Here is a 57671-nt window from a genome sequence, read left to right on the forward strand (position 1 = left end):
AGAAGTATCAATAATTCTCAATAGTCAATCGTCAATTTTCAATTGAATACTAGTTATACCCTTACATTAATTATACTTAAATCATTATCATCAAAAAATTCCCTACAATTTGATAATGTAAATTTTTCTATTTTTTCTTTAATGTTAACATTAAAAACATATGAATTACAACTTAAATCTTCAATAAGCTTATATCTATAAACCTCTAATACATCCATAAAAGCCTTTTGTGAATGAATATCTATATTTATATAGTCGTTATTTACATTAATAAAAGCGTCTACTACTTCCATATTTAACGTTCTTATACTTGTAGCAATTTTAATATTTCGAGAATCTATCTTTTTGCCCTTACCTCTTTCATCTTTAATTACAAGCTTACAGTCGTAATCTTGCTCTTTAATATTCATAGGTACATTTAAATAATAGTAATCATTGCTTAAAGTGTTGAAAACTTTAAAATCATGCATTTTACTTTCAATAAGTTGCATTACCTTGTTGAATGTAGATGGACTATCTTCATTAGTCTTTATAAGTTGCATAATTCCATCTTTCATCATAGATACTTTTTCTTTTATTTCACTTTTAACTATATCAGAAGTAGCAACTTTAAATTTTAAGTCTATATCCTTTTCAATAACTTTATTTTCTTTTATATCTTTAGTAACTTTATCATCTATAATCTTACCTTCTTTTGAAGTAATGATTTCCTTTTCTATCACTTCATTACTATTAATATTTTTTTCTTCGTTTTTAACTAAAAGATTTTTCTCATCAATAACAACTTTATTATTAATTTCTTTATCTGATATCTCTTGGCCTTGTAAAGCAATGTCTTTTACAGTATTATCAAAACTCTCATTTTTTATTACCTTGTTCTCCGCATCTAATGTTGTTAATGGTTTATCTGCAATAGTTTTCTCCTTAGAAATTTTATTATCTACAGTCATATCTTTATTCTCAATATTTAATGCTTCTAATACTTCTTGAATATTTTTAACTACTACTGAGTCTTCTTTATTAATATTATTGAAACTTTTTATATTTTCTTCTGTAATTGGTATGTTCTCTTCCTTCATCATTAGTAATGAGTTTAAATCTAAAGTCTTTAGAGAAGAGAAAAAGTTCTTTAAAGTATTTTTAACCATAACTCCCTTTTCACTATTAGGTTCTATATTTTTTGCTGTTAAATACTTTTCTATAAAATTATCTTCTTCTCCAGGTGTTATATTTATTTTATTAGTAAAGTCAACTATAGTTTTAACCTCATCAAAGTTTTCTTGAGTTAATGGAATATTAAATTTGAGCATTTCCTTTAATATATACTCATCGCCTTTTGAAATTTTTAATCCTAAGTTTTTTATTACTTCTTCTAATATGCTTTTGCTCTCTAAAGGTATTAAGGCTTCTAGAGGTTTACTATCCCCACCTAATACTAAAGTTAATTTTCCTTCACTAAAATCATCTACTACAAATTTTAATAAATAATTTTCTAACAGGGTATCTTCAATAAAACCATCTATTTTAGCAGGAAATTGTCTTCCATCCAAAAGTCTTATTACAATTTCACCACTTTCTTTATTGATATTTAATATCCTTGCACTAAAGCTATCTCCCTTTCTGAAAGTAGTTTTATTAAAATCTTGCTGAGTAGCCTGATTTTGAACCATGTTGATTTTCCAAATACCAGACATAATATCTCTCCTTAAAGGTATCTATATTTACTTTAATTATCGTAAAGAATTTATATTTATTGATAACATAAAGGAAAGCTTTTATAATATTTCTGTTTCTATACCCTCAATATTAGCCTCACAATTTTTTTCTATATAATCTATAACCTTTTGTAATACACTGTCACCATGGTTGCTACTACTGCTTACTGCTGCAATTCCAACTACTATAGTTTGATGTATATCTTGATTTTCTACCTCTGCAATAGACACATTAAACTTATGTTTTACCTTATCTATTATACTTTTAACAATCATCCGTTTTTCCTTTAATGAGTGTACCCAAGGTGCACTTAATTTTATTTTCGCTATAGCTATAATCATAATAACATCTCCTATAAATAGATTTTGTTAATTCATTTAAAATAGCATTTAAAGATAAAATAAATATTTTCTTTAAAATGTCTAAATATATTATTTATGTTCTAATAATTACTATTCCTTTTTCTATTATAATATATAAAAAAGGCCTCCTAATTTTCATCAGTAAGACCTTGTCCAATTCTTTTTATTTATTTTGCTTGCTCTAAAGCTTTATTTACAGCTTCTACAACTCCATTACTTGATCCTGTTGCTCCTGAAATTGCTTCTATTTTCTCAGTCGTTTGTTTTTCTTTAATTGTTTTGATTGTCTCTTCTATAGCTTTATCTCCAAGACCTTCAGTTTCTTTTTGCTCAACAACTTTAATATCTTCTATTTTTCCATCCTTAACTTCTACAGATACCTTTATATCACCTTTAAATCCTTTTCCAACACCTTCATGGATTCCGTCTTTGTAAGCCGCTTCTTTACTTCCACATCCTACTAATATCCCCATTGTTAATATTGATGATAATAATACGCTTACTACTTTTTTCATTCTAAATTCCTCCTTAGTGATATTAAATTTTCAATGCAAATAATTACTAATATCACATAATAAAATTATTCTTTGATAATTTCTCTCAATAAATATACCATAATTTTTCTACATTGTATACAGTTTGTTTTTAACTCATTTTACTCATAGTTTCCCACAATGTTCCATTATAAAATTAATACACATCTAAAATAATTGTTACTTAATTTAATATTTAAATTTACAATTTATATTTATAAATACTTCTAATATAAAAATCAAACTTATAAAGAATTTATTTTACTAGCAATAGTATTATTTTAAATTTTTTGCTGCAGTTTGTCCTGCTCTTCTTCCATAAACTATTATATCTGCTAGTGCATTTCCGCCAAGTCTATTTCCACCATGAATTCCTCCAGTAACCTCTCCTGCTGCATAGAATCCTGGTATAACTTGTCCATCTTCACCAATTACTTCTCCATCGGTATTAATTTTAACTCCACCCATAGTATGATGAACTGCTGGTGTAACTTCAATTGCATAAAATTTTGGACTTTCTAAACTTACTGCCATATCAGTTCTTTGGAATTCTGTATCATTGTTAGATTTTTGAGCTTTATTGTATGTTTCAACTGTTGTAGTTAAATTAGCTTTATCTATATCTAATTTTTCAGCTAATTCTTCTATAGAGTTTCCCTCAGTAACTAAATCCATACTAAAATATTCTTCTATAGATTTTAATCCCTTTCTCAATTCTTCATCAAAAAATAAGTAACCAACCTTGTCTTTTTGATCTAATATAGCTTTTGAAACAACATCTCTAGTTAATAATTCATTGATAAATCTTTTACCATCTTTGTTTACAAGTATTGCACCATTACCTCTTACTGCTTCAGTAATCATAATACCTTTTCCTGGAACTACCGTTGGGTGAGTTTGTATTTCACTCATATCTACAAAAGCAGCCCCTACTTTTTTAGCTAATACAATTCCATCTCCAGTAGCCCCCGGGTGATTTGTTGTATCAAATCCTTCTAACTCAGCTTTATTTTCTACAACCATTTCCTTATTAGCTGAAAATCCTCCAGCAGTTAATATAACACTTTTAGTATTTATTGTGTATTCTTTACCTTCTTTATTTGTAGCTTTAACAGCTGAAATTTTTCCTTCTTTATCTTTAACTATTTCCACAGCTTCATTCATCGTTCTAATATCAATCTTCTTATCTTCTGAAACCTTTTTTAATGTTGAAATTATATTAGGTCCCACCGCTGATCCCCCTGTTGGCCTATGGATTCTTCTAACAGAGGCTCCTCCTGCGGCTCCAACATCTGATAAATCAGCACCTAAACTTTCTAACCATTCAACAGTATCTTTTGCTTCTTCAGTTAATACTTTAACTAATTCTTCATTATTCTTATTATATCCACCTTTCATAGTATCTTTAAAGAATAATTCAGCACTATCTTCAATTCCAGTTTTTTCTTGAGCTTTTGTTCCAGCAGCATTCAATCCACCTGTTGCACGAGTTGTATTTCCTCCAACCATAGGCATCTTTTCTAAAACAACAATTTTAGCTCCACTTTCCTGTGCCTCAACAGCTGCTGCAAGACCTGCCCCACCTGCCCCTATAATAACAATATCTGCACTTTCCGTTTTACTTCCACAACCAACTAATAACGGAATAGTAATTATAGCTGTCATTGCTAAGGCTAATATCTTCTTTTTCATTTTTCTTCCCCCTAACAGAAATTATCTATGGCTAGAGTATATTTGTTAAATAATAAACAATCAATATTTTGTTCTTATTATTTATTTTGTTCTTTTTGGTCTAGAATCTTATATACATGACAAGGCCTACCTATTTTCCCATATTCTAATTCAATATAAAGCCTACCTTCTTTTAACATATATTCAAGATACCTTCTAACTGTAACCCTTGCCATACCTATATTTTCAGAAAGTTCTTCTGCTGTAAAGCAACAGTGTGCATCATCGTTAATATAATTCCAAATCTGATTATATGTGTGAATATTCAGTCCTTTTGCCAACTCTATTTCTCTCTCATTCTCAGACATATTTTTATAATTATCTTCATTATTTAGAACATATTGATCAATAGTTTTTTGTTCTATAGAAATTAGTTTATTAAAGGTTTCTATACGTTTTTTATAATTATATAATGCCTCTTTAAATCTATCAAAAGTAAAAGGCTTTATTAAATAATCTATTGCTCCATATCTAAAAGCTTCTTGCACAGCTTCAGAGGTTCTATCAGCAGTAATCAATATTACATCGCAGCAAATCCCTTCATTTCTTATCCATCTAATAAAATCTAATCCATTCTCATTTGGAAGAAATATATCTAAAAGCACTAACTGTGGATTTTTACTTTCTATAATTCTTTTTGCTTCTTCTAAATTTCCTATTGCTCCACACAGTTTAAATCCCTTTAATTTATTTAAAAACATTGAATTTATTTCTCTTACCATTGGATCATCCTCTACAATTAAAACATTAATCATTTTAAATATCCTCCTCTATTTTGGAATTGTTACATACCAAGTGGTCTTTTCATCAGTAGTAAAGTATATATTACCCTCTATCTCTTTTATTATTTTCAATATATTATAAAGTCCATGTCCTCTATCACCAAGTTTTGTTGTAAAGCCCTGATTAAATATTCTATCTTCTATATCTTTTGATATCTTATCTCCATTATTACTTATTTTTATTTGAATCTCCTGGTCATAATCCATTATAAATACTGTTATTTTAGCATTTTCTTTTCCTATAACTGCATCAATGGAATTTTCAATTAAATTTCCTAATATAATTGCAAACTCATCTATTGTTATGACTTTAGGAATTTCCCTCAGTTCACAGTTGCTATCAATCTGAAAATCTATCCTTGCTTCAGATGCTTTATTATATTTTGCTAATATTAATCCGGCTATAACAGGTTCTCTAATTTTGTTATTTAATAAATCTAAAATATGCGTTCTCGCTTGTGCAGTATTATGTATAAACTCTAAAGCTTTTTTATATTCTCCTAGTTGAATAAGCCCTGAAATTGCATGGAGCTTATTCATAAATTCATGATTTTGTGCTCTTAAAGACCACATAAGTCTTTTAATTCCTGTAAGCTCTTCAGCCATAAGCTTAACCTTTGTAAAATCTTGAAAAGTCACAATAGAACCTATGATATTACTTTCATTATCAGTGATAGGATAATAATTACTAATAACTGTTTTTCCTAAAGGAAGTTTTTCTTCTACATTTGTAATAGGTACTCCATTTTTTAACACTATTTTTAATTTATTAAAATGCTCAATTTCTTTTAAAGTTCTTCCTACATATTTTTCCTCAGCTAAAAATTCTCTAGCATTTTTATTTACTACTGTTATTATTCCTTCTTTATTTGAAGCTATTATTCCCTCATTCATACTTTCTAAAATTGCTTCTCTTTCGCTAAGTACCCAAGCTATTTCATCAGGCTCAAGTCCGAAAATAGACTTTTTAATGTTATGAGAAATTATAATAGCTCCTACAATTCCTATTATAAGACCTATAATTACATAGGGAAGAAAATTTATCATTAAATCTGTGTATTCGTCATTAAAACTCCCTAAGAATAATCCTACACAAACAGCACCAACTTGTTTTCCATCTCTATATATAGGTGTAAAAGCCTTAATAGATTTATCTATATCTTCAATTGTGTCTGTAGTAATATAACTTCGTCCTTTTGATAATACAATATTTTCTCCCTCATTAATAAAAGCTTCCCCTAAGCTTTCTGTAAGATAATGAGAATATGCAATACCTTTCATGTCCATCACTACAATAAATTGACCTCTTGTTTTAAGTCTCAAGGCTTCTATTCTAGGCTGTATTTTATAAATTCCTTTTTCCATTCCTACATTATCTATAACTACTTCCATAGCTGCAACAGAGGTAGCCATATTCATAACAGCCTTACCTTTTTCTTCTTTTAATATCATCTTGGAATAATTCATAAAAAAATAAGTTACAATAATTAAGGTAAAACATATTATACTAGTTACTAAAATTATCATTTTATTTTGAAGTTTCATTAAAACCACCTTTATTTAAAATACTTGTATACATATATTTTTAAAAATACCATTATAATACATAAACAAAAGAAAAACTGCTAACATTGTTAGCAGTTTTCTTTCTATTTAACTTCTAATTTATAGAATTTTTTCTTCCCTCTTTTTATTAATGCATATCCATCTTTTATAAAATCTATAGAGAATTTAGCATTAACATCCTCTATCTTGGTTTCATTTATAGTTAATCCGCCTTGTTGTATAAGTCTTCTTCCTTCTGCTTTAGATGGTACTATCTCTGTTTGAACCAATATATCTAATATATTACCTTCTAACATATCATTGCCTATAGTGACTGTAGGCACATTAGACATATCAACTCCACCACCAAATAAGCTTTCTGCAGCAGTCTTAGCTTTTTCTGCTTCTTCTTCTCCGTGAACAAGCTTTGTAACTTCATAAGCAAGTACTGTTTTAGCTTCATTTATTTCAGATCCTTCTAATGCAGAAAGTCTCTTAACTTCATCCATAGGTACAAAAGTTAATAATGATAAACATTTTTCAACGTCAGCATCATCAATATTTCTCCAGTATTGATAAAAATCAAAAGGAGAAGTTTTTTCTGGATCTAACCACACAGCACCATTTGCAGTTTTACCCATTTTATTTCCTTCACTATTAGTTAACAGTGAACAGGTCATACCATATGCTGCTTTACCTTCTTTTCTCCTTATAAGCTCCATACCTGCTAAAATATTGGACCATTGGTCATCTCCACCTAATTGCATAGTACAATTGTATTTTTGATTTAATACTAAGAAATCATATCCTTGCATTAACATATAGTTAAATTCGAGGAAAGATAATCCTTTCTCCATCCTTTGCTTAAAGCATTCTGCTGTAAGCATTCTATTAACAGAAAAATGAACTCCTACTTCCCTTAAAAATTCAACATAGTTAAGATCTAATAGCCAATTAGCATTATTTTCAAGTATAGCTTTATCATCATTAAAATCTATTAATCTTGATAATTGTTTTTTAATACCTCTAATATTCTCCTCTATATCTTCTCTTGTAAGCATTTTTCTCATGTCAGTTCTTCCTGATGGATCTCCTACCATTGCAGTACCACCACCAACTAATGCTATTGGTCTATGACCTGCTTGTTGCATATGGGACATAAACATCATAGCTATAAAATGCCCAACATGAAGACTATTTGCTGTTGGGTCAAATCCTATATAAAAAGTAACTTTCTCTTTTCCTAATATTTCTTTCATTTCTTCTTCGTGTGTTAACTGTTTTAAAAATCCACGTTCTTTTAAAACGTCATATACATTTGTATTACTCATTTTAATTCCTCCTTTTGTAGTACGATATTAATTTTAATAATAAGAATTAGCTATATCTCTTTTTGAATTCAAAATTTAAAATTATCATTGAAATTTCTTTAAAAATATTTTTTAAAGCTTTTATAGTTTTTTAAATAATAAAAGCCCCTAGTTAAAAAACTAGGGACGAAATTTTCCGTGGTACCACCCAAATTGATTTTGTAAAAAATCCACTCATATCTCGTAACGTAAGAAATGCCGTATCAGCCTACTATTAAAATCTAAGTTCAGCCTAAAGCTCAAGAATGTATTTCATTATGTTCCTCAACTGATTTTCACCAACCATCAGCTCTCTTTATGATTTCCATAACTACTTATTTCTATCATCGCCTTTAAATATAAAATTTATTATTACTATAATACTATTATTCTTTAGTAAATACAAGTATAAATTATATAAAATAACTGGGTTTAACTAATATATCTCTTTATCTCATCTGGTAACTGTCTAGGATCTCCACTAATATTTATGAAAAACTCAACGTTAAACTCTTGAGTCAAATATTCAATTTTATAAAATAATTTTTTCATTTCTTCCAAGGATGAAATTACTCCATTCATAACTCCGTCTATCATAATAGCTTCAATGTCATAGTCTTGTGCTATCATTCCACATAAAAAACCATAGAAATCTTTTGCATTATCTACTTTAAAGTCCTCTGCGCATATAAACCTTATCTTCCTATCTAGTTCAAAAACCATTCTTCTGTCATCATCAACATAAACTAAGTTACCCTTTGCCTTCGAAACCTTGTCATTTGCTAAGCTAACAAGAGCCTTTGTTTTTCCTGAGCCTTTTTTGTTACAGAATACATGAATCATTTTTAACGCCCCCAGACTTATTTTATTATTTAATTATTACTATGAGTTACTATGTTTGAGTTATATTCATTATATATTATTCAGAATATTTTTACAATAAACTATCAGGAAAATTTTCAATTAATGTAAATCCATTTATAAATTTCTCACTTTTACAATAACTAAATCTTATATAACTATTCATTCTAACCTATATTTTATAAAATAATCTCTGGTCTTGAAATATTTTTTATATTAGTTTTGTAATTATTTTTGAATTTTTTGAATTTTAAATTATATACTATTTTCTCCCAATAAATTATTTTTTCCATATGCCCTGTAATCCTCTTCATAACTGGCTTTTATATTATTCTATGCAGATAATAATTTTAATTTACTCATATACATAAATTGTTACTTTCATAAAAAAATTTCCACTTATTTTGAAAAATTCTATTGTATTATATAATAATTATGCTATAATAATATTAGGGTTTTATTCAACTCTAATAGATTGAACAAGGTTAATTAGAACAAGGCAATTATCCCCTCCTTTAATCGAGGAAAAGAAAGTGATAGTATCCATTGTTTAATTAGTCCTTAGATTAAAAGGAGGTCATTAATAATGGCAGATAGAAATATTACTTGTAAAGATTGTGGAAAAGAATTTGTATTCACTGAGGGAGAGCAAGCTTTCTACAAAGAAAAAGGATTCGAAAATGANNAAAATTCTAGAAATAACTATAGCAAATAATAACTAGAATACTAAGAGAGCAATTGCTCTCTTTTTTAATTTTAGACCATATGGATAATATTTTTTTTATATAAAGACTTTATATAAAAAAATAGAGGGTATAATTCCCTCTACCTTATTAAAACTTTATGTGTTTTTTTAATTGTGTCGCTAGTGGTAACGCTATAACCATACCAGCTGCAACTTGCAATGCATTACTTGGAATAGCTACTATTGCATTAGGTAAGTCATATATTATCCAACCTGCAAAAAAATACCCTATTATCATAACAACTCCTGAAATAACAAAAGCAAAGAAGTTGTTCATAAAATTTTTCCCCTCATAACCATTTCTATAAGCTAAAGCACCAGCAATATAAGCCATTGAGCCTTTTATTATAAAAGTAAATGGAGCCCAAATAATATATGGGGAAAGTACATCAAATAAAGTCATTCCTATCGCTCCTGCCACAGCTCCCTTTTTCCTACCTAACAATACTGCTGCAACAAAAATTGCACTATCACCTAAGTGAAGTACACCTTCTCCAGAAATAAATGGTACATGTATTATACTAGTTGCAATATAAATTATTGCAGCCATTATAGCAACTTGTACTAATGATAACGCTGTATTACTATTTACACCATTCTTAGTAGTTACCTTGTTATTTCCCATACTAAACACTCCTCCATAAAGTTTTCCCATATTAATTATACATATAAACAAAAAAATTACAATGTTTTGTTTATAATATTTAAAAAGTTTTGTATATTTTATTGTCCTTTAGAGGAAACTAATTTTAATTGCAAATTTATAAGTGAATAGTTCTATTAAGTTTATAAATTTGTTTTAAAAGAAAAAGCTTATATATAATAAGTAAAATTTTATTTATTATTCTGCTTTTCTATATATTGTCTACAGTTAAAGCATTTTTATAAAAATATTCAAAAATTCTTTGAAGAAAGGTAGGTGAAAACCGTTATTGTTACTTATAAAAATCTATTATAAAACTATTTATCTTTTTATCCATTGAATATGTGACATTATATTAGTAAATATAAAATTACAACTATACTTTCACTTATGCTTAATAAAGCTTTAAGTAGATAAGATCCTTAATAAATTAATCATTAGAGTAAGCATTTCTGCTTACTATGAGTTACATAGAAATTCGATCTCTTCTAGTGATATATAAAATAAAAATAGCATTTTATGAAGATCAACAAATTAAAGATAAAATCAACAATAAAGTTTTATAATATTTTTATTAAATTTTATAAGTTTTACATAACGGATGATAGCTAAATGACATATTTACGGTGGTTTGGCGGTTTTATGTTACTACTATTATTAATATGTCTCTTCTTTTTAATTGGTGGAAATTTGATAAATGTGCTGTTAATAATCAGTTTGTTTACTATAATTCAAGATATATTTCATAAATATTTACGTCCATAAAACATCTCTAAAAGCGGAGTCAAAAATGATTCTTAATTTTTAAATTCCTTTTTCCAATCTATCTATAATTAGTTTTTTAAAAGCAAGAAAGCGTGAATTCATCACGCTTTCTTTGTTAGGTATTTCAAAATATCTTAATCATTATTTTTAGCTATATCTGATAATACTAGGCCATCATTATGCTCTAATGCCCAACTTATTCCCCAATCATTTTGGAAAATCAGTAAATCTCTATCTTTAAAGTCTTTTACCACTTTAGTATCACTAGTAATATTCAATTTTTCTGCTGGTATATCAGAATTTTCAATCCATCTTATATTTCTAAAGGAAAGCATATCCATTTTAATATCAACATTATACTCATTTTTAAGTCTAAATTCTAAAACTTCAAACTGGAGTACTCCTACAACACCTACAATAATTTGTTCTGTACCTATATGAAGTTCTTTAAATACTTGAATAGCACCCTCTTGAGAAATTTGAGTTATTCCTTTTATGAATTGTTTTCTTTTCATTGTATCTACTGTTCTAACTCTAGCAAAATGCTCTGGTGCAAAAGTTGGTATTCCCTCAAATTTTAACTTATTGTTTGGAGAACATAGTGTGTCACCTATACTAAAAATACCTGGATCAAATACCCCTATTATATCTCCAGCATAAGCATTCTCTACTATTTCCCTATCCTGCGCCAAGAATTGCTGAGGTTGTGAAAGTTTAACTTTACTATTTCCTTGAATGTGGAAAACTTCCATGCCCTTTTCAAATTTCCCTGAACAAATTCTCATAAATGCTATTCTATCTCTATGTGCTTTGTTCATATTAGCTTGTATCTTAAAAACAAAGGCAGAAAAATCCTCTGAGAATACATCTATTTTACCTTTATCTGATATTCTAGGTAATGGTACTGTAGTTAAATTTAAGAAATGCCCTAAAAATGGTTCTACTCCGAAATTTGTTAATGCACTTCCAAAAAATACAGGAGTTAATTCTCCTCTTTTAACTTTTTCATAATTAAAATCATCTCCTGCTACATCTAAAAGCTCTATATCTTCTAAAAGTTTTTCATATAGTGAATCTCCAATAGCTTCTCTTACTGCATCTTCATCTTCCATAGGAATTATATCTGTTTCAACTTCAGTTTGTCCATGGTTCCCTGCATTAAATATTTCTATTTCTTTTTTCTCTCTATCATAGACTCCTTTAAAGTGCATTCCTGTACCTATTGGCCAATTTATTGGATAAGATTTAATTCCAAGTTCATTTTCAAGTTCTTCCATAAGTTCAAAAGGATCTCTTGTTTCTCTATCCATTTTATTTATAAAAGTAAATATAGGAATTTCTCTTATACTACAAACATGAAATAACTTTCTTGTTTGTTCTTCAACCCCTTTAGCCCCATCAAGTACCATAACTGCACTGTCCGCTGCCATAAGAGTTCTATAGGTATCTTCACTAAAATCCTGATGCCCTGGAGTATCTAATATATTTATACAAAATCCATTGTAATTAAACTCCATTACTGAAGAAGTAACGGAAATTCCTCTCTTTTTTTCTATTTCCATCCAATCCGAAACAGCATGTTTAGCTGTTTTTCTAGCTTTAACAGACCCTGCAAGTCTAATAGCTCCTCCATATAAAAGTAATTTTTCTGTAAGTGTAGTCTTACCAGCGTCAGGGTGAGAAATTATAGCAAAGGTTCTTCTTTTTTCAATTTCTTTTATGTAATCGCTCAAAAGTACCGCTCCTTTATTTAAATATATTAACTATTTTATCCTAAATCTTCACAAAATATATAAATTTAAAATTTTATAAATATCCATATAACTATTATTGTAAAGAAAACTATAATTTATTGTATATTATCATCACTTTAATCTTTAGTAAAATTAGCTAAGTTAATAAGATTTTTATAAGATTTAGGCTATGTTCTGTAAATAAACCTACCTTATATAATATCATATTGATTTGTATAAAACAATTTTTAAAAATATTTTTTAGTTAAGATATAGATGTACTACTTTCAAATTTAATCTATACATTTTATAATTACATTATTGAATTCTTTAAATTTCTACCTTATACAATTGAAAATTGACAATAAAGAATTAAAATAAAAAAGACATTTAGTGACTAAAATATAGCCTCTAAATGCTTTCTCCCGCAACTTCTGAAGTTGCACCTTTTATCCCAATTATGTCTAATATTTGTTTCGCTCTTTCTCTAGTGTTTCCCGTTAATTTAATATACGGTACAGACTCTACATCTAAAAACTGTTTAATAGCTTCATCTACTTTGCTGGCAGTTTCTTCATCTTGCCATCTAACTCCATCTTTAGAGTATCCAAATTCTCGTCCTACATAAAATATATGATCGTATTTTGAAATATCTCTAATTGCAAGGCCATAAAGATCTTTTAATATCTCTATTTCTTTTACAGTGCGTTTTTTATCACCTAACATAAACCTTGCATATATGTATGGAACAAAAGTAGCATAATCAGTAATAGCATACTCAAAAATTTCTAGCTCTTCTTCTAACTTAGCTTGGCCTAAATATATACCATATTGTTCAGATATAGTTTCAATCATACCCTTTTCTCTTAAATATTCTGTACTATATTCTGCCGCACAGCCTACATCTAATCCTAATATTTTCATATCAACATATAATTGTTGTATAAGTGTAGTCTTCCCACATCTTGGTCCACCCAAAACTGCTATTCTAGTAGTCATTGCTTATGACCTCCAAATATTTTAATTGCATAGTAAATTATAGCAATTTACTATGCAATTTTCAACATTTTACTTAGATATGAAGCAAAATCTCTTAAATAAATCTAATTATCTTGGTATAAGTCCAATCTTTTTCTGCATTTTTCTTAATGTCTTTGTAGCTACATAATTTGCTTTTTCTGAACCTTTTTTATAGATTTCTTCAAGATAATCCTTATTTTCTAGAAGCTCTTTAACCTTTTTTTGAACTGGCTCAAGCTCAGAAATTATTGCTTCTCCTACATCCTTCTTAAATTCTGCATATCCTAAACCTTCATATTTCTTCTCTATTTCTTCCATTGTCATTCCTGTTACAGTGCTTAGAATGGTCATTAAATTTTTAACTCCTAATTGGTCATCATTATATTTAACTACACCTAAGCTATCTGTAACAGCTCTAGAAATTTTCTTTCTTATAACCTCAGGTGGATCCATAATTAATATATATCCATTTGGATTATTTTCAGATTTAGACATTTTCTTCTCTGGATTTTGTAAATCCATTATTTTAGCTCCAGTTTTACCTACATAAGCTTCAGGTATTACAAAAGTAGGACTGTATAGCCTATTAAATCTTTCAGCTAAATCCCTAGCAAGTTCTAAATGTTGTACTTGATCAACTCCTACAGGCACCACATCTGTTTGATATAAAAGTACATCTGCTGCCATAAGCACTGGATAGTTAAATAATCCAGCACCTATACTTTCTCCACTATTCTTAGATTTATCTTTATATTGAGTCATTCTGCTAAGCTCTCCCATATAACTATTACAAGTTAAAAGCCAAGATGCCTCACAATGAGCTGGTACATGTGACTGAATAAATAGTGTATTAGTATCTGGATTTATGCCTGCCGCTATATAAATTGCTAAAATTTCTAAAGTTCTTCTTCTAAGCTCTGCTGGACTTTGTGATACAGTAATTGCATGTAAATTAACTACACAAAAATAACATTCATATTCCTTTTGAAGTTTAGTCCAATTCTTAATAGCTCCTAAATAGTTGCCTAATGTTAAATCTCCTGAAGGTTTTATTCCACTAAATATAACCTTTTTTTTATCTTCCATAAAATTTCCTCCTTTATCTTTTAAAATTATTCCCTAAAGTGAACTACTACCACTTACTTCGTTGAAGTAGTAGCTTCGTGGTCAATACTCCCAACGAAGCAAGTTTACCCACGCTCAAAAGGTCGAACCAACCTCGTTACAATACCAAAATTACATTACTAATTTCAGCAAATTTACACTAGCATTTATATCCCTATCATGATGTACACCACAATTCGGGCAAATCCATTCTCTAAGTGCTAGATTTTTTACTTCTGAATTTTTATACCCACACTCTGAACATAATTGACTACTAGCATAATTACTAGGTGCTATTATAAGTTCTCTCCCATACCAATCAGCTTTATATTCTAACATTTTTCTAAATTCTGACCAACTAGCTTCACTTATAACTTTTGCTAGTTTATGATTCTGCTGCATGTTCTTAACTTTTAAGTCTTCAATAACTATAGATTGGTTTTCTCTAATGAGTTTTATTGATAACTTATGTAAGAAATCTTTTCTTTGATTTGCTATCCTTTCATGTAATTTAGCTACTTTTAACCTAGCTTTATTTCTATTGTTACTACCCTTTTGCTTTCTTGATAAGTACTTTTGTGACTTAATTAATCTTCTTTCTGATTTTCTAAGATGCTTTGGATTAGGCTCTTTGTATCCATCAGAACATATGGCAAATTCCTTAAGCCCTACATCAACTCCAATTTTCTTATCAACTTTAGGTAATTTTATATTTTCAGTATCAACTAAAATAGATATATAGTATTTACCACTAGGAACTTGACTTATAGTACAGCTCTTAATTAATCCATTGAATTGTCTATGCTGCTTTATCTTTATCTTAGTCTTCAATTTTGGTATTTTTATTTTATTATTTTCAATATATACAGTACCTTTTTGATTATTAGTTGTATAACTATAATGGTTATTCTTCTTACTTTTAAATTTAGGAAATCCTACTGATTTATCTCTAAAAAAGTTCTTATAAGCTTTGTCTAAATTTAATTGTTCATTAGCTAAAGCTAAACTATCTACTTCTTTTAACCAAAGAAATTCAGCTTTATATTGTGCTGGTGTAGGATATTTAATTTTTTTAATATCTAAATTCTCATTTTCTTCATAGGCTTTAATCCTATCGCTTAACATTTTGTTATAGATAAATCTAGTACAACCAAATGTTTTAGCTAAATACGTCCTCTGTTCTTCATTAGGATATATTCTATATTTATAAGCTTTTATCATATCCTCACCTCATTTCATTCCTTGATTTTCTATATATTTTTTAATTACCTCTATTGAAGAACCACCTGTCGTAAATAAACAGTAGCTTCTTGACCAAAAATATCCTTTCCATAATTGTTTTCTTATTTATGGAAATTCCTTTTTTATCAATCTATTACTAGCATTCTTATAAGTATTTATGAATTTTAATAACTCACTATTAGCATGCGCTTTGAATAATACATGAACATGATCTCTATCATGTTCCCACTCCACAGTTGTTATATTATATTTTTTGCTTATAGTATCAAATATATCTTTCAATCTTATACTTACATCATCAATAACTTCTCTTCTATATTTTATTATCAATACTTGATGGTAATATAATGAGAATACTGAATGGCTATTACTATCAAAATCCATTAGTATCACTACTTTTTATAATTTACTACTGAGTTTACTTTAGCATAAAAAATAGCATAAGCAAGTTGTTTTTACGCATTCATCCTCACCTTACTTCGTTGAAGATGAGGATGAATGCTAGGTTACGTTAAATAAAAAAGCCCTATGGAAAAATTCCATAGGGCGCTATCATACGCGGTGCCACCTAAATTCAAAACTAATTAATTTAGTCTTCTTTATGAGATACATTATAATATCTTACCTCTATAACGGGAGGTTCACGTCAAAGACTACTTTAAGTTCATCTTGAATCTCAAAGACCCATTCAGCTTAAGCATAATTATGATAATTCCACCATCTATCACTCTCTTTAAATCTGTTTTTTAAGCTTACTTACTTCTTTTCAACGATTTTATTAATTTTCTTTTTTATATATGATATGACATTAAGCAGATAATGTCAATAGTTTTTATGATTTCCACAATCCGTGTAAATTACAATATTCTCTTGCGTATAAAACTTTATCCAGAGTTGTGCTAAAAACAGCTTCTGGTTTTTCATCAACGCTTAAATATTTTCTGTAAACTCTATCTTCTGTATGAAGTTCTATCCACTCAATATGATGTTCTGGTGTCATTGGATGCTCTACTGAACCTATTCTAACAACAACTTTTCCATCCACTTCTTCTAACACAGGAACATGCTTTTCATTAGCTGCATCAGTAGTATTTTCTTTTTTAAGAGTCATAGGTTTACCACAGCAAACTAAACTACCTCCAGCAGCATGTACAACCTCTATCATATTTCCGCAAATATCACATTTATAAACTTGTCTTAATTCTGTCATATTAATTCCTCCTTATTTAATAAAAATTGTAAATATATAAAGAAATAACTAGTTAAAGATGCCAAGTATATCTTCCGTCATGCATATATATATTCCAATAGTAGTTAGATTATCATCCATCCTAAAGACATAATATACAACGAAATAAATGTGCATACTGATCAGTTATTTTTTATATGCTAAAATACTAGTACTTACTATACTGCAATTTGTATTAAAGCCATATTTATAACAATTGTCATAAATATGGATAAAATTACAAATTCTCTAATTTTAGTATCATTAATTATCTTATTCTACAAAAAGAAATATTCTCCTTTTAATTCTATAATTTATCCAAAATATATTTAGTATTATTTTTTATATTGTACGCAAAATAACTGTAAGAGTCTGAAATAAAATAACTAGTTAAAAATGATGGTAATATTTTATATCAGGTTAAAAGTTAACTTACATTGATAAGTTCTATCCACGTTATAGGTGGTGTGACAGAAAATAAATTAATATAATGACTAGCTTTTTTAAAAAATACTTAAATTAAATCATATTTATATAAGGGAGTGATTTTTATGGCGAAGAGGAAAAAAAACTCTTATGGACCAAATGAACGCGAATTTTTAGAAGCACCATTAAAAGAAGTTAGAGCTTATTCATTAAAAGATTATACAAAGCTTCCTGATAATGTAAGAGATAATATTGTATCAAATAATATCTCCAATCAAGAATTCGACTATACTTATAATAGTGGTTCAGATATACCTGGTTTTAAATCTGAAAAAACTTTAAAGAAAAAATAATTTATTTTAAATGCCTTAACCTAGCTTTTAAAGCTAGGTATTTTTATATGGTGAAAAATTCAAAAAATTGTTATAATCAAAATATAAGGAAATTAAGAAGGTATACCATAAAATTTAAAATATTTAGTTTTAGGAGGAAAGTACATGATAAAATCTATTTACCCAACAATTTTTGTAAAAGACATGGAAATATCTACAAATTTTTATAAAAAGCTTTTAAATCTTAAAGAAAAAAGAAATTTTACTCCTCAACCTAATGTACACATAATAATATTAGGTGATGAAAACAATAACCTTATTGAATTTATAAAAAATAATAATATAAACTCTGAAAGCTCATCTAAGTCTAATATGTCTGTAATAGTTCATGTTGAAAATATAGATAAAATGTTAGATATTATTAAAAGTGAAAATATTGAAATCTTACAGGGACCTATAACTACAGATTTAGGCGCTAAAATCATATTTGTAAAGGATATGGACGGAATCACCATTGAACTTATAGAAGAAGATTTTAACTAAAAAAACGTGGTTAACCACCACGTTTTTTTAGTTAATAGTTTATAGTTAAATGTTAACTTATTATTTTTAAAAAAGATGTATTAATTATAAGTTACTTCTATATTATATTGTCCTTCATCAAAATAAGGGATAAAATTATCTTCAATTTTTTTATTATTAAGATAAATACTCTTTTTGTCACCTTTTTTAATCCTAATATTATAAATAGCCTTATTAAACCTATATTGTATTTCATATTGCTCCCAAGGTAAAGAGCTGCAAGGATTTATAGTGAATCCTTTCCCATCTTTAAGAGAAAATCCTAAAATTCCCTCAATAGCTACTTTATACATCCATGAAGAAGTTCCTGTGTACCAACTCCAACCACCTCTACCTACATGAGGCTCAACAGAATAAACATCTGCCGTCATTACATAAGGCTCTGTTTTATAAATTTCTGTGGATAAATAATCACTACTATGATTTATAGGATTAATCATGTTAAAGAGTTTTATCGCAATATCGCATTTACCCATTTTAGCAAAAGCCAGTATTGCCCAAGTAGCAGCATGAGTATATTGACCTCCATTCTCCCTAACTCCTGGTATATATCCTTTAATATATCCTGGTTCAAGTTTTGATTTCTTAAAAGGAGGAGTTAATAATAATATCATTCCCTTATCTTCTCTTACTAAATATTTATAAAGATTATTCATAGCTTCTTCTGCTCTTTCCTTATCTCCAGCCCCAGAAATAACAGACCAGGATTGACTTAGTGAATCTATTCTACACTCTTCATTATAAGATGATCCCAATGGAGTACCATCATCAAAGTAAGCTCTTCTATACCACTGTCCATCCCATCCATTTTCCTCTAGAGATTTTTTTATAAACTGCTGTATTTCATCATATTTTTTATAAGATTTATCATCATCTTTAAAGCTACAAATATCTTTAAAGCTGTTTAAGATACTATATAAAAACCATGCAAGCCAAACACTTTCTCCTTTTCCTTTATTGCCTACGGTGCTCATTCCATCATTCCAGTCACCACTACCCATTAATGGTATATTATGTTCTCCAAATTTTAATGATTTTTCTATAGCCCTTAAGCAATGTTTATATAAACTTTCTTTTAACTCCGATCTAGGTGAAATTCTATATCTTTCATCTTCACCTTCTCTAAGTTCTTCATCTTTTAAATAGTATATTTCTTCATCTAAAATACTATAATCTCCTGTTTTATCGATATAATCACTAACTACATAAGGAAGCCATAATAAATCATCACTAAACCTAGTTCTAATTCCACTATCTATAATTGGATGCCACCAATGTTGTACATCTCCTTCTTCAAATTGTCTTGAAGCAGCATAGAGAATTTGATTTTTAGTAATTTTATGATCTAAATAGCATGTTGCCATAACATCTTGAAGCTGATCTCTAAAGCCAAATGCTCCTCCACATTGATAAAATGCAGTTCTAGCCCATAGCCTACAACATATAGTTTGATACATGAGCCATCCATTTATCATTATATCAAAGCTTTTATCTGGAGTATTAACCTGAAGTGTATTTAAACGTATATTCCAATAATCTTTTACTTCTTTTAAGGAAGCATTTATATTTTCTATACTTCTATACTTTTCTATGGTTTTCTCTAAAACTTCTCTACTCTCTTCAGCTCCAAAAATAATGACAACTTCTTTTTCTTCATTTTCTTTAAGTTTAATAGTGGTCATTGATGCCAAACAAGGATCTAATCCTCCTCCATGGGTACCTCTTAGCTCCTTATATTTCATAGCTCTAGGATTTGAAATGTTACCTTCTTCTCCTAAAAACTCAACTTTATCTCCACTAAAAGATATCTGTTCTTCTCCGTTAATAGTTAAATAACATATAGTATCTTTAAATGGTGTATTATAAGAATTCTTACTGGATATATATGACTTCTCATTATCTATTTCAGTAAAGATTTTTTTGTAAGTATTTTCTCTAACAACACCCATAGTTAATTCTGCATAATAGGCTACACGTAATTCTCGTTCATAATTTTCATTGTTCTTAAGTTTTAATTTTATGAGCTTTGCATTTTCATCTATAGGTACAAACATTGTAGTTTCAGAAGTTATTCCAAAATTATAATGGACAAATTTAGAGTAACCAAAACCATGTTCAATTATATAAGTTTTATTATCTCTTATAGGCTTTGGTGTTGGGCTCCAAACTTCCTGCCCATCACTAATATATATACATTCACTGCAATAATCTACAATATAATCATTGTTCCATATGGTTAACTTATTTTCCCTACTATTTTTAAACCAAGTATAAGATGTTCCACTCTCAGACACTAAGAATCCAAAATTAGGATTACTTATTACATTTATCCAAGGTGCAGGGGTATTTTGATTATCTTTAAGTATAATAGTATAATTTTTCCCATTATCTCCAAAGCCACCATATTGGTTAAAATACTCTAGTTGTGGAATTTTAATATCTATATCTTCCTTATAGTTATATCTTTTCTTCTCTTTTTTTGTATCATCCTCTAAAAAGACTATTTTATTTTCCTTTTCCATATAATTTATTTGTGAAGCTAAAGTTCCCTTATCGCCCTGAACAACTACAGAAGATATCGCTTTAAACAAGTTTATATCTTCTTCAGGTATAGTTGATGAAAGTAAAAATACTCCACCTTTTTTATTCTCTAGATACTTCAAGTTAGTTGAAGATATTAAATCTCTTATACTTTTTTGAAGAGGAAGTTTATAACTTATAGGTTCTAAATTTAATATTACTAAATCAAAAAATATATGTTTTCTTCTTAGATAACTATGAGCATCGATAATTTGCCTTACAATATCTATGTGTTTTTCTTGTTCTACCACTACTAAAACCATAGGTATATCGCCAGATATTCCATATCCCCATAAATCTCTTTGCCCTTTATTGAGCTTTATAATATATTTTTCTCTTTCTCTATAGCTAGAATTTAAAAATAATATTTTTGATGCTAATTGCTGATATAAATTTCCTTGAGTAGATTTTATATTTAAGTTTTTCATTTCTTTTTGACAATATTCAAAACTTAAACTATATAACTTATTTATTGTTTCTACTTCACTATATTTTTTTGAAATTTCTATCAATTCTTCTCTATCATAGTTAAAAGAAGTTAAAAAATGAATTTTGCAACTACTTTTAGGTTTTACTTTAACTCTCTTTCTTAAGCTTATAATAGGGTCAAGTACAGCACCTACGGTGTTAGTCAGCATTATATTATTTTTTATAGCTTGAGGAGCATTCTTATCGTTACCTCTTCCTATAAATTTTGCTCTTGAAGTTTCATACTCTAAAGCACCTATTACCTCTCCTTCTACTACTGCATATTGCATCATATAAGGAGTTTTCTCATTTTTATGTCTAGGATTTCTATTAGCTATTATTAAGTCATCTTCTCCTATAAATTCTGTTTTTATAAATAAGTTTCCAAAGGCAGGATGAACTAAATCGCCATCATATTCCTGAAGTACAACCTCACAATAACTGGTGATCTCTAATATTTTCTCTTCTTCACTATTGTTTTTTAATTCTAAAGTTCTGAGCTCTAAATTCTCATCTTTAGATAACACTATAGAAGTTTTAGTCAACAACTCACTATCGTTTCTTATATACTCAATTTTATCTAAATAAAAATTAGCAGTATATTTCTCTCTATGCTCCCTACAAGGTTCATAGGTTGAAGAAAAATATTCTCCATTATTAATATCTTTTACATAAAAGAACATACCAGTATTATTATTTGCATTTTTTTCTCTATATCTATAAAGTAGTAATTTATCTATCTTTGAATATCCACTACCACTATTTGTTAGCATTACACTATAATTATTATTAGATAAAAGACCAATTATAGGATACTTGCTAACTGGAGATTCAATTTTTCTAGGTATAATCTTTTGTATATCATGCATACTTTTTTGAATTGCATATTTCTTTTCTCTATCATAAATTACTCTTTTAGAAATCTTTTCTTGCAATAATAACTCTGTAGCTCGAACCATTGCCATTGAATGAAAATATTTTTGGAGTATATTATTGTTTAATATATTATCTATAGCCATTATGCTCATACCTAAATGATGTATCATATAACATTTTACAACTTGCTTATTCACATCTTTTGAAACTCTATCTGGAGTATAATCTATAGCTTCATAAAAACCATATAATCCTTCCGACCCTTCTTGAATAAGTTTGCCTATATTTCTAAATCCCTTTTCTTGATTTCCCATAAGTGACATTATAGTTGAGTAAGGTGACACAACTAATTCATTTTCAAGACCTCTTTGTAATCCTAATGTTGGCACTCCAAAGGCCTTATATTGATAATTTGAATCCATGTCAAAGTTGTAATAAGCACTTTCTGAAATACCAAATGGAACTTTTTTATTTTTTCCATATTCTATTTGTGAATTTAAAGAAAACTCATAACTTTCATCTAATAGAGTGTTAGGATAATTTTTCATTATAAGCCTAGGCATATAATATTCAAACATAGTACCACTCCAAGATACTAACCCTTTTCCTACACCATCAGTGGTCATAGCTCTTCCAAGTTTAAACCAATGACTTGTTGGTACTTCATTTTTAGCAATAGCTATAAAACTTGCCTGTCTTGCCTCTGAAGCTAAAAGATCATAATAACTTTTTCCTCTACTATTACTTTCTAAATCATAGCCAATGGAAAATAATTCTCTATCCTTATCAAAAAGTATAGAAAAATCCATTGCATAAGCCATATTTAATACTTTTTCTTTTACTTCATCTATAGAGTTTATTAATGTGTTTATTTTATTTATACTGTTTTTTAGAAAAGACTTTCCTTCACTTGATTTTACTTTTCCCATTAACACATTAATCTTACTTTCATACTCTTTTAATGTATTATAGGTAGCAATATTATCTATTTCATTTAAAATATCATCATCATAACACTCCAAATGAGTAATCCAAGGAAATATATTATCTATTTCTTTGATATAGCCTTGTAAGTCTTCTATAAGTTTGTTAGTCCAATAAGTTGACTTCAAATCTTGAATTTCTAATATTTCTTTTACCCTTAATAATAAATTACAGCAATTGTGCCTAAAAGAAATTAAATCATTAGTATTGTTATCAAATTCATCTTGAAGCATCAAATATATATATTGTTTAGATGGAAAACTTTCAATTTCTTCCGCTGCTAAGCTAATTGTATCTTGAATTCCTTTAGTGATAGACGTAATAAAAGGCTTTTCTTCATAGATATTTAAAGCTTCATAAGTAGTAAACAAATAACTTGCTAAATTTCCGCTATCTACTGTGGAAATATATCTTGGATATAATGGTTCTTTAGTTTCACTATTATACCAATTTAAAAAATGTCCTCTATGTTTTTCTAATTCTTCCATGCTATTTATAGAGTTTTCTATTCTTTTTACAGCTTTTAAAATGCTAATATAGCCTAAATCTACAGCAGTTATATTTGAAATAATACTCATTCCCATATTAGTAGGAGAAGTTCTTAATGCTGCACCTTTATATGGTTCTTCTTGATAATTATCCACCCCTAAGTAATTACACTCTTCAGTTATAAAATCTTCAAAATATGCCCAAGTTTTTCTAGCTATCCTTCTTATTGTAGCCTCTTCATTTTCTCCCATGGTATATATCTCTTTTTCATTTTCAATACTAATTAACCATGCTATCATAGGGCTTAAAAACCATAAGATACAACTTGGTAATAAAGACAATCCTACATTTATGTTGTTATAAAAAGCTGCAGTCAGTATAATTAAAGAAATTATACTACCATACCACATAGAGTATATGTATGCTTTTAGACTTTTCCCTGAAGTTCTCTCTACATCTGCTGCTGTTTGCCACTGTAATAGATTTTTCTTAGATATAGTCATTCTATAAATAGTTCTAATTATAGCATCTAGCATTAAATATCCTTGATAAGGTAAAAATACATATATAAAAAATACTTGTTTAAATACCATTTTTCCATCTTGTATTCTTCCACTTAAGCTAATGCCTTTTAGTGGTGATACAACATATTCAGTAACATCAAATAGTATAGGCGTGATGAGAGATATAAATGCAACCATATACCATTTATCAGTTCCATCAGGTAATAATTTTATTAAAGTAAAAAATAGTAGTATTATCATAGAAGGCGAAATTAAACTTCTTCTAAGATTGTCAAAGATTTTCCATTTAGATAATCTATTTATTGGACTTTTCTTAAATAGCCAAGGGATAAGCTGCCAATCTCCCCTAACCCATCTATGAAGTCTTTTGGAACTTGAATTATAATAAGCTGGATAATCGTCTATTAACTCCACATCTGTTATAAGCCCAGCCCTAACATAGGAACCTTCCAATAAATCGTGGCTCAATACTCTATTTTCAGGTATTTCATTTTTTAACATATATTCAAATACGTCTAAATCATAAATACCTTTACCAGTAAAAATACCTTCTCCAAAAAGATCTTGATATACATCAGATACTGCCATAGTATAAATATCTATCCCTGTTTCTCCAGAAAATATATTAGAAAAATAGGTTTTATTCGAACTTAAAAGACTTATACTAATTCTAGGTTGCATTAGCCCATAACCTCTTAATACAGCCTTCTTTTCTTTGGCTACATATGCTACATTAAGAGGATGTGCCATTGCACCTATAAGTTTTTTAGCTGCTTCTCTAGGAAGTACTGTATCAGCATCTAAAGTTATTACATATTTTATCTTTCCTAACTCTTCGATACTACTACTAAAAATATTATAAGTTGTATTTTTTTCTCCTCTTAATAGAGCATTAAACTCCATTACTTTTCCCCTTTTTCTTTCATAACCTATATAAAGATTCTCTCTGTCATTATATACTCTATGTCTACATAAAAAGAAAAACTTATCATCCTTATCTTTACAGTATTTTTCATTTAATTCTCTTATATAACTAATGGTATCTTCACCAATTTTTTTATCATCTTCTAATACTTCTCTATCACTATCTCTGAAATCTCCTAATAATACAAAAAACAGATTTTCATCTCTATTAGCTAGATAATAAACTTCTAAATTATCTACTAATTCTTTAGCTCTTTTGCTGTCATTTATAATAGTAGGTACTACTACTGCAGTCTTACAGTCATCTGGTATATTGTTGAATTCAATTCTAGGCATTATGGTTGGAATACATAAGTGAGTAATACTCCAATTCAATATAGAAATTACAACATCACTAAGAGGTATAGCTGTTATCAATACCGCTAATATGTACTTCCATAACCTAAAATTGTAATCATTTATATAGCTCCAATATACAAAGGTTGCAGATAAAATAATAGTTAATAGAATAATAGTTGTTACATAAAATGTAACTGCCTTCCCTTTTATATAGTTTTTTAATCTTTCAAAGCCTTTATAATTAATATTTAGTTTTTTATTTAATTTTTTTCTTCCATCATCAAATAAATAATACCCAATATGATCTTCATAGGGTTTCTCTGTGCTTTCATTTGAACATTCTAAAGCCTTTTTTGCAACATAAGATTCTGGAATATTACTCTGCTTTGATATTTTTTCTACTACATGCCTATAATAATCTTTAGATTGAAAATCCATATTATTGTAAACTTTCAATTTATCTTCTTTTAATATTTGCTCAACTATAGATATTTCTTCAAAAAGCCTTTTATAATTTAAACTATCCACATCTCTTAAAGATGTAATACTATTACCTAATATGGTTTCAAATTTACTTTCTCTTTTATAAGAAGTAGCTATTACAGTGTCCATATTAATTTCTTTAAGCTCTAATTTATCTTCTATCACTTTATTAATTTCATTATTTTCTATTCCATTATCTCTTAAAAGTTTTAATAAATGATCTGCAAAAGTAGTAGTTATTTTTTGTTTTTTTAGTGTTTCATGAAAATTATTTTTTAAACTTCCATCTAATTGACTGTTAATTATATCTTGTGCTAAAATTTCTGCTCTCTTTTTTTCTCTCACTGTAAAAGAAATTTCTTCACAAGTTTTTCCTATGTTTTGAATTAAAGCAGCTCTAATCATAATTGGTAATGCCCATAGTTCACCCATGGTCAATATAGTTTCTTTTTGATAACTGTTAATAAACTCTTTAATTATATTTTCATTTAAGTTTCCTTCGCTATTACTTACAACTTCTACCGCAATTTGATAAACTCTAGGATATCCCTTAAATATACCTCTTTTAGCTACAGGTAAATGTTTATAATATTTATATGGCATATTAAGTTTTATATCATGATATTCTTTCTCTAGAATATACATATTATCTAATATCCATTCTCCACCTTGTATAATATCGCAATTTTTTTTGTACTCCTCATTTATTTCATCATGACAAGCAATAATCTTTTTATAGCACTTTTGAATATTATAAATTAGAGATTTTTTACAGCTCTTATTAGTTATATCACTGTATTTTTGTGAAAGTTCCATAGCTAAGCTATTTAAATCCTCTTTATTATTTTCACCTATCTTAATATAATCTAATAAATCATCATCACTACATTTTCTTAATGTAACAACTCTCAATACTACTAAGAAAACTATCGATAATATAACTATGTACTCCATAAAAATCCTCACTTTCAATATATATTGTCACCTGTATATTATTTCCTAGGTAATCATAATTTATTACTGTATATTAAGTTTTCTGGAATAAAGTTTGTTACAAATTAGTTTTAAAAATGTATAAAATTAAATTTGGAAGTAGTCCATCTATAGTGTACAATGTAATTAATGTTGAATTAGGGGATTGAATTATAATATAGTTCTTTATTGTAGGGAGGATTTAATTTGAAAAACTTAATTATTATAATACTGATTGCTGCAGGAATTTTACAGCTCTTACTGGCTTTATTCATGCCTTGGAAAAAAATCCTTGCAATGTATGAAGAAAACGGAAAAGTTATATCAAATAAAAAAAGATTTATATTTTGCCAAAGATTTTTATATTTACTCATTGGTGGATATATGATTTTAGTTGCTTTTCTTATAAATAAAAACATAATAAAATCAACAGGTGAAATATTAATTATGGGGGTATCCCTAATGATATTAACCTTTTTACCAACACTTAATAAGTATAAATACTTTAAATAAAAGTTATATTTAAAAATAATACTGAATTTAAATGCTAATAATAGGACTATATCAAAAGGTATAGTCCTATTATTTATGTTCTAATATTTTAATGATGATTTTTCAATTCATTTATACAATTCGCAATTATAGTTGAAATATTTAAAGTCCCATCTATATTAAGCTATATATTAATTTAAAGATAACTTATATATGTATATATTTTTTCTTTACTTCGTTAAAATTGATGCGCTATAATTAATTAAAAATAAAAAGTTTAGGAGTGGGATTATTTGTAACTTAGTTAAACTCTCAAGAAAAGATTTAAAAAAGGCCTCAAAGATTTTTGCAAAGGAATTTTTAGATGATCCCTTATATGAGCACATACTTCCTCATACCTCTAATAGGCTAGATGTATTGAACATATTCTTTGAGAATTATATTGAATTACTTTACGATTATAGCAGTTTATATAGCACCTCTGAAGATATGGAAGCCATTGCTCTTATATTTCATTCAGAAAAATTTACTTCATCATTTCAATATATCTCTAAAGTTTTTATAGCTACATTAAAATCTTTTAAAATATGTAGATATGTAAATGTAAAAACATTTATAAAAGGATTTTTTACTCTCCAAAAAATGAGTTCTGCTTGGATAACAGATATAGTAAAAAATGAATATATTCATTTAGATCTAATTGTTGTTCAAAAAAATTTTAGAGGTGAAAAATATATGAGCAAGATTATGAATGAAATTTTAAAAGAAGCTGATGAAAGAAAAGTCCATTGTACTTTAGAAACTCAAAATATAAAAAATGTAAATCTATATACACATTTTGGCTTTAAACTTGTAAAGAATATCAACTTAGCCAATAGTGATATAATTCAATATTGCATGGTATATAAAAAGTCGTGATAAATCACGACTTTGCAAATAATATTTATATGAATTTTCTTAATTCACACTTCATTTCTTCACTAATAAAGGCCGCATTAATGCTATTATAATAAAGTTCTTTATAATTTTCATAGGTTAAACTAAATTCTTTAAATATAGCATTATATTCATTAGTTAATGTTGTATCTGACACAGTTCTATTATCAGTATTCATTGTCACTTTTATTCCATCAGTGTAAAAATTAAAAATAGGATGATCTCCGTAAGAATTTACTGCCTTAGTTTGAATATTACTGGTTGGACACATTTCAAGTGTTATTGCTTTATTCTTTACAATATCATAAGCTTCAGAGCAATCTTTTATAAAAACTCCATGACCTATTCTTTCAGCTTTAAGCATTTGTGCAGCATCTAAAACATTTTTTCCTATTCCTGTTTCACCAGCATGAATAGTAACTCTATATCCATATTCTCTAGCTAATGCAATAGGCTCTATGTATCTTTTAGAAAATTCTGCTTCTTCATTACCACATAAATCTATAGCTACTACACCTTTTTCTAGAAACTTTCTTCCCGCTTCCACCACATCATAAACAGTATCTACAGGAACATTTCTTAAACAAGATAGTATTAAATTACCTTTGATATCATAATCATTTTCTCCATCTTTAATTCCTTCCAATACACTTGATATTATTTCTTCAATAGTTAATCCTTTTTTAGTATGAAGTAGTGGTGCAAATCTAATTTCAATATATTTTGTATTTTCCTTTGCTGCATCTTCCATAAGTTCATAAGCAATTCTTCTTAAGCTTTCCTTAGACTGCATAATATCTATAGGTAATGCAAATCTTTCTAAGTATTCAGAAAGAGAGGTACATTCTAAAGGCGCAATCATCATATTTCTAATAATATTAATATCTGAACTAGGAATATTTATATTCTCTTTCTGTGCTATATCAACAATTGTTTCAGGTCTAACACTACCATCTAAGTGGCAATGCAGTTCGATTTTAGGTAACTTTATCAATTCCATATTACTCCTCTTTTCTATAATAAATGTTAAAGAATAAAAAATCCTGATTACGAAGAAGATACCCATAAGGTATCTTCTTCGTAATCAGGAATTTTGGATTCCTGGTAGAGACCCCCAAACCATATTATTGGGGTTATACGAAGATATTATAAATATTTTATATTATTAAAGTATAATATAAAATATTTATATAAAATTTATATTATTATATCATAATAAAAGTTATAGTCAAGACCTTGTAATTATTACCTAAACAAATTAAAAGTTCCATATAACATAAGCTTAGCTAATAGTATCTTGTAGTTCAATTTAGACTTTATATTAATTTCATATTTTTTAATTCATCAGCTAACTTGTACACATTTTGGTGGCATAACCAAGGCCTCTCCTGAAACAACTACTATTCCATCTTGATTAGTGCAGATGGTTTTTAATTTTACTCTATTTTTTTCAGGAATCATCTCTATTACTTCTACTTCTGCTTTTATTGTGTCATCAATCTTAACTGGAGCTGTAAATTTTAAATTTTGCCCTAAGTATATTGTCCCTGTTCCAGGCAATTGCATTCCTAATACTGCTGAAATTAATCCTGATACTAAGATACCATGAGCAATTCTACCTTTAAACATAGTTTGTTCTGATTGCACCTTATTTATGTGAGCTGGATTTAAATCTCCAGTTATACCTGCAAAAAGATATACATCCGTTTCACTTATGGTTTTTTCTATATAAGATTTATCTCCTATTTGTAATTCGTTTATTGACTTTCCCATAATAACACTCCTTAATTTCTAAATATTTACACAATTCCAAAGCTAGCTAAAATTATACATACTACTGTGGCTAGGACTGGAATAACTACTGTGCACATTCCAATATCAATATAGGATTCCTTGTGTGTAAGACCTGTGATTCCTAGTAATGTTATTACAGCTCCATTATGTGGTAATGTATCAAACCCACCACAGGCAATAGCTGCTATTCTATGGAATGCCTCAGGACTAATTCCAAGGGCTATTGCTTTTTGCATATATATATCACCTAATGCACCTAGTGCTATACTCATTCCTCCTGATGCTGAACCTGTTATACCTGCTAATATACTTGTTGATGCAGCAAGTGAAATAAGTGGAGTACCAGGTATTGAGAGTATTGCTCCTTTAATTAAAGCAAAGGCTCCTAATGATTTTATTACATTACCATATCCAACTTCAGATGATGTGTTAATTATTGCTAGTAAGGATCCAATTGCTCCTTGGTTCACAGTTTTTATAATACTTTTAAAATTCTTTCTTAATAATATAATTGCCATTACTATTGATATAGCTAATGAAACTATTAAGCTCCACACACCTTTTACCTTATCTATAGAAGTTCCAAAATCTTTAAGATATTCTGCATTCATATTACCAAAATACTTTCCTAATATATAATTAAGCACTAGTACTACAATTATTGGCATAATGGCTATACCAACATTAGGTAGGCTACTTATATCAAACATCTCTATTTCTTCCTTATGATTACCATAACCTTCACCAATTTCCATGGCTTTTCTCGCCCTTCTGTTAAGCCAGCACATACCTACGCCAAACATTACGATTGATGCCACAATACCTAGTATTGGTGCTGCCCATGCAGTTGTACCAAAATAAGTCATAGGAATTGCATTTTGTATTTGAGGACTTCCTGGCAATGCTGTCATTGTGAAAGTAAATGCTCCTAGAGCTATTGTTCCTGGTATAAGCCTTTTTGGTATATTAGCTTCTCTAAATAATTCAGCTGCTATTGGATATACTGCAAAAGCAACAACAAATAAAGAAACTCCTCCATACGTTAATATTGCACAAGATAGTACTACTGCTAGTATAGCTTTATCTTTTCCAAGCTTGTTGGCTATAAAATTTGCAATAGATTTTGCAGCTCCAGAATCGTCCATTACTTTACCAAATATAGCCCCTAATAAGAATAATGGAAAATAAGTCTTAGCATATCCTGCAAAGTCTTTCATAAATACTTCTGTATAACTTGCAAGCATCGGAAGATCACCTGAAAATGCTACTGCAAGCATTGCTAGTAATGGAGCTAAAATTAAAACTGTAATTCCTTTATAAGCTAAATACATCAATAGTAATAAGGAAATTATAATACCTAAAACACCTAACATAGTATGACTCCTTCCTAATTTTCATTTTTACCCTACATTAATCCCCATAACTTCTTCTCTAAATATTCTTTTATCCATAATTTTGAGATTCTCTGATATTATTGGTTTAAATTGCATTTCATTTAATATATCTTTATTTAAATCAATACCTGGAGCTATTTCTATTAAAGTTAATCCTTTTTTACTTAATTCAAATACCGCTCTTTCTGTTATATATAAAACCTGTTGTTCTATTTCTTTTGCATATTCTCCACTAAAAGTTATTTGTTCTACTTCATCAATAAATTTTATAGTTCTTCCTTCTTGTTCGATTAGTAGATTATCATCGGTAACGGACACTTTTAGACCACCAGCTGTAAATGTACCACAATATATAACTTTCTTTGCATTTTGGGTTATGTTTATAAATCCTCCACATCCAGCTATTTTAGGACCAAATTTACTTACATTAACATTTCCGTTTTTATCACATTGAGCTAATCCTAAAAATGCTATATCAAGTCCTCCTCCGTCATAAAAATCAAATTGATATGGTTGATCCAATATACATTCAGGGTTTAATGATGCTCCAAAACTTAATCCACTGGCAGGCACTCCCCCTATCGGTCCTGCTTCTACTGTTAAAGTCATCATATCTGCTATTCCTTCTTCATTGGCGACGGATGCAACTCCCTCTGGAACACCTATTCCTAAATTCACTATGGAGTTAGGTATGAGCTCCATAGCTGCTCTTCTTGATATTATTTTTCTCTCATCTAAATTCATATTTTTGTTAGTATCTAAAATAGTTTTTATCATTCCACAATATGCTGGATTAAATTGTTCCGAAAATGTTTGCATATGATTTTCTGATTGTGCTATAACTACAGCATCCACATATATTCCAGGAATTTTTACTAACTTAGGATCTAAACTTCCATACTTAACAACTGATTCTACTTGAGCTATCACTATTCCACCAGAGTTTTTTGCAGCTTGCGCTATTGAAATAGACTCTAAAGTAGTGGCTTCCTTTTCAAAAGATAAATTTCCTTTTTCATCTGCATAAGTTGCTCTTATTATGCTGACATCTATAGGAAAAGCCTTATATAGCAATCTTTCTTTGCCTTCGATATTGATTACTTTTATAATATCTTCCTTAGTTATGTTATTTAACTTCCCACCTTCAACTCTAGGATCAACAAAGGTTTGCAATCCTACATGAGTAATAGTTCCAACTTTTTTAGCAGCAATATCTCTAAAAAGATGAGATATTACTCCCTGTGGAAGATTATAAGCCTGTACTTTATTATCTAATGCTAATTTTTGAAGTTTAGGCGCAAGTCCCCAGTGTCCCCCTATTACTTTTGATACTAATCCCTCGTGTCCTAAATGATTTAGTCCCTTTTCTTTTGAATCACCTTGTCCAGCGGCATATACAATAGTAAGGTCTTTAGGAAATCCTTGGTTCAAATAGCTTTTTTCAATTTGTGAGGTTATCTCTTCTGGATGTCCAGTTCCAATAAAGCCCCCTATAGCAACAGTACTACCATTTCTAATCATTTTTACAGCTTCTGACACAGCTTTTACTTTATTCACTAATAAATTCCTCCCTCTATAAAAATAACTATTATTTTCATTGACTATAATTAAAGCAATACCCATGCCAATATATAAACTCCTTTAAAAATTCTTCTATAACCATTGAATTCAGTAGATTCTTAAAGTGTAACCTTAAAAATCTCTAAGTTATATTCTGAATATTCTTTTAATTATGTAAGGAATTCCGTATATTTTTAAAATTACAAATAAAAAAATGTACTAAAATTCGTACACTTTAAGATTTAACCTTAAAATGTGTACGAATTTTAGCACATTTTTCTTATAATAGATACAATTTTCAAATAATTTTATGTTTCTTAATTTTTTCATATAGGGTGGTTCTACTTATCCCTAAAAGCTTCGTTGCTTTTAATTTATTGCCATCACAAGCTTCTATTGCAGCTATTATTGCATTTCTTTCCGCATCATTTATAATGTCTTCGAGTTTTTTTATTTTTGTGCTTATTTTAGCTCCTGTTATTTCTGCAGGTAAATGCTTAGGTAAAAGGATATTTTCTTCTTCAATTACATTAATAGCTCTCTCTATTGTGTTTTCTAATTGCCTAATATTACCTTCCCATTTATAATTGTTAAAATACTCTAACACTTGTTTTGAAATTTTGCATGGTTGTTTATTTAACTTTTTACAAATTTTATTACATAAAAAATTGGTCAATAATGCAATATCATCTTTTCTATCTCTTAAAGGAGGAATTTTTATAGTAACAACATTTAATCTATAATATAGATCTGCCCTAAATTTTCCTTCTTTGACCATATCGTTAAGATTTTGATTTGTGGCAGCAATAATTCTTATATCTACATTTTTTGGGGAAATAGATCCTACTCTTTCCACTTCTTTTTCCTGTATTACCCTTAAAAGCTTTACCTGCATATGTAATGGCATATCACCAATTTCATCTAAAAAGATAGTACCACCATCTGCTAATTCAAACTTTCCCATCTTTCCTTCTTTCTTTGCACCAGTAAATGCTCCTTTTTCATAGCCAAATAACTCAGACTCTAATAAATCAGATGGAATTGCTGCACAATTTACCTTAACAAAAGATCCATATTTTCTACTGCTATTTTTATGTATAGAATGTGCAAACAATTCTTTTCCTGTTCCACTTTCTCCAATTAATAAAACATTTGAAACGGTAGCTGCTGCTTTTTTAGCTAATCTTTTAGTTTCAAGTAGCTCATCACTATTGCCAATAATATCTGAAAAAGAATAACTTGCACTATTTAATTGTTGAATTTCTCCTTTGTAATCCTCAAGTTCCTTTTGAATTTTACTAAACTTTTTATAAAAAAAATTAAGCTCAGTTATATTCCTAAAAAGAACTTTTCCTATAGCACCTTTTATCTCTCCATTAATAACTATAGGTTTTCTATCAGCTATCATATATTTACCTTTAATACTTTGTAACTGGGCATCTTCTTCTTTTCCTGTTTTTACAATAACATGCATTCTAGTATTTTCAATTACATCCTCAACATGTTTGCCAATAGCTTTTTCATGATCAATTCCTAAAAAATCTGTATAGGCTTTACTTATTTCAGTTACATATCCTTTGTCATCTACTACTACTATTCCATCATATGCCATATCTAAAGCAGTTCTTAATATTTCTGTAGAATCCTTTTCTATATTTAACTGTGCTTGTGCTTTTTTCAATTCAGTTATATCTTTAAATACACAAATTGTTCCTATAAGCTGATTATTTTTCACAAGTTCAGCTGAATTAAATAGAATAATTTTTTCTTCCAAATTTATAGTGCTATTGCTTTCACTTTTATATCTATTAAACATTTTAACTTGTTGGTACTTTGGCAAAATATCACTTATGGCTTTACCTACTACTACTTCTTCCTCAATTTGAAAAACATCTTTTACAGTGTTATTCAAGAACTTAACTTCTTCATTAATATCATAAATAATTATCCCAATATTTATATGTTCTAATACTGAGCTTAAAGTTTCTAAAACATAATCATCATACATAATAATATAAAACTCCTCTCCTTATATTTTTCAATAGTTTGTTTTTATTAGAGAACAACTAAAAAGTTATACCTTTCAGCTAAATCTTTAAAGAAATTAATTTCAACCTTAATTGTAAATTTTACATTGTTAATTATGAATTGAAATATTTAAAGGTATAGGTATATTGCTTTATATATAAAAAACTAATACGATATTTAGTTTATACATTAAATATCGTATTAGCTCTTATCAAATTATAGATTATAAAATTCTATAAAAGATTTCATTACATAAGTATGGTCTTCTACTCCAGCTAGTTCTCTTATTGAATGCATCGCTAAAGTAGGATTTCCTATATCTACTGAACGAATGTTAATATGTGTTGAGTTTATAGGTCCTATAGTGCTACCACCTCTTAAGTCTGAACGATTAACAAACTTTTGTATAGGTACTCCCGCACTTTTACAAACCTCCTCATAAACTGCATCGGAATCACTATCAGTAGTATACGCTTGATTTGCATTTATTTTTATAACTGGTCCTTTATTCATAAGCGGTCTGCTTGTTGGGTCATGTTTCTCTGGTGCAGCAGGATGAACGGCATGAGCATTGTCTGCTGAAATTATGAAAGATTTAGCTAATGCTCTAAAGAATTCTTCTCTACCTTTCCCTTGAGATATTACTATTCTTTCTAATATGTTAGATAGCATGTCAGAATCCGCACCTTGCTTAGTTGAACTTCCCACTTCTTCATTATCATAACAAACCATAACATTAGTTCCCTTAGTAATATCAGCTCTTATTAGAGCTTCAATTCCTGCATGAACCATTTGAAGGTCATCTAATCTTCCACTAGATATAAATTCATTATTTAGTCCCATTATGCTTCCTTTTTCATATTCATAAAGATATAAGTCAAAGTCAATAATCTCTTCCTTAGATACTTTTAATTCCTCTGCTAATGCATTTAATAAATAATTACCATTCTCTAAGCTTTCATTTACTAATGATAAAACTGGTAATGTATCCTTTTGTGCATTTATATCAAAACCCTTATTTACCTCTCTATTCATATGTATAGCTATATTAGGTATAATTAATAATGGTTTATTTATATTAATAAGTGTTGTTTTTGGATAAAGTATACTTTCACTTTTTAAAACCACTCTTCCTGCTATAGCTAAAGGTCTATCAAACCAAGTACTTAATATAGGACCACCATAAACTTCTGTATTTAGTCTTACATAAGAGTTTTCTACCGTCATTTCAGCATTTGGTTTTACTCTAAATCCTGGTGAATCTGTATGAGCACCTACTAGTTTAAATCCCTGTTCTTCTATTTCTCCATTACCTACAACAAAAGCAACTAATGCTGAATTATTTTTAGTTGTATAGTATTTTCCACCTTTTTCTAAATTCCATTTATCTTCTTCTTTAACTTCTGTAAATCCAGCTTTATTTAATCTTTCCTTAACTGATTTAACCGCATGAAAAGCAGTTGGACTTTCATATAAAAAATCAATAAGTTCTCTTGCAAACTCTAATTGTTGTGACATTTTATACACCTCCAAAATATCTATTACCTTTAGTATAACAAATTTCTCCATAATATTTCTATGAATTTTTGAAATAATAAGATATAGCACAAATTATCGAAAGCACTCTTTGAATTATAATCTATATAGAAAACCCTTTAAATAAATTTTAAATTCAATTTTGTCTTTTATAGTTGATTGCTATTGTTAAAACATATTTATTATATTATGGTATAATTTAGTGATAATAAATATGCTTCATTGAGGTGATTAGATGATTTCTAAATTAATTGTAAGAAAGTTTATAAAAAATTATGAAGATGTAAAAAACAAAAATGTAAGAGAAAAGTATGGATATCTAGGTGGAATTATAGGAATACTCATAAACCTATTATTGTTTGGAGTAAAAGTTACAATAGGTATTTTTAGTAATAGTATTGCTGTAATAGCTGATGCCTTTAACAATTTATCAGATGTAGGTTCATCAGTAATAACTATTTTTGGCTTTAAGCTTGCTAGTAAACCTGCTGATAGAGAGCATCCTTTTGGACATGGACGTATTGAATATATTTCTGGACTTATTGTAGCATTTATTGTAATGATTGTAGGATTTCAATTTGTTTTAAGCTCAATAGAAAGAATTAAAAACCCAACACCAGTAAATTTTTCTCTAATACCCTTTTTATTAATTTTAGTATCTATTTTATTTAAAATATGGCTTAGTAGCTTTTATAGATATGTTGGAAAAACTATAGACTCTTCTGCACTCAAAGCTTCATCTGTAGATGCTTTAAGTGATGTTATATCTTCAAGTACTGTAGCATTATCTTTGTTACTATCTAAATTTTTTTCATTTCCACTAGATGGATACATGGGGATTGTAGTATCATTGATAATCCTTTATGCAGGTTATAATTTAGTAAAAGATACTCTAAATCCATTATTAGGTATGGCACCAGATAAAGAATTAGTAGAAAGTATTCAAAAATCAGTATTAAGCTATGACAATATATGCGGTGTACATGATTTAATGATTCATAATTACGGGCCTGGAAGAATAATAGCTTCAATACATGCTGAAGTACCTTGTAATATTTCTATAGTAAAGATTCATGAAATTATAGATAAAGCAGAAAAAGAAGTTTCTAAAGAACTTGATATTTATTTAGTTATTCACATGGATCCTATTAATACAAATAGTGAAGATGTTTTAAATGATAGAAATATACTAAATGAAGTTTTAGAAGAATTTCCTATAATAAAATCTATACATGACTTTAGAGTTGTAGGAGAAGGTGAGATTAAAAACTTAATTTTTGATGCAGTTATAGATGTAAGCCATCATCTATCAAAAGATGAAGAGCATAAGCTGATTAAAGATATAGATAATTCAATTAAAAAAATTCACTCCAAATATAATGTTATTATAACTATAGATAAAGATTATCTTGGAGTGGAATAAGAAAAGACTGTAGTACTTCATTAGAATTTATATTAATTACAAACCCCATGTACAAAATTTGTACATGGGGCTATTTTATAAATTAAATATATATCTTTTTATAATCTTATTAACTATATTAATTTCTCGAATTTCAATTTTATATTACATCATAATAAATTTTAAAAATAATATTTTTATCTTTAAGAAAGAATATATATTATTATATAAAATTTAATATCTTATATAAGTTGCAACAAAGTTAAAATTTAATACAAACATAAATGTAATTGCTATAGGTATCCAATATGAAAATTTAAAATATACTATGGAAAATAGATTTTCTATAAAAATAGCTTACTTCTTAAAAATTAAAGATTAATAATTAAGAGTGAAGAATTTACGAAGAAATTCACCCTTAGTAAATTTCTAAAATAAAAATTATTCTAAAAAACTTCAAATACTTTGACGATAAATTTTTAACCATAATTCTTCATTTTTCATTTATATTGAAAACTTGATTTATATTTTCCAAAATTATCATGTAAAATTCATTGATTTTGCTAATATTGCACATAAATGTTAACCATTTCTTTGATTTATAGTATAATATAGGTTGCATACATTTAAAGTATTACATGTTAACTTTTTGCAAATAAATGAATATCATATACTGATATGAAATTATGGAGTGTGATCTTATATGTTAAAAAAGCAAAGGCACTATTTTTTAGGTGGGAATACATCTAAAGGATTTTATTCACTTTACAGATATATTCTTTCTCAAGATGAAGCTAGAAGAATTATATGTATAAAGGGTGGTCCTGGTACTGGAAAATCTTCATTAATGAAAAAAGTTGGCAATTTATTTTTAGAAAAAGGATATACTGTAGAATATCATCATTGTTCCTCTGACAGCAATTCTCTAGATGGAGTTGTAGTTAAAGGACTTAATGTTGCACTGTTAGATGCAACATCACCTCATGTGGTTGATCCTATAAATCCTGGTGCAGTAGATGAAATATTAAACATGGGTGAATGTTGGAGAGAAGATGATTTTAAAGATTCTAAAGATCTAATTATTGATAGTAATAAAAAAATAGGTAAAACATTCAAAAGAGCTTACAGATTTTTAGCTGCTGCAAAAGATATTTATGAAGATTGGTATACTTTCAATAATGATGCTTTGAACATGAACAAAATAAATGTATTTAAAGAGGAATTAAAAAATACCATATTTAAAAAAGATATTTCTAAATTAGGCTATGACAGACATTTATTCGCTACTGCCTTTACTCCAGCTGGAGTCATAAGCTTTATAACAAATTTAATTGAAGACTATGAAAATATATATATTTTAAAAGGTCCTCCTGGTACAGGAAAGACTGATGTTCTTCAGTACTTATATGAAGAAGGTGTTAGAAGAGGATATTATGTAGAAGTACTTCATACTCCACTAATGCCAGATAAGATTGAACATGTTTTAATCCCTGAATTAAATACAGCTATTATTACTTCAAATGAAATTAATAAACTTACTTTTGATGGAAGAATATTTGACATGACTAGTTTCCTTAATTCATCCTCTATAGAAAAAAATAAGGATGAAATCGAACAGGTAAAAAACACCTTTTATATACTATTAAATAAAGCCTTATCTTGTATAGAAAATGCTAAGACATTACATGATGAACTTGAAAAACTATATATACCAAATATGGATTTTGAAAAAGTTAATGCTGTAACAAATGAAGTTATAAATAAATTATTAAAATATGAAGAAGAATATTTAAAAGAAAACAATACTAAATAAATTTATATATTTAGATGTAAAATTAATTAAATATTCCTAGTTTTAAAATAACTGCACCTCCTAATTCAATGGTTGTGCGGTTATTTTAAAAAACTTAAGACTTATTTTGTTTCAATGTCTAAAATATAAATTATATTTTCCTCTATCTAATTTATATTTATCATCGCTTTATAAAAAATTTAATTTCCTCTTTTTTAACTGCTCCTAATATATATACTAAAAATCCATAGATTCCAATACCAAAAATTACTGAAATTAATACAGATAATCCATTAGCTATATAATCACTACTTGCTATTTTGTTAAATATACTTAATAAGTTGCTTTGGAAAATGTAACAACTGATTCCCATAATTAAAGCTGAAATTACCACTTTTAAGCTAAAATTATATATTCTTAACTTTATATTTAGCTTCTTATTTATATAATATTGATTTAAAATTGCTGGAATTAAAAAGCTAATACCCATTCCTACTATTGCACCTTTGATATTTATGGAAGGCACTCCTACTAAAAAATAGTTTACCACTATTCTAAATACACTTCCTATAAATATGTGTAAAAACAATCTATATGTCTTAGACATACTTTGAAGTATAGTAACTTGAATTTGCATTATAGACCATAATAATATAATAATGGCACCAAATCTCATAAGAATGTGACCTTCCGGCACAGTAGGATACAGCATTTTATATATAGGAGAACTTAAAACTGTAAGTCCTACAAATGCTGGTATTGAAATTAATACACAAAGTTTAAATCCATAGGATATTTTATTTTGTAAATTTATATTATCCTTCAAAGCTAAAGAAGAAGTTATAGATGGAAGTAATGCTGTAGATAATGCAGATATTATAGTCATAGGTACATTAATTAAAGTGTTAAAATTCCCTAATATACCAGAAAGCTTATCTGCTTGAGAATGATCAAATCCAATATACAATAATCTACCCTTTATCTGTGCTAAATCCACTAAACTAATAAATTGCTGTAATCCTAAAATTAAAGTTACAGGAATAGCATACTTTAATATTTCTTTTACTATATGTGGTAAAAAGCTATAGCTATATTTCTCTTTTTCTGATTTTATAAAAAGAATTCTTAAATAAATTAATGCTATTAACGCACCTGTAAAAGAGCCTATGGTAGCTCCTGCACATCCTTTTGCTATACCACCTTCAATCCATTTTGAGGCAAAATATAGGCTCACTGGTACATTTATAAGTTGCTCAACTATTTCTGAAATAGCCGTAGGAATCATATTTCTTTTCCCTTGAAAATATCCCCTATAAGCTGCCAGTATACCTGATATCAATACCGTAGGTGAAAGCATTTTTATTGTTAAATATGCATCAGGATAATTCAATAAGTTTGCTAAAGGTTTTGAAAAGAAAAACATAATTAATCCTATTCCAATGCCGAATATATAAATAACTATTTTTGCATTTTCAAAACACTGTCTAGAGGATTTTTTATTGTCTATAGAAGTATAATGAGATACTGATTTAGATATTGCTACAGACACACCTAAATTAATAGTGTATATAAATGCAAAAAAAATATAAGCAATATTATAAACCCCATAGCCTTCTGTAGTAATAATTATATTTAATATAGGTAAATACAATAGCGAAACCAACTTCACAATTAATGAAGATATAGATAGTACTAAAAAACCTTTACCTGCAGATTGTGCCTTCATAATTAATCCTCTCTTTATCTTAAATATTTTAAATTCATAATAATCATTCTATATTAAATAGTATTATTTAACAACTCTCTTAAATAAAAGGTTCTAAAAACATATTTTAAATAATTCTCTATTATTAGTATTTGCAGCCATGATTACCTCTAGAAGTGGTGATTTTTGCAATTCTTTTAGTGCTTAATCTACTGAAAGGAGCAGAAAGTGCCTTTTGAATTAAGGTTATATTGATTATAAAATCCACTGGTCATTATCATCTATATTATCTCAGTTTATGAGACAGGCTAGTTACAAAACTACTACTATCAATGCAATTCAAAGTGAAGCACTGAAAAATACCAATAAACTCTTATCTCCTCTCGATTTCCTTAACTAATCTAGTATTCTAAACCTCAATAAAACTTTTGATATTTTTCTGTCCATCATTCCTCACAAAAAGAGCTTGACAACTTCAAGAATATGGTATATTATATCTATAGACCGTCGGTCAGTCTATAGATATGGAGGTATTACATATGAGAATTATAAAAGAACCACAGGAACGGCGAAATGAAATTTTGGATGCCGCTGAAATGCTTTTTACCACGAAAGGCTACACCAAAACAACTATTATTGACATATTGAATGAAATTGGTATTGCAAAGGGAACCTTTTATTATTATTTCAAATCCAAAGAAGAAGTGATGGATGCCATTATTATGCGGATTGTAAGTACGGACGTAGCCACAGCAAAAAAAATTGCATCTGATTCAAGTATACCTACTATTGATAAATTGTTCCAAATCTTAATTGCACAAAGACCGAAAAATGGAGATAGCAAGGAACAAATGATTGAACAATTCCATCAGAAGGGCAATGCAGAAATGCACCAAAAAAGCTTGGTTCAGACTATTCGCCATTTAACGCCTATCTTGGCAGAAGTCATCCGCCAAGGAATTCAGGAGAATATATTTGCCACAGATTATCCAGAAGAAACCATAGAATTTTTAATTGCATCCTCTGCTTTTCTATTTGATGAGGATTTGTTTGCTTGGAATCCTGATGAAATGTTGCAAAAAGTGAAAGCCTTTGTATCCATCATGGAAACCACATTAGGGGCCAAAAAAGGCAGTTTTGATAATATCTTACAACTACTTGCATCCCAAACATAAAAAAGAGGCTGCTCTTTTTTATAATTTTATAGACTGACGGTCAGTCTAAGCATGAAAGGTGTGTGTTCATTATGAAAAATAACTATTCTTTTCAGACATCCTCTAAAAACTTTAATCTTATGGTGCTAGGGCAAATCGTATCTATCCTTGGTTCTGCTTTGCTACGATTTGGACTATCCCTCTATGTACTTGATATTACTGGTCGGGCAGATATCTATGCCACATTATATGCTATATCGAATATTCCCCTACTACTTTCCCCCATTGGCGGAGCTATTGCTGATAGATTCAATCGCTGTAATCTGATGGTCATTTTTGATTTTACAAGCAGCGCCCTTGTTTTATGTTTCTTCTACCTTTTGATATCAGGAAATGTAACTATTCTTGTCATTGGTATGATTATGCTGCTTCTAGCTCTCATTAGTTCGATGTACCAGCCCGCTGTACAGGCAAGTATCCCTTTGCTGGTACAGGAAAACAAGCTGGAGCAGGCAAATGGTATTGTAAGTGGTGTGAGTGCTTTGTCCAACGTTGCCGCTCCTGTATTAGGCGGTGTACTATATGGTATGTTAGGCTTAAAAATGTTGATTGTGATAAGTTGTATTGCCTTTTTCCTATCCGCGGTGATGGAAATTTTTATAAAGATTCCTTTTGTAAAAAGAGAGCCAGAGAGACATATTATTCCCACAATCGCAAAGGATCTGAAAGCGGGATTTGTTTATGTTGTAAAACAGCCTTATATTCTCAAAGCCATGGTTCTTGCAGCTCTGCTAAACCTGATTTTAACTCCTTTTCTTGTTGTAGGTGGTCCAATCATTTTGCGTGTCACTATGCAGAGCAATGAAACGCTATATGGAATTGGAATGGGAATTATTCAGTTCAGTACTATTTTAGGTGCACTATCCATTGGCGTTTTTGCCGAAAGAATGAAAATGAAAACATTGTATCAATGGCTGCTTATGATTGCTCTCTTAGCTCTGCCAATGGCAATCTCCCTTTCTCCTATGGTTCTTAAGCTTGGATATTATCCTGCGTTTATTCTCTTTTTTATCTGTGTAGTTCCTATTGCAATGGCAATGACAATTCTATCTATTTTTGTACTGACCCGTGTACAAAAACAAACTCCCAACAATCTATTGGGAAAGGTTATGGCAATTATTACTGCAGTTGCACAATGTGCGGCTCCGGTAGGACAGATACTATATGGTATTCTATTTGAAACATTTAGTCTAAAGGTCTACCTTCCCACATTATTTATGAGTGCAGCCATGCTACTTACGACTGTATTGGCAAAGGTCTTGTACCAAAGAGAGGATGACGCTGCTTAGATGATTATGCGAATTCTAAAAATAGATTTTAAAGAACAAATTTACCAATGTAACATTGTTGATCTACAGAAACCGATCAACACACCAAAAAAGAAAAACTTTCCTCTCCAAACAAAGACATAAGGATATTGATACACTACTTGCACTTATCAAGAAGTATATTGTTGTTAACTAATTTCATCAAGAAATGCTGCTGAAACTGATTGACCATATTTACATTTGCTCAAGCTGCAAGGAAAAAGTACAATATGGAAACTTTCTATCACTTTATGAAGAGATTTCATTGGCTTATCTTTATATGGAGTATTTTCACATTGATTTTATTTACTAAACTTTTATCCATGAAACTCATCTTTCTCTCACTATAATAGCGACCTAAACACTTCTCTTATAATGGAAAGATGAGTTTTCTGTATAACTTATCAACATCTACAATATACTAGATGATTTAATGTTTTACTTACTTGCCTCTTTAACAGATTAAAATCCATATAAAAAACATGGTTTCTAAACCATGTTTTAAAAATATAAGAGTATTTCTAACCTTTCTTTAATATCCATCTATCTTTAATAGCTTTCTCTAAAAATTCTCTTTTTCCCATATATTCTCTTAATACATCTCTTAAGTATTCTTTAGTATATATTTCATTTCTATTATTTTTTAGTGATTCATATCCTGTTCCTCTTTGAAGATAGTCTGATGTTGCCACCTTATACCATTTATCATCTTGAAGTTTTTCTCCATTAACAAAAATATCTTTTACCTTTCTGCCATCATGCTCTATTAATGCTTTAGAAACATGAATTCGACCTAAATATTTCCCTCTAAAACCTGGTCCACTTCCATCTCTAAAACAAACATCGCTGTCTAAGGAAGATTGGAAAGCTTCTCTTAGATATTTTCCTTGTATTTCAAAGGAAGTTGGATTTAAAGGTGATGTACATATCTCAAAAATCTTTTTACTTGAAACTTCACCCTTTTTAATCCCTCCATTAATTACTCCGCTATTTATAATGCCTATATCACAGTTAAATACGTGAGCTAAGGCATCTGCAAGTAAGTTTGTAATAGGATTTTCTTCCGCCACATCATGCCATAAATCAACAGGTATGCTATATAATGGCTTCATTAGATTATCTAATGCTTTTTCTTTATTCTCTTTTAATATGTTTATTACATTTTCACATAAATCACAAGTATTTACATTTATATTTTTACCTTCTAATAATTCCACATTATTTTTATAAACTTTAATTTTTAATAAGCCTAAATTCTCTCCATAACATCCAGAGGTATGTATAATAGTGTTATTAACTATTTCTGGCTTGTCCATTAATATGTGAAAATGACCTCCTATTATTACATTAACCTCATCTATCTCTTCTGCAATTTCTTTATCCTTATCCATCCCCAAATGAGATAAGATTAGGCATAAATCATATTTTCCACTATTTAACCCTATCTCTTCCTTTATAGACTCTATGGGATCTTTTGTTTCTATACCACTTAATGTATTAAATACCCCTAAGTCAGGAGATGCCCCTATAATAAGAATTCTTACGCCATTCTTATTTATTATTGTACTTTTTTTAACCCCTTTAATATTCTCAAATCCTAGTTTATAAAGATTACAACCTAGAAATGGAACCTTTGATGTAGTGGCCATATTTGTTAGTATATCAAGTCCATTAAAAGTCTCATTATTTCCTATAGCTATTGCATCATAGCCACTATACTCTAATAAATCTACTGCAGCCATTCCATCGGTACCCTGTAACTCCATTCTTTTAAAGTCAGCAAAATCTCCTCCATCAAGAATTATGGTATTTTCATCTTTTAATTCCTCTATTTTAGATACTATTTTAGAAAAGTTCTCATAATTACTGTGAATATCATTGGTATGAAGTATAGTTAATTCCATTTTCCCCAGCCTCCATAATATATTGAAATTTCAACATTTAATCAACTCTATTTTATATATTCTTTAGTAAATTTATAGCTTTGTTATTCACTTTTTAACGCCATAGTTACTCTCTCATTAGCCCCTTCTATTATTTCTTCAGGATATCCTATAAACTTTAAGAGCTTAATTGCATTTCTTGTTGGAGATACTCCTTTTTTCATTAAATAATCAAATTTTAATCCTTCTTCTTCATCTACTAATTCTGAGAAATAGTAACATTCGTACTTATCTTTAGCAACTTCTGTAAGCTCTAAATCATGAGTTGCTATAAGTGCTATAGCATTTCTATCCATAATATATTTAATAATCTCTGTTGATGAAGCAACCCTTTCAATAGGATTTGTTCCTCTAAATATCTCATCTATCATGCAAAAGGTAGTTATATTTCCTTCTAAAGAATTTAAAATTCTTAGTAGTGCTTCCGCTTCTCCTAGATAATAACTTTTACCACTATTTACATCATCCGTAATACTAAGAGAAGTTAATAATTTAAAATAGCTTCCTTTATATTCTTTAGCACATACAGTATATATTGTTTGAGCTAATAATATGTTAACTCCTACAGTTCTTAAAAATGTAGATTTACCAGACATATTTGAGCCGGTAAGTATAATCCCTTTTTTATCAAGCATTATGCTATTGGCTATTGGTTCATCAATAAGGGGATGCACTCCATCAACTATCGATATGTATTGATCATTATCTATAAAATTTGGTTTACAATATCCCTTTCCCCTCTCTCTATATGCGGCTACAGCAATTAAGGCATCTAATTCACCTAAAGTACTATATACTTCTATTAAATGCTCTCTATTTTTTTGTATTATTTCAATTATGCTATAGTAAGCCCTAATTTTCGTTAAGAATATACTATTTACATAATCCATTAAAATATCTACGCCTTCAGCAGAAGATAAGAATACAGCTTTTTTATCTATTGTATTGCAGTATTTTAAATTATTATTTATATTTTTAATTTTATCCTCTAATTGTTGATTCTTAATTTTACATAAATTTTTACTTATAGCTATTAAATTACCTAGATAAGCGATAGAATCTACTTCATCCACTATTTCACTAGTAGATTTATGATGAATAAAAGTATTAACAGTAAATGATATAATTATATATAAAATAGCTTTACTACCTATAATAAAATAACTCGCTCCTGCCACTATTGGTATTAGAGCTAAAAAGCTATAAACATATTTCTTCATTTTATCTACTTTAGTTGTACTATTAAATAAATTTATTATATCTCCATTTCCTTGTTTTCCTAAATTAGTCAAATTAACTTGAATTTCTTCTCTTATGCCATTATCATTCTGAAATAATTCTATAATCTTATCCCTATCCTTAAGTTCTTCCTTTTTTAATTTAGGAGTTCTTAAAATATGATAAAGCATATGCTGTCCTGCTGTTGTAATTGTACTATCAAATTTTTTATAAACATCATTTAAATCTAAATCATTAGCAGTTTGATCATCGATAGTATATCCTATCTTTTCACCATAAAAATCAATACTTATCTCTTTAAAAAACTTAACAATTTTATTAAAATCTCTTTTAGTTTCTACTTCATTAGGCCAATTTTCTTTTAAATAAAGTATTTTTTTATATCTCTTTTCTCTGCTATAAAAATAAATAGCAATTGCTGCTAATAATATACATAGTGGAATTCCTATTTGATAATATAGTACACCTTTTTCCCTTCCTAGTGTTAATGTTCCTAGTATACATCCACCCATTAATCCTAGAAAAAACATAAAAGCTGCTTTACATATAACTATTTTTTGTTTCATCTTCCTATCTCCCCTACATGTTATAAAATCCTATAAATATGGTATCACATTTTTAAACTATAGGGAATTTTTTATGAATTTGCTGTTCATATAACAAAATAATATCATGTATATGCTACTTAAAATTAATTTATCAACAGCAACTATACCTTAAATATTTTAATCAACAACTTTAGTCAATGGAGAATTGAGGATGGACAATTGAAGTTGAAATTTAGTTAAAAAGCTATGCTTCTTAACTATTTTCTAATAAAAATAATCAGTTTAAAAATTCTCATGCTCTGCTGAGAATTCACCATAATTGTCCATTGTAAATAGCCAATTCTCAATTCCATATTAGTGCAAGCTTAAACAATTTAATAATACAATTTTATGAATGTATAGACTAAATTTCAAAGTGGCACATTTATAAATGCTTTTATAATAGATTAAAATGCTATATACTATTTAGTTGTATAAAAATTGTGAAAGGATGATTTAATTTATGGATTTTAAAAATGAAAACTCTTTAATATATAAAATAACTACTTTGGGATTTCCTTTTATAGCTATTGTAATTAGTATTTTTTCTATATTTTATAAAAATCTCAATGAAGAGCAAAAAATTATATCAATTTTAGTTGCTAATGGATTTTTAATAGTAGGTTTTATATTTATTGGAATAAAGACTATATATGCTAGAAATAAGAAAAAAGAAGGAAGATTATTTTTCTTTACTGCTGGTATACTTACTTTATTCTGGATTGAAAGATTAATTGCTATAATAAAATAAAAAAATCGTGATTCAATCACGATTTTTTTATTTTAATAATATCTGCAATAATATAGATTATACTTATCCTAAATTTAATGTATATATGAGAATAAACGTTATTTTTAGCATTTTAGCTAGAAATATTAAATTCACAACTTTTTCAATTCACAATCCTCAATTGTGGAAACTCTCAGCAGAAGCTGAGAATTTTAGAATTAGTTTGTTTTTGAAGTTACAAAATAACTTCTTATAAAAACTAACAATTGTATTGCTAATAAAAAGAAGTTAAAGAAGCTAGTTTAATCAAAACTAATTTCCTCCGCATTGTGAATTATGAATTTTAAATTGTGCATTGCTTTAAGCTATTTATTTATTACATATAGTTGATGCAGTGCTCTCGTCGCCATTACATACATCAGTTTGTTAGCATTACTATATCCTTCTTCTATAAAATTATTTTCTTTGACTATTATTACTCCATCAAACTCTAATCCTTTTGCAAAATAAGAAGGTATTACAACAACACCATGAGAGTATTGTATATAATCTTTATCTATTAATTTAAAATTCAACTTATGTTTTAATCCTTCATTTAGTTCACGTGCCTCTTCAGTATTGTAAGTAATAATAGCAATATTTTCTAATTTTTCACTTCTCATATTATCAACTATTTCAACTATTTTATCATTTAATTCATTACTATTTTCTAAATTTATTTCTTTAACTTCTTTACCACTTCTAACTAATGGTACTATGTTACTGCTAGTTAAAAAATCATTAGCATATTCCATTATCTCTCTAGTAGAACGATAACTTTTATGAAGATTAAAATGCTCTACATCGAAATCTTCAATATAATCCTCCATATTTGACATAGCTACCTTACCTTGAAGAGGAAGTATTCTTTGATTACTGTCTCCTACAATAGTAAAAGATTTACATCTAGTTAATTCTTTAATTGCAATAAACTGTATAGGTGAATAATCTTGAGCTTCGTCAATTACTATATGCTTAATTTCTTCTTTTAATTTTAGTCCTTCCAATTTAACCTTTAAATAAAGTATTGAACTTAAATCACCTTCATGTAACTCTTTATTATTATTAATTTCATTATATAACTTAAGAATATCTGGTGAGTTTAAATAAATTAGATTCTTCTTTAAATTCATTAAATCCTGAATAAGCTCCCTTATGCTAAGCCTTCTTTGAAAATCTAAGTTATTTATGTGAAGTAGTAATTCATCTTTAGGAATAGCTTCTTTTTCTTCTTTATATTTCTTTTCAATTTCTCTAAACTCTTCATCTCTGACATCTTTTAGTTTAGAGTATATAATTCTTTTTATTTTTTTACTACGTCTAAATAAAGGTAAGTTGCTGAAATATACATTAAACATCTTTTCCATTTCATCTTTAGATATAACTATCTTATCTCTAAAGATAATGTCCTTATACTCAAAATAACATTTATTAAGATTTTCTATATAATTATCTAAATAATTTTTATAATCTAAAGAAGCTTTATACGCTATATCCTCACTAAAACCTTCATCACCTTTTAATATTTTTTCCATCACTTCTTTTAACGTTAATACTTCTTCAATATCTAAAAGGTCTAATGCAAAATCTAAAAAAGTATTTTGCTTTGTTCCACTCTCTCCAAGACTAGGTAATACCTCAGAAATGTAATCCATAAATATACTATTAGGTCCTAAAATTAGTACCTTATCTTCTAAAAGTTTTCTATAATTATATAAAAGATATGCCACTCTATGAAGAGCTATAGTGGTTTTTCCACTTCCTGCTACTCCATCAACAACTACTACTTTATTCTTTTCTTCTCTTATAATATCATCCTGTTCTTTCTGTATGGTCATAATTATATCTTTTAACTTTTCAGAAGAATTTTTACTTAATACCATTTGAAGTATTTCATCATTAATGTTTATATCTGAGTCAAACATTCCTTCTAAAATACCCTTTTTAATTATAAACTGTCTTCTTGCTAGCATATTTACTTTTACTATTCCCATAGGTGCTTCATAATGTGCTTCATTTAAAGTTCCATTATAAAAAAGTGATGCTATAGGTGCTCTCCAATCTATGATGAGAGGTTCAAAGCTGTCCTCTGGCGTCACCCCAAAACGTCCTATATAAATTTTCTCAACCCCAAAATCTTCTTCCCTAAAATCTACCCTTCCAAAATAGGGAGAGCTTTTGAGTATGTTAAATTCTTTAAGTTTTCTATCTATAGTTTTAAATGCTTCTTCTTTAACAAATCTTTCATGGTCAAAGTATTCTATTATTTTATCTTCATCATCCTTATATTCATCAAGAACACCTTTTCTATAGTCTAATATATATTTAGTAACTTCTTTACGCTTTTCTAGGTTCTGTAATATCTCTTGATTTAATATTTCTATAACTGTTTTTAGCTTCTCTTCTTCTAATGAAACTTCTAATTCTTTTTTAAGTTTTTCTTCTATTTCTTTCTTATGCAAGATATCATTTCCTTTCTTAATAAAATAATATAAATTTTAAGACTACTATAATTGTGTAAGATTAAATAATATTAGACATCTAAATGAAAATAACAAGTCAAAGATATGAAGTATATTTTGCATCAAACAAATAGATAGATTTCCATGCTAGTTCAAGTTATGACAACCCGGTATGGTAAAGAAATAGATGAGTATACCGACTAGCCATTTTTTGAATGTACTTTATTAGTCTTTAAAAAATATAAAGGTTTATATTAAATAGTATTAACATAAACCTTTGTATATAAATCTAGTGAATTATCTTTATTTCACTCTACCAAATTACGTAAAATATTTCTATTACTGCTCTATTATATTATAAAATAATTTCTTCATGCAAGTCCTAATGTAGCTATGTATCTATTAAAAATATTTCATATAAATAAATGCTAAATCTTAATATCACATTATCTCTTTATATTTAAGTTAAGCAAGTTAATATATTTAATACTATAATAAAAGCTAATGCGAACATACTCATAATAATAATTACTGAACATAAATTTATCGTTACCTTAGCTAATTTATTATTAACTCCTTTTGCAGTAGAAGCATATTTAATGGATATAATGGAGCTAACTATACTTATGAAAATAAATCCCAAGGCTATTAATGTAGAATTAACTATAGGTGTACATAACACCATTATTATAATTATTAATGATATTATTGGCAATATAACCATTTATCTTCTCCTATTTTACATAAAATTTGTTAATTATAATATTGTATATTTATTTTTAGCTTAGGCTATGTTCTTTTCATATTATAATTTAAGCTATTATTCTTCTTATTATCAACTAATAAATAGTTGTTATAATATATATTTAAATACATCAATATCTTTAATATTTATTAAATTCTATATCTTTTTTAAAAGTGGATTTTGCAACATTTCTCTAATTCCCTTTATTAATTTTGTTTTTATTTATTAATAATAATTTATTATTATTCAAAGTTTCTAAGCTTAAATTTTTTAGTAAATTATAAGCTCTTACCTTTTTAAATTCTTTAACAATTTTTATAATCTTACTATTGCTAAAATTTTATAGATAGACTTAATCATAAATTTTGTTTATACTTTTAACATTCTTAATATGAATGTTAATAATACTACAATAATTGCCTTTTCCTACATTTGTTTCACCTAAACTTATGTCTTTAATAAAAAATTTTAGCCATCTTAAAAAGTAATTAATCAGTTATTAATATATCTTATATTAGACACCTTATATGATTTTAAATATAATTATACCACACTAATCAAATATTTAATTGATTAAAAAATAATAATTAAAAGTTATAAAAATTCGGTGAAATACTTAACAAATTAACTTTTAATAAACCAATTAACAATATGTACATATTATAACATTTTATTCCTTATATATCTATAAAATATTTATAAGGCATTTAAAAGAAAATAACTAGTCAAAAATAAGTCGTATATTTTCCATTAGATAGGTCAATAGGTTCCCATGAAAGCTAAGCTCTCATGAAGTTTAAAAGGCACAATCTAATGAAAAATAGACTATCATTTTGACTAGTTAATTTTTTGAACATGTCTTATTAATTGTAACTATATTAACTATTTTGCCAGCTCATATAGTGAATGTGCATATATTTTTGTTATATTTATTAAATCTTCTATTTCTATATATTCATTAGGTTGATGTATTGTACTTGGCTGCCCTGGGAATATTGGTCCAAAGGCAACTGTATTTGGCATTTCTTTAGCATAAGTACCTCCACCTATTGAAATTAATTCTGCCTCTTTGCCAGTTTGCTCATTATAAACTTTGGCTAAAGTTTGAATTAATGGATGATCTGGGGAAAAGTATAATGGCGCTTGATGAGAAAAATCTTCTATAGTTATTCCAGTTCCCTCTAATGTTTTATTTAATGGTTTCATCATATCATCTAATGTTTTTGTTACAGGATATCTTAAATTTAAAGTAATTACTCCTTTATCTTTGTTTATAGCTATCTTACCTACATTAAAAGATAGTTTTCCAGAATTTTTATCTTCAAGATATATACCAAAACCTTCCCCATTAAGATCCATTCCTATTTTTTCTCCTAGGAATTTAACGTAATTAGATAACTCGTCATTTCCTAAATCCAATGACGCTAAGAATGTTATAAGTTGCATTATAGCGTTTTTCCCTAGTTCAGGAGTACTTCCATGTCCTGAAATTCCTATAGATTTAATTTTAATTTTAGAGCCATTTACTTCTGAGGTCATATCATATTCATTATCTAAGGCAAATCTTTTTAATTTTTCAACAACCTCTGCAGTATTTTTACAAATCAATAATGCTTCTGCATAATCTGGTACCATATTAGCAGCGTTTCCACCTATTATATTTTCTATAACTATATCTCCAGTAGGTGCTGATGTAAAATCCTTAACTAAATCAAATATAGTTATTCCTTTTTCTCCATTTATTATTGGAAAATCTGCATCTGGAGTAAATGCTGCTACTGGTGCTGATTCTTTTTGTAAATAATAGGGTATATCTTCTCCACCAGTTTCTTCATTTGTTCCAAATATTATTCTTATTTTTTTAGATAACGGAAGTCCTGCATCTTTTATAGCTTTTAGTCCATAAAGACATGCAATTATAGGTCCTTTATCATCTGTAGTCCCTCTTCCATACATCTTACCATCATGAATTTCAGCTCCATATGGAGGATGTATCCATCCATCTCCTTCTGGTACTAAATCTATGTGACCTAATGTAGCAACATATTCTTCTCCTTCTCCATATTCTGCATAGCCTGCATATCCGTCAACATTTACTGTCTTAAATCCTAATTTTTTAGAAACTTCAAGAGCACATTGAAGTGCTTTATCTACTTCTTCTCCAAAAGGCATCCCAGGCTTTGCTTCTCCTTCAAGGCTTCTTATTCTAACTATTTCTTTTACTGAATTTATTATATCATTGCTCATTTCATCAATTCTTTTATTAATTTCCATAAATACTCATTCCTTTCATAAAAATCATATATTATTACCTTCTATTAAATTATTTTCTCTTATTTATGAATTTCTATTAATTATTTATTAACAAATATAGTGTTATTATCACATATTTTAGAAACAAACTCAACAATGATCTTCTTTATTTCATCAATATTTAAACTATTTTAAATAGTAACTTTTTATTTTTGCAGATAATTTATATTGATTTTAAAATAAAATTATAATTAATAGTCATAGCTTTTTAATTTGCATTTCCTAATTATTTATTAAAACATCAATCATCTGTTCAATATATAACCATGAGAACAGATTTAAATTTTTAGGAGAACACTGTTCTCCTCTACAGTTGATTAATTTATAGTTTTCATGGGCTTAATAAAAAACACTAGTAGCTTAAGCTACTAGTGTTTTTTGCTATTGTAGTTTTCCAAATCTAGAAAATGGCTTTATTATGAATCTTGCCTTTCCCATTATATCATCGTATGATATGTATGGATTTTCCCAATATCTTGCATCAAATGAATTTGCCCTATTATCCCCTATAAATACATAAGAATTTTCAGGCACCTGTAATGTCACTTCTTTATCACTATTATATATTACATAAGATTCATCTAATTTTTCTCCATTTATATATACCGTTCCATCGCTTTTTACATTAATAGTCTCCCCTGGAAGTCCAATTAACCTTTTTATTAAATCCTCACCTAACTCTTTAGAATGAAAAACTAAAATATCCCCTCTTTTCAGAGATTTTTCGCTATAATTCCTAGTTACGAAAATTTTATCTCCTGGCTGTATTGTAGGATACATAGACTCTGTAGGCACACTAACATTAAAAAAAATAAATTTATTAACTAAAAGTGCTAATCCTACAGCACATAGTATAGGTATACCCCATTCCTTAACAAACTTTTTAAATAAATTCAAATCTATCAACTCCTAAATTTTGCCTAACTCCTTATCACATAGATAATATTATATCACAGAATTTTTTATTATACATTATTTAGATTTTACATTATTACACAATCCTACTATTATATAAATATAGCCTAAATTTTTAATAAAATACTTATGTCTATAATGAAAAATAGAAAATTATTTAGATAAAAATTGTACAAAAATAAAAAAGCCATGCTATCCTGACTAAACTTTAGTCATTTTGCAACAGCTCCTTTTTTACTATTTCAATTTTCCAAATCTAGAAAATGGTTTTATTATAAATCTTGCTTTTCCCTTTATATCATCGTATGATATGTACGGATTTTCCCAATCTCTTGCATCCAATGAATTTGCTCTATTATCCCCTATAAATACATAGGAATTTTCAGGTACATGAAACGTTGCTTCTTTATCACTATTATATATTACATATGGTTCATCTAATTTTTCACCATCTATATATACCGTTCCATCACTTTTTACATTAATAGTCTCCCCTGGAAGTCCAATTAACCTTTTTATTAAATCCTCACCTCGCTCTTTAGAATGAAAAACTAAAATATCCCCTCTTTCAAGAGATTTTTGGCTATAATTCCTAGTTACAAAAATTTTATCTCCTTGCTGTATTGTAGGATACATAGACTCTGTAGGCACACTAACATTAAAAAAAATAAATTTATTAACTAAAAGTGCTAACCCTATAGCACATAGTATAGGTATACCCCATTCCTTAATAAACTTTTTAAATAAATTCAAATCTATCAACTCCTAAATTTTACCTAATTCCTCATTACATAGATAATATTATATCATAACTTTTTTCATCATTCAGTATTTTATACATCTTCAAAAATAATCATTCAAAAATTCTTATTTAAACAATACAAATTCTACATTAGTTCTTAACTTTTCCTCTCCTCCACTATATATAGATATACCAGCTCTAAAATTAATATATATGTGAAAATAATTGATATTTTTTTGGTATAGTAGCTGAAAATATTGAATTCACAATTGTGGATGTTTCTCCACAAAAGCTGAGAAATTTAGAATTACTGTAGCGGCGAGCAGTGTTCGCCACAGAATAACTAGCGATATAATCGCTAGTGAAAAAATTGATTAAAGAAATTATTTTGCTAAAAAATAATTTCAACCTTAATTGTGAATTTTGCATTGTGAATTGTGAATTGAAATGCTCAAGGGTGTAGTTATATTTAGCTATATATTAATTTTTAAGGTAGTTTATCTATAATACTTATCGACTATCTCTTAAATAAAAATAACCATATCTCCTTTTATTTTAAGGACAATATGGTTACCTTTTATTGTATTTACAACTTTCCTATATCACTTCTATAATATATTCCACTAAAATTTATATTTTTTATATCCTTATAAGCTTTTTCTCTTGCTTCTTCTACACTTTCTCCTAAAGCTGTAATTCCCAAAACTCTTCCACCTGAAGTCAAAAGTTGGCTACTTGTTCTTGTTGCTCCTGCTAGGAAAACCTTACTATCTATATTATCTAATCCTGTTATTTCAAATCCGCTTTTATATTCTAATGGATATCCCTCTGATGAGGCTATCACACAGCATGCATGAGCCTTTTTAAATAGTACCTTATTTCTATTTAATCTTTTATCTAGTGCTTCCATCATAAGATGAACTAAATCACTTTCCATTAGCGGAAGTACAACTTGAGTTTCAGGATCGCCCATTCTTACATTATATTCTAATAAATAAATGCCTTTTTTGGTAATCATTAACCCAAAAAATATTATTCCTACATAGTCCATATTTTCTGATTTGATTCCTTTTAATGTAGGAGACATAATATTTTCATAAAATTCTTTTAAAACTTCTTCATTACAATGAGGATTAGGCGCTAAGGTACCCATCCCCCCTGTATTAGGTCCCTTATTTTCGTCATATATAGCTTTATGATCTTTTGAAGATATAAAAGGTATAATAGTTTCTCCGTCAGTTATAGATAGTATTGATGCCTCCACACCTTCTAAAAACTCCTCTATAATTATAGATTTCCCTGCTCCAGAAAATATATCCTTCTCCATAAATTCTTTTATTGTATTATTAGCTTCTTCTCTGCTATTAGCTATAACAACACCTTTTCCTGCTGCTAACCCATCTGCTTTAATAACTACAGGAAATTTGCAGTACTCTATATAATTTAAAGCTTCTATTA

The 57671-nt window shown here is 28.1% G+C and carries 40 protein-coding genes, 1 pseudogene, 1 riboswitch and 2 other annotated features (1 of these 44 running past the window's edge); of the genes and pseudogenes, 10 read left to right on the forward strand and 31 right to left on the reverse strand.

Annotated elements, in window-relative coordinates; genetic code table 11:
• Positions 1-53 precede the first annotated feature (53 nt).
• From B3603_RS07925 to B3603_RS07960, 8 genes are all read right to left on the reverse strand, one after another.
• Positions 54-1694: a hypothetical protein gene (locus tag B3603_RS07925; protein WP_291562956.1), complete on the reverse strand. Its 1641-nt coding sequence runs from the start codon at positions 1692-1694 to the stop codon at positions 54-56.
• 81 nt (positions 1695-1775) lie between these two features.
• Positions 1776-2057 (reverse strand): DUF503 domain-containing protein, encoded by a 282-nt coding sequence (locus B3603_RS07930; protein ID WP_291562959.1) that lies wholly within the window; start codon positions 2055-2057, stop codon positions 1776-1778.
• Positions 2058-2245: 188 nt separating this feature from the next.
• The gene (locus tag B3603_RS07935) at positions 2246-2593 is read right to left on the reverse strand and encodes an FMN-binding protein (RefSeq protein ID WP_291562962.1); all 348 of its coding nucleotides are present in this window, start codon (positions 2591-2593) and stop codon (positions 2246-2248) included.
• Positions 2594-2887: 294 nt separating this feature from the next.
• The gene (locus B3603_RS07940; RefSeq protein WP_291562966.1) at positions 2888-4303 is read right to left on the reverse strand and encodes a flavocytochrome c; all 1416 of its coding nucleotides are present in this window, start codon (positions 4301-4303) and stop codon (positions 2888-2890) included.
• Positions 4304-4380: 77 nt separating this feature from the next.
• Positions 4381-5097, reverse strand: a complete 717-nt coding sequence (locus B3603_RS07945; RefSeq protein WP_291562970.1) for a response regulator — start codon at positions 5095-5097, stop codon at positions 4381-4383.
• A 15-nt stretch (positions 5098-5112) separates the two neighbouring features.
• A complete protein-coding gene (locus B3603_RS07950) occupies positions 5113-6669 on the reverse strand; it encodes an ATP-binding protein (RefSeq protein ID WP_291562972.1) in 1557 nt (518 codons plus the stop codon).
• A gap of 104 nt (positions 6670-6773) precedes the next feature.
• Positions 6774-8000: a tyrosine--tRNA ligase gene (gene tyrS / locus B3603_RS07955; protein ID WP_291562974.1), complete on the reverse strand. Its 1227-nt coding sequence runs from the start codon at positions 7998-8000 to the stop codon at positions 6774-6776.
• A gap of 158 nt (positions 8001-8158) precedes the next feature.
• Positions 8159-8375, reverse strand: a binding site (T-box leader).
• 75 nt (positions 8376-8450) lie between these two features.
• On the reverse strand, positions 8451-8861 hold the full coding sequence (locus tag B3603_RS07960) for a hypothetical protein (protein ID WP_291562978.1): 411 nt from the start codon (positions 8859-8861) through the stop codon (positions 8451-8453).
• Positions 8862-9465: 604 nt separating this feature from the next.
• On the opposite strand from B3603_RS07960, the gene B3603_RS07965 reads away from it, so the two are divergent.
• Positions 9466-9594, forward strand: coding sequence for a zinc-ribbon domain containing protein (locus B3603_RS07965; RefSeq protein WP_414632372.1), 129 nt, complete (start codon positions 9466-9468; stop codon positions 9592-9594).
• Between the two features lie 118 nt (positions 9595-9712).
• On the opposite strand, the gene B3603_RS07970 is transcribed toward B3603_RS07965, so the two are convergent.
• The 7 genes and pseudogenes from B3603_RS07970 to B3603_RS08000 all read right to left on the reverse strand — a co-directional run bounded on the left by B3603_RS07970 (position 9713) and on the right by B3603_RS08000 (position 17341).
• A complete protein-coding gene (locus B3603_RS07970) occupies positions 9713-10249 on the reverse strand; it encodes an ECF transporter S component (RefSeq protein WP_291562981.1) in 537 nt (178 codons plus the stop codon).
• A 917-nt stretch (positions 10250-11166) separates the two neighbouring features.
• The gene (locus B3603_RS07975; protein WP_291562984.1) at positions 11167-12765 is read right to left on the reverse strand and encodes a peptide chain release factor 3; all 1599 of its coding nucleotides are present in this window, start codon (positions 12763-12765) and stop codon (positions 11167-11169) included.
• 411 nt (positions 12766-13176) lie between these two features.
• Positions 13177-13764 carry an ATP-binding protein gene (locus tag B3603_RS07980; protein ID WP_291562988.1) on the reverse strand — a complete coding sequence of 196 codons (588 nt, stop codon included), beginning with the start codon at positions 13762-13764 and terminating at the stop codon, positions 13177-13179.
• A gap of 108 nt (positions 13765-13872) precedes the next feature.
• On the reverse strand, positions 13873-14871 hold the full coding sequence (trpS, locus tag B3603_RS07985) for a tryptophan--tRNA ligase (RefSeq protein WP_291562991.1): 999 nt from the start codon (positions 14869-14871) through the stop codon (positions 13873-13875).
• A 150-nt stretch (positions 14872-15021) separates the two neighbouring features.
• A complete protein-coding gene (gene tnpB, locus B3603_RS07990) occupies positions 15022-16110 on the reverse strand; it encodes an IS200/IS605 family element RNA-guided endonuclease TnpB (protein WP_291562994.1) in 1089 nt (362 codons plus the stop codon).
• A 9-nt stretch (positions 16111-16119) separates the two neighbouring features.
• Positions 16120-16515 (reverse strand): annotated as a pseudogene (gene tnpA / locus B3603_RS07995) (IS200/IS605 family transposase).
• A 155-nt stretch (positions 16516-16670) separates the two neighbouring features.
• Positions 16671-16910 (reverse strand) — a binding site (T-box leader).
• A 53-nt stretch (positions 16911-16963) separates the two neighbouring features.
• Complete coding sequence (locus B3603_RS08000; protein WP_291562997.1) at positions 16964-17341, reverse strand: desulfoferrodoxin; 378 nt, start codon at positions 17339-17341, stop codon at positions 16964-16966.
• A 569-nt stretch (positions 17342-17910) separates the two neighbouring features.
• Between B3603_RS08000 and B3603_RS08005 the strand changes: the two genes are divergently transcribed.
• Positions 17911-18138: a hypothetical protein gene (locus B3603_RS08005; RefSeq protein ID WP_291563000.1), complete on the forward strand. Its 228-nt coding sequence runs from the start codon at positions 17911-17913 to the stop codon at positions 18136-18138.
• A gap of 144 nt (positions 18139-18282) precedes the next feature.
• Positions 18283-18660 carry a VOC family protein gene (locus B3603_RS08010; RefSeq protein WP_291563003.1) on the forward strand — a complete coding sequence of 126 codons (378 nt, stop codon included), beginning with the start codon at positions 18283-18285 and terminating at the stop codon, positions 18658-18660.
• Between the two features lie 80 nt (positions 18661-18740).
• Here the strand turns inward: B3603_RS08010 and B3603_RS08015 are convergent, their stop codons facing one another.
• Positions 18741-27320, reverse strand: coding sequence for a GH36-type glycosyl hydrolase domain-containing protein (locus B3603_RS08015; protein ID WP_291563006.1), 8580 nt, complete (start codon positions 27318-27320; stop codon positions 18741-18743).
• A gap of 225 nt (positions 27321-27545) precedes the next feature.
• On the opposite strand from B3603_RS08015, the gene B3603_RS08020 reads away from it, so the two are divergent.
• Together B3603_RS08020 and B3603_RS08025 are read left to right on the forward strand one after the other, a co-directional pair.
• Positions 27546-27851 (forward strand): hypothetical protein, encoded by a 306-nt coding sequence (locus B3603_RS08020; protein WP_291563009.1) that lies wholly within the window; start codon positions 27546-27548, stop codon positions 27849-27851.
• A 396-nt stretch (positions 27852-28247) separates the two neighbouring features.
• A complete protein-coding gene (locus tag B3603_RS08025) occupies positions 28248-28748 on the forward strand; it encodes a GNAT family N-acetyltransferase (RefSeq protein ID WP_291563012.1) in 501 nt (166 codons plus the stop codon).
• 25 nt (positions 28749-28773) lie between these two features.
• On the opposite strand, the gene add is transcribed toward B3603_RS08025, so the two are convergent.
• The 6 genes from add to B3603_RS08055 form a co-directional block, all read right to left on the reverse strand.
• A complete protein-coding gene (gene add / locus B3603_RS08030; protein WP_291563016.1) occupies positions 28774-29766 on the reverse strand; it encodes an adenosine deaminase in 993 nt (330 codons plus the stop codon).
• A 61-nt stretch (positions 29767-29827) separates the two neighbouring features.
• Positions 29828-29927, reverse strand: a riboswitch (purine riboswitch).
• 183 nt (positions 29928-30110) lie between these two features.
• Positions 30111-30539, reverse strand: coding sequence for a MaoC family dehydratase (locus B3603_RS08035; RefSeq protein ID WP_396152540.1), 429 nt, complete (start codon positions 30537-30539; stop codon positions 30111-30113).
• Positions 30540-30565: 26 nt separating this feature from the next.
• On the reverse strand, positions 30566-31933 hold the full coding sequence (locus tag B3603_RS08040; protein WP_291563020.1) for a GntP family permease: 1368 nt from the start codon (positions 31931-31933) through the stop codon (positions 30566-30568).
• Between the two features lie 27 nt (positions 31934-31960).
• A complete protein-coding gene (locus B3603_RS08045) occupies positions 31961-33511 on the reverse strand; it encodes an acyl CoA:acetate/3-ketoacid CoA transferase (protein ID WP_291563022.1) in 1551 nt (516 codons plus the stop codon).
• Positions 33512-33812: 301 nt separating this feature from the next.
• A complete protein-coding gene (locus B3603_RS08050; RefSeq protein ID WP_291563025.1) occupies positions 33813-35522 on the reverse strand; it encodes a sigma 54-interacting transcriptional regulator in 1710 nt (569 codons plus the stop codon).
• A gap of 236 nt (positions 35523-35758) precedes the next feature.
• Positions 35759-37060: a M18 family aminopeptidase gene (locus tag B3603_RS08055; RefSeq protein ID WP_291563027.1), complete on the reverse strand. Its 1302-nt coding sequence runs from the start codon at positions 37058-37060 to the stop codon at positions 35759-35761.
• A gap of 253 nt (positions 37061-37313) precedes the next feature.
• Here B3603_RS08055 and B3603_RS08060 point away from each other — a divergent pair, with 253 nt between their 5' ends.
• Together B3603_RS08060 and B3603_RS08065 are read left to right on the forward strand one after the other, a co-directional pair.
• On the forward strand, positions 37314-38501 hold the full coding sequence (locus B3603_RS08060) for a cation diffusion facilitator family transporter (protein WP_291563030.1): 1188 nt from the start codon (positions 37314-37316) through the stop codon (positions 38499-38501).
• Positions 38502-39183: 682 nt separating this feature from the next.
• Entirely contained in the window at positions 39184-40293 is a 1110-nt protein-coding gene (locus B3603_RS08065; RefSeq protein ID WP_291563034.1) for a PRK06851 family protein, read from the forward strand.
• Between the two features lie 160 nt (positions 40294-40453).
• Here the strand turns inward: B3603_RS08065 and B3603_RS08070 are convergent, their stop codons facing one another.
• Positions 40454-41998 (reverse strand): putative polysaccharide biosynthesis protein, encoded by a 1545-nt coding sequence (locus B3603_RS08070; RefSeq protein ID WP_291563038.1) that lies wholly within the window; start codon positions 41996-41998, stop codon positions 40454-40456.
• 518 nt (positions 41999-42516) lie between these two features.
• On the opposite strand from B3603_RS08070, the gene B3603_RS08075 reads away from it, so the two are divergent.
• Both B3603_RS08075 and B3603_RS08080 read left to right on the forward strand, forming a co-directional pair.
• Complete coding sequence (locus tag B3603_RS08075; protein ID WP_291563041.1) at positions 42517-43152, forward strand: TetR/AcrR family transcriptional regulator; 636 nt, start codon at positions 42517-42519, stop codon at positions 43150-43152.
• 71 nt (positions 43153-43223) lie between these two features.
• Positions 43224-44480, forward strand: a complete 1257-nt coding sequence (locus B3603_RS08080) for an MFS transporter (protein ID WP_291563044.1) — start codon at positions 43224-43226, stop codon at positions 44478-44480.
• A gap of 539 nt (positions 44481-45019) precedes the next feature.
• Here the strand turns inward: B3603_RS08080 and B3603_RS08085 are convergent.
• Both B3603_RS08085 and B3603_RS08090 read right to left on the reverse strand, forming a co-directional pair.
• Positions 45020-46402: a bifunctional metallophosphatase/5'-nucleotidase gene (locus B3603_RS08085; RefSeq protein ID WP_291563048.1), complete on the reverse strand. Its 1383-nt coding sequence runs from the start codon at positions 46400-46402 to the stop codon at positions 45020-45022.
• 83 nt (positions 46403-46485) lie between these two features.
• On the reverse strand, positions 46486-48246 hold the full coding sequence (locus B3603_RS08090) for a MutS-related protein (protein ID WP_291563052.1): 1761 nt from the start codon (positions 48244-48246) through the stop codon (positions 46486-46488).
• Between the two features lie 484 nt (positions 48247-48730).
• On the opposite strand from B3603_RS08090, the gene B3603_RS08095 reads away from it, so the two are divergent.
• Positions 48731-49018, forward strand: a complete 288-nt coding sequence (locus tag B3603_RS08095) for a hypothetical protein (RefSeq protein WP_291563055.1) — start codon at positions 48731-48733, stop codon at positions 49016-49018.
• A gap of 344 nt (positions 49019-49362) precedes the next feature.
• Here B3603_RS08095 and B3603_RS08100 read toward each other — a convergent pair whose 3' ends face one another.
• The 6 genes from B3603_RS08100 to purD all read right to left on the reverse strand — a co-directional run.
• On the reverse strand, positions 49363-51498 hold the full coding sequence (locus B3603_RS08100; protein WP_291563058.1) for a HelD family protein: 2136 nt from the start codon (positions 51496-51498) through the stop codon (positions 49363-49365).
• A 460-nt stretch (positions 51499-51958) separates the two neighbouring features.
• A complete protein-coding gene (locus B3603_RS08105; RefSeq protein ID WP_291563061.1) occupies positions 51959-52222 on the reverse strand; it encodes a hypothetical protein in 264 nt (87 codons plus the stop codon).
• Positions 52223-53125: 903 nt separating this feature from the next.
• Positions 53126-54517 (reverse strand): dipeptidase PepV, encoded by a 1392-nt coding sequence (gene pepV, locus B3603_RS08110; protein ID WP_291563064.1) that lies wholly within the window; start codon positions 54515-54517, stop codon positions 53126-53128.
• A 420-nt stretch (positions 54518-54937) separates the two neighbouring features.
• Positions 54938-55453 carry a signal peptidase I gene (gene lepB / locus B3603_RS08115; protein ID WP_291563068.1) on the reverse strand — a complete coding sequence of 172 codons (516 nt, stop codon included), beginning with the start codon at positions 55451-55453 and terminating at the stop codon, positions 54938-54940.
• Between the two features lie 255 nt (positions 55454-55708).
• Positions 55709-56224 carry a signal peptidase I gene (gene lepB, locus B3603_RS08120; RefSeq protein WP_291563071.1) on the reverse strand — a complete coding sequence of 172 codons (516 nt, stop codon included), beginning with the start codon at positions 56222-56224 and terminating at the stop codon, positions 55709-55711.
• A gap of 575 nt (positions 56225-56799) precedes the next feature.
• A protein-coding gene (gene purD / locus B3603_RS08125; protein WP_291563074.1) for a phosphoribosylamine--glycine ligase crosses the window boundary here: on the reverse strand, positions 56800-57671 show its 3' portion. The gene runs 376 nt beyond the window's last position; the window shows 872 of its 1248 coding nt (coding positions 377-1248); its start codon lies off the right edge, out of view — the gene reads right to left on this strand; the stop codon is at positions 56800-56802.

It is taken from the genome of Clostridium sp. UBA2485 (genome assembly GCF_002341865.1).
Classification (GTDB): Bacteria; Bacillota; Clostridia; order Clostridiales; family Clostridiaceae; genus Clostridium_J.

What these genes read in the sequence shown, in the direction of transcription:
- B3603_RS07925 (WP_291562956.1), bottom strand. Translation starts at nt 1,694, where the DNA reads ATGTCTGGTATTTGGAAAATCAACATGGTTCAAAATCAGGCTACTCAG.
- B3603_RS07930 (WP_291562959.1), bottom strand. Translation starts at nt 2,057, where the DNA reads ATGATTATAGCTATAGCGAAAATAAAATTAAGTGCACCTTGGGTACAC.
- B3603_RS07935 (WP_291562962.1), bottom strand. Translation starts at nt 2,593, where the DNA reads ATGAAAAAAGTAGTAAGCGTATTATTATCATCAATATTAACAATGGGG.
- B3603_RS07940 (WP_291562966.1), bottom strand. Translation starts at nt 4,303, where the DNA reads ATGAAAAAGAAGATATTAGCCTTAGCAATGACAGCTATAATTACTATT.
- B3603_RS07945 (WP_291562970.1), bottom strand. Translation starts at nt 5,097, where the DNA reads ATGATTAATGTTTTAATTGTAGAGGATGATCCAATGGTAAGAGAAATA.
- B3603_RS07950 (WP_291562972.1), bottom strand. Translation starts at nt 6,669, where the DNA reads ATGAAACTTCAAAATAAAATGATAATTTTAGTAACTAGTATAATATGT.
- tyrS (WP_291562974.1), bottom strand. Translation starts at nt 8,000, where the DNA reads ATGAGTAATACAAATGTATATGACGTTTTAAAAGAACGTGGATTTTTA.
- B3603_RS07960 (WP_291562978.1), bottom strand. Translation starts at nt 8,861, where the DNA reads ATGATTCATGTATTCTGTAACAAAAAAGGCTCAGGAAAAACAAAGGCT.
- B3603_RS07970 (WP_291562981.1), bottom strand. Translation starts at nt 10,249, where the DNA reads ATGGGAAATAACAAGGTAACTACTAAGAATGGTGTAAATAGTAATACA.
- B3603_RS07980 (WP_291562988.1), bottom strand. Translation starts at nt 13,764, where the DNA reads ATGACTACTAGAATAGCAGTTTTGGGTGGACCAAGATGTGGGAAGACT.
- trpS (WP_291562991.1), bottom strand. Translation starts at nt 14,871, where the DNA reads ATGGAAGATAAAAAAAAGGTTATATTTAGTGGAATAAAACCTTCAGGA.
- tnpB (WP_291562994.1), bottom strand. Translation starts at nt 16,110, where the DNA reads ATGATAAAAGCTTATAAATATAGAATATATCCTAATGAAGAACAGAGG.
- B3603_RS08000 (WP_291562997.1), bottom strand. Translation starts at nt 17,341, where the DNA reads ATGACAGAATTAAGACAAGTTTATAAATGTGATATTTGCGGAAATATG.
- B3603_RS08005 (WP_291563000.1), top strand. Translation starts at nt 17,911, where the DNA reads ATGGCGAAGAGGAAAAAAAACTCTTATGGACCAAATGAACGCGAATTT.
- B3603_RS08010 (WP_291563003.1), top strand. Translation starts at nt 18,283, where the DNA reads ATGATAAAATCTATTTACCCAACAATTTTTGTAAAAGACATGGAAATA.
- B3603_RS08015 (WP_291563006.1), bottom strand. Translation starts at nt 27,320, where the DNA reads ATGGAGTACATAGTTATATTATCGATAGTTTTCTTAGTAGTATTGAGA.
- add (WP_291563016.1), bottom strand. Translation starts at nt 29,766, where the DNA reads ATGGAATTGATAAAGTTACCTAAAATCGAACTGCATTGCCACTTAGAT.
- B3603_RS08035 (WP_396152540.1), bottom strand. Translation starts at nt 30,539, where the DNA reads ATGGGAAAGTCAATAAACGAATTACAAATAGGAGATAAATCTTATATA.
- B3603_RS08040 (WP_291563020.1), bottom strand. Translation starts at nt 31,933, where the DNA reads ATGTTAGGTGTTTTAGGTATTATAATTTCCTTATTACTATTGATGTAT.
- B3603_RS08050 (WP_291563025.1), bottom strand. Translation starts at nt 35,522, where the DNA reads ATGTATGATGATTATGTTTTAGAAACTTTAAGCTCAGTATTAGAACAT.
- B3603_RS08055 (WP_291563027.1), bottom strand. Translation starts at nt 37,060, where the DNA reads ATGTCACAACAATTAGAGTTTGCAAGAGAACTTATTGATTTTTTATAT.
- B3603_RS08060 (WP_291563030.1), top strand. Translation starts at nt 37,314, where the DNA reads ATGATTTCTAAATTAATTGTAAGAAAGTTTATAAAAAATTATGAAGAT.
- B3603_RS08065 (WP_291563034.1), top strand. Translation starts at nt 39,184, where the DNA reads ATGTTAAAAAAGCAAAGGCACTATTTTTTAGGTGGGAATACATCTAAA.
- B3603_RS08070 (WP_291563038.1), bottom strand. Translation starts at nt 41,998, where the DNA reads ATGAAGGCACAATCTGCAGGTAAAGGTTTTTTAGTACTATCTATATCT.
- B3603_RS08075 (WP_291563041.1), top strand. Translation starts at nt 42,517, where the DNA reads ATGAGAATTATAAAAGAACCACAGGAACGGCGAAATGAAATTTTGGAT.
- B3603_RS08080 (WP_291563044.1), top strand. Translation starts at nt 43,224, where the DNA reads ATGAAAAATAACTATTCTTTTCAGACATCCTCTAAAAACTTTAATCTT.
- B3603_RS08085 (WP_291563048.1), bottom strand. Translation starts at nt 46,402, where the DNA reads ATGGAATTAACTATACTTCATACCAATGATATTCACAGTAATTATGAG.
- B3603_RS08090 (WP_291563052.1), bottom strand. Translation starts at nt 48,246, where the DNA reads ATGAAACAAAAAATAGTTATATGTAAAGCAGCTTTTATGTTTTTTCTA.
- B3603_RS08095 (WP_291563055.1), top strand. Translation starts at nt 48,731, where the DNA reads ATGGATTTTAAAAATGAAAACTCTTTAATATATAAAATAACTACTTTG.
- B3603_RS08105 (WP_291563061.1), bottom strand. Translation starts at nt 52,222, where the DNA reads ATGGTTATATTGCCAATAATATCATTAATAATTATAATAATGGTGTTA.
- pepV (WP_291563064.1), bottom strand. Translation starts at nt 54,517, where the DNA reads ATGGAAATTAATAAAAGAATTGATGAAATGAGCAATGATATAATAAAT.